A 56,995-nucleotide genomic window follows, 5' to 3' on the forward strand; every position below is an offset into this window, starting at 1 on the left:
GCTCTCCCAGAAAGTTATGATAGATAGTTAGTGCGTATTCCTTTGCCTGTTGAACAGTACTGTCCTGACTTCGGAAGCCCTGGCTTTGGACGGAGAAGGAAAACAAAAGACTGCAGAAAGTCAGGATAAGACAGGTTTTGGTCGGGAATGGCATGAAATCCTATTAAATGATCACTAAAATAAGGAATTAATGATCATCTAATACGATTAAAGAGAATTTTAATACCCTGCCATTCCTCAGCAGATATTATTATTATTTGGATTCTACCTACCGCGTGTCCGGTCGAGTTCGATGAGTGCCGATATATAATCATAGATCGCTTCCAGGTAATTGGACTGCGCGGTTGTCAAAGCCAGCTCCGCATCGGTCAATTCCAGGCGGGAAGCAACTCCATTAGCATAACGATATTGTGTTATATCATAACTAAGACTGGCAGCCTCCTTGACGGTGATCCGGGTTTGTATACGGGACGCGGCTTCCAGGGTATTGGCCACCGATTGTCTCACGTAGGCGCGTAGTTGTTCACCGGCATTGTCCAGCCGGGTACCCGATTGCTGACGGGTCAGCTTTGCCTGCCGGATCCGGGCCTGGTTACTGAATCCGGTAAAAATCGGAACGGCTACCTGCGCGCCCACATAGGGAGTGGAAGGATAAGCTGCATCGAAATAATTGAACCTCCCTGCCTGCGTCTGAACCTGGTATTGCCCCACCAGGGAAACGGAGGGTTTGCGGGCAGCGGCAGCCAGAAGGATCTGCTGATCGTCGATCCCGGTCTGGATAGCCAGTGCCTGAAGATCAGGTCTGTTCTTTACTGCTTCTGCATAGACCTCATCTTCGGAAGGAATGGGCACTTCGCGGGAAAGAACCAGGGAATCACTTAATAATATTTCCTGTGTAGAGTCAAACCCGATCAAGGTCTTCAATTGCAGGCGTCCAACTTCGATGCTGTAGGAAAGTTTCAGCAAATCCGGCTCCAGATTTTTTACAGAAGTAAACGCTCTTAAGGTATCTACCCGAAGCGCCCTACCCTGGGCCAGCAGGGATTTTGCATCATTAAGGGCTTTTTGGTTCCGGTTGAGGCTTTCCCGCTGCAGACGGATGCGCTCGCCCAGCACCAGTACCTGCAAATAAGTCTGCCTGACCTCAGCTTCCACTGCCGATCGTTTATCACGCAGCAGCGCGCGTTCCTGCTGTTCTGCTTTTTCAGAACGCCTCAGCGTAGGCCGGGCAACAGGATTGAACAGGGATTGGGTGACCCAAAAGGATGCAGTGAATTGATCCTTCCCTCCGAATCGTCCGTATGGCACTTTATCTCCGTTGCTTCCTGCGCCATTACTGCCTAAACCGAAAAAAGGAGGTAATAAAAAATAATGACTGACCTGCCCGGTGAGCCCTGCAGCCGGAAGGCTAAGGCTCTGGGCCACTGTCTTTTCCAGTTCCGAACGCGTCACGCTCAGACCGGCGATCTGAATGTCCCTGTTATGGGCCATTGCCAGCGACAGGGCTTCCTCCAGGGATAATCGTGCCGTTCCGGTGCCGGACGCAGAAAGTGCGGTCGCGGATTTTGATCCTTCCCTTGTGAAGGTTGCTCCTCCCTTTGTTGAATTTGCTCCGTCATTTTGAATGCCCGGTGTCTGAGCATTGGCAAAATAGGAAACCAAACACATAGCCAGGAAAAAAAGGATCGTATATATAAATGGTTTGGTGATGTTAATGTTCATGATCTTCAATTAAAATAGGTGATAAAGGGTAAGGTTTAAAGGCATGGTATCAGATGGAATCAGGCGTGGTACTATATCACGGCGTTGCTTAATTCAGGGTGACCGGATGAACCCCCTGATCCCTGGTGAACCGGCGTTCCCGGGCTCTTCGCCCGGTGCGGGCGGGAGAAATAGGAATATACGGCGGGGATCACATAAAGGGTCAGTATACCGGCAAAGATCAATCCACCCACTACTACGATACCCAGCGAAGTCCGGCTTCCGGAAGAAGTTCCCAGGGAAAGGGCAATAGGAAGGGTACCAAAGATCATGGCGAGGGTGGTCATAAGAATAGGTCGGAACCGGGAGGTGGCTGCAGAAATCGCAGCCTCGCGCACGCTCATTCCTTCTTCCTTTCGCTGGTTGGCAAACTCCACGATCAGGATCCCGTTCTTGGTGATCAGCCCGATCAGCATGATGATACCGATCTCACTGAATATATTGATCGATTGCCCCGTAAGCCAAAGACTGAGTAAAGCGCCCGTAACGGCCATGGGTACTGTCAGCAGGATAATAAAGGGATCGATAAGGCTTTCGAATTGTGCGGCCAGTACCAGGTAAATCAGGATGACGGCGAAGATGAAGGCAAACACCAGGCTGGAGCTGCTCTCCGAAAAATCCCTGCTCTGCCCGGCCATATCCGTCCGGAAGCTTTTGGGCAGGGTGCTTTTGGCAATCCCGTCGATCTCTTTGATCGCCTCTCCTAAACTTACGCCGGGAGCTGGTGTGGCTGAAATGGTCGCACTGTAGGACTGGTTGTAACGATAAATAGCAGGCGGACTGACGGATTCGCTCATTTTAACCAGGTTGTCCAGGGAGACCATTTCCCCGCCTCCGGAACGGAGGAAGAGGGACCGGAGATCTGTGGGAGCCGAACGTTCCTGTCTTTCCAATTGCCCGATCACTTCATATTGGCGGTCATTATAAATATAATACCCATAACGCCTTCCACTAAGTGCCAGTTGCAGTATACGTCCGATCTCCTGGGTGGATACACCCAATTGTGCGGCCCGTTGTCTGTCGATGCTGATACCGATCTCAGGACGGTTGACTTTAAAATCAGGATCGGGAAAACTGAGTTTTTTACTTTGATAGACCTGGCCCATCAATTTGGGCATGATCTCTTCCAGGGATTTCAGATCAGGCGCCTGCACGATATATTGTAAGGGCTGGCTGCTTGAAAAACCACCGATCGTAGGGATCTGGATAGGTATACAAATGACATTCCGGAACCTTCCCGAAGCCGCCACCAGTTTCTGATATACCTGAGTCTGGGTCATTCCGCTTTTCCTGTCTTTCGGGTCCTTGAGGAAAACCCACTGAAAGCCGCTATTGACGGGTTGCACGAGGGTGCCGATGGAAGCCGCGATTCCTGCATAGGTCCTGTTCTCATTCAAATCAGGAATGGAATCGACTACAAAATTGGCGACTTCCTTCATGGTTTCTTCCATACTTTCATAAGAAGTGCCTTCGGGTGCTATAACCGCTAATCCGACCATAGAGCGGTCTTCCAGCGGGGCCAGTTCGGAAGGCAGGACAGGCAGCAAACGCCAGGCAATGCCGAGGGAGATCAGCAGGACGGCAAAACCCAGCCAGCGTTTGGTAAAGAAGGCCTTTAAGGATCTTTCATAGGCCCTGTTCAAACCAACGAACCAGGGCTCCGTTTTCCGGTATAACCAGCCATGTGAGGCCCCCGCTTTCAGCAAATAAGCGCTCATCATCGGAGACAGGGTCAGCGCCACGAAGGCGGAAACCAATACGCTCCCCGAAACAACGATGGCAAATTCCTTAAACAACCGCCCGGTTATCCCGCCCAGAAAAAGGATCGGCAGGAATACCGCAGCAAGGGTGACAGTGGTCGAGATAACTGCGAAGTAGATCTCATCGGCCCCTTTACGCGCTGCCTCCAGCGGAGTATACCCCTGCTCTACCTTACTATAGATATTTTCCAGCACGACGATGGCATCGTCTACCACCAATCCGATCGCCAGGACCAATCCCAGCAAGGTCAGTACATTGATGGAGAAGTTACCGATATACATAATAAAAAACGCCGAGATGATGCTGACCGGGATCGCTACCAGGGGAATGATCGTACTGCGCCAATCTCTTAAAAATATAAAAATGATCAGCGCCACCAGACCGAAAGCCAGCAGCAGCGTATCCTCCACTTCTGCCAGCGAATTACGGACGGGTACGGTGAAATCCTTTCCGAGGGAAATGATAAATTCCTTGGGAGCTGATTTCCTGATATCGTCAAACCGCTTGCGGAATTCCTCCACGATAGCCAGTGAGTTCGATCCTCTTTGTGGCTGAACACCTGTACCCACACCATAACGGGCCGTAGTCCCTTCACTAACGATCATCGCTGTTCGCTCATTTTGGGAGGAAAGGATGGCCGTGCCCACATCCTTGAACCGGACAATGGCGCCGTCCTTCTGGCTGAGGATCATGTTATTGAAATCGTCTTCCGTCACCAGCCTGCCCTGGGTGCGCAGGGTCAGCTCTGTATTCTGTCCTTCGATACGACCGCTGGGCAGATCCACGTTCTCCCTTTGCAGGGCGGACTGGATATCCGACGGAGTCAGATGATAGGCGGCCAGTTTAACGGGATCCATGCGCAGACGCATAGCCCGTTTGCGTCCTGCGTAAGAATCGACCAGGCGGACACCGGGTATGGATTGAAGTCTTTCCTTGATATTGATGTTGACAAAATCGGTTATGTCTTCCAGGCTCTTTGTATCGCTCTGAACGGTAAGAAAGACAAGAAAATCCGGCGGACCCGATTTTTCCACGACAGTGGGCTCGATATCTATCGGCAATTGCTGCCTGGCTTTGGATACTTTATCACGTACATCATTAGCTGCCGCTTCCAGATCGGCGCTCAGGTTGAACTCTACGGTAATAATACTCACCTGCTCCCGGGATACGGAAGACATGGCCCTGATCCCATTGGCTTCCGCCACCGATTCTTCCAGGGGTTTGGTGACCTGGGAAGCAATGATATCGGCACTGGCGCCGGGATATACCGTGGTGATAGTTACGATGGGAGAATCAGTCACCGGATATTCGCGGGTACCCAGATAAGTATACCCCACGATACCAAAAAGAATGAGAAGAACAGACAGCACTCCGGCCAATACAGGCCTGGAAATACTCACTTGGGAAATAGCGCTCATATAATTTGTATTCTAAGATTATGTATTGATCAGGCAAGGCTCCGCAGACCGGGTCCTGTCAGACCCGTTATGACAGTATCCCCATACCTTATTTTAACGTGACGAACTGCACGGCAGATCCGGGTACTAACCGAAGCAGGTTGCTTGTAATAACCGTATCGCCGTTCTTAAGCCCTTTGGACACTTCAACCGCTGTCGGTCCTCGTTGCCCGATTTCGACCGGGGTCAGCTGCACCTGGTTATTTCGGCTCACATATACGCCATAACCACCGGAAGAAGGAATCAGAGCCTGGGAAGCGACCATCAGGGCAGCGTTGGATTCATTAAGTGACAGATGAAGCCTGGCACTCTGTCCGGGAAGTAATATACCTCCGGGATTGGGACTCGAAGCCCTGACCAGCAAGGTACGGGTACTCGCATCCAGCCTGGATTCACGGGCAACTACCGTTGCCTTATAATCCCCTGTTCCGGAAGCTACCGTGAACCGTTGCACGCTACCGGGCACAATGATCCTTGCATATTTTTCAGGGATGGAAAATTCCAGTTTGATCGTGCTGTTGTCTTCCAGGTTGGTCAGGACGGTATTGGTGGATACGATGGCTCCCGGATAAACGTGAATGATACCGATCCGGCCATTAAAGGGGGCCTGGATACGGGTTTTGGCGATCATAACCTTTAAGCCTGCTATTTCGGCCTGCAGCACTTTCAGATTGGTAAATGCCTGGTCGTAATCCTGCTGCACGACAGCTTCGTGTTTGATCAGGTCCTTTAACCGCTGTTCGTTGAGCAAGGCCAGTTTTTCCTGTTGATTGAATTTTTCCAATTGTGCCTGAAGGTCCTGGTCATCCAACTGGAATAAAAGGTCTCCTGTTCTCACAAAAGAACCTTCTTTTACATTCACCCTGACGATCTTCCGGGTCAATTCGCTGGCAATGTCGACCTGTTGGTTAGCCACCAGGGAACCGGTCACTTCCAGTTCCTCGGTCAGGGAGGCCGGGCGAATGATCATTCCGTCTACCGGGGTAGCCAGAGGGGCGGTTTGACCAGAGGGGATAACTTCGGCCGCCTCTTTCACTTTACCATAACAGCCGGACAGGAGGATCATAGAAAATAAACCAAAGATGGCAGTGATAGGGATTTTGTGATGGAAAAAAAGCATTTTCGGGCGATTGGCCCGGAGGATGGGTAATATTGATTGGATGTTCATAAGCTTTGTTATTATATACATGAATGATTTTTTTATTGATTTATTCAAATGTTTCGATAAATAAATGCGTAAATTTGCCCTTCAAAAGGGAATCAGACTACAAATGTATAGAAACATTTAAATACTTCGATAAATAAATGGAAAAAAAATCTCTTTTTTTTCCTCTACTTCTTCAAACCCTGCAGAAAATGAATATACTCGTCGATCACCTGGTTATTCAGCGTGTATTTGATATTTCTCCCCTCTTTTTCGGACAGAATGATCTCGGTCTCGGTCAATTGTTTCAAATGATGGCTGATGGAAGGCTGGGCAAGGTTGATATTATCATATAGATCAACACAATAAAGACAATCGCTCTTTTTTTTGATCTCGCTGAGGATCTTCAGCCTGGTCGGGTCGGACAGGGCTTTGGAAATCTTCTCCGCCCTTTTGGCATCCATTTGTATCATTTGACTGGTTTGCATGCAAGTTACAGTTTTTCTTTTTTTTATCATAAGAGTCTCCCCTTGTTATGGATTAATCTCCTTTACTTAATGGCCGCACAAGCGTAAAATGAGTAAATTGCAGTACCAGATAAACGACTTAAGGATGAACTTCAAGCTGAACCAAATACCGGAAAGAACGGTGAAGCCAAGGACCCATGGGCTCACCATGATCACGGATAAAGGTCTTAGTATCGCCGAAGCCCATAACTTACTTTCCATCGCAACGCCGCATATCGATATTGTGAAACTGGCATTTGGAACTTCATTTGTCACTCCGGGCCTTCAGGAAAAGATCAGGGTCTACCAGGACGCCGGTATGGCTGTTTATTTCGGAGGGCTTCTGCTGGAGGCCTTCCTGATCAGGAACCAATTTCCTGATTATATAGCCATGATCAAAGAATACGGGATCACTTATATGGAAATGTCTGACGGGTCGATAGATATCCCACATGGTGAAAAATGTGGTTACATTGAAAAACTTTCCAAATATGGAATCGTTCTCAGTGAAGTCGGCTCCAAGGATAAAGACCGGCAGCATATTACCCCACCCTATCAATGGATCAAACTGATGCAGACGGAGCTGGATGCAGGGGCCTCCTATATTGTTGCGGAAGCCCGTGAAACCGGGACCGTAGGCATCTACCGCAATTCCGGCGAAGTCCGTGAAGGCCTGATCCAAGAGATCCTTACCAAGGTCCCTCCGGAAAAGATCATCTGGGAAACGCCCTTAAAAGACCAGCAGCTCTACTTCCTGACACTTCTTGGTTCAAATGCCAACCTGGGAAACGTCGCTCCTGCCGATGTCATTTCGCTCGAAGCGATGCGTATCGGTCTGAGAGGCGACTCCTTCCATCTTTTCCTTAACAGGCCTGTTTGAACAGCCGAATAAGTTTTCGCTGCCCATATTTGGCTGCCTGGATTTGGCTGCCTATACTATCAGGATCCGGCCCAGGAGGAAGGATTTTCGTCGCTTGCTGTTACCACTGGATCCTGTAGAGAATATCGGGGAAAAAACCGATCTGGTATACAGGTGCGGCTATGGCTTTCACATGATTATATTGCATCAGAAAGATGTTCTTCCGGGAAGTCACGTTCTGCAGATCAAGATAAAAGGTCTGACTCATTTTCCGCTTCCTGCTGTTAAGCCGGATCCCGAATTTCGTATCCAACCGTAAATAACCGTCCAGACGAATGGAATTATAATGCAGGGTATCGGACACTTCGTAGCCCGAAAGGACAGAGGCAGGAACATCAACAGGAGTGGTATAACGTCCTCCTAAAGCCGACAAACGGGTGTCAAAGGTAAACGCATTACCCCTGGCCCCTCCCAGCTTCCATTCCTTTCCGGCCAGGATATTCACAATGTATTTGTAATTAAAGGCCGTATTACGTGTGATCCCGTCGCTGCCCTTGTATTTAGAATCAAAGACAGAAGTAGTGAACAAAACATAAAATCCCCGGCTAAGGAATTTTTCCACGGTAAGTTCTACTCCTTTATTAGTTCCAGTGCCCTTATTTATCAAACCTATCTTATTGGGAAACCCAAAATCAGCCCCTGTATTCAGCATGGAAAAACCGCTGGCAAACCCATCCACCGGTACATCGGATAAATACTGGTAATAACCTTCAGCCTTTATGCGCCAGTTTGCTGCCAATCTTTTCTCATACCCGGCCACCCAATGACTGGCGCGGGTAAAACCCAATTGCCGGTTGGCGGGATCCTTGTTCCCTGTCCTGAAATCAGTTGCCTGGAAATACACCGGAAGCGGTTGCAACTGGCTGTGCATCCCAAAACTCAGGTATATCGTCTGATCCGCCGGCAACTGGTAGGAGAAGGATAACCGTGGTTCGAGGACGGAACTGCCATTCAGATCGAAATATTGGCCATGCAAACCGCCGGTTACACTTAATCGTTCGCTGAACCGGTATTTGAATTGCCCAAAATACTGGAACAGGAAGGGGGTTCCATCAAAACGACTGATCGTATCGAAGGCAGCCCCTGCCGGTTTGCCCGTCTTGTCCGTTATCAGGGTATTCAGACCCAGCCCTTCCCCGGTAACACCTAACCGATAGGAAAACCGGCTGTTCCATTTTTCATTCAGGAAGGTAGAAAAACGAAAAGTACTGGTCTTGCTGTCTGACCTGTATTGAAGCCACCTGTTCTCATAAGGTGGAACAGGAAGCGGATACTGGTATTGTTCGTATTGATCCACCGTAGAAGCATAGGAAACTACCGTTCGCAGATAGGTCCGGCTATCGAGATCAAGTGTATGGCGAATGCCGAAAAAGGAAAAATTGCTTTTATCATAAGAATCCTGATCTGCCTGGGCATAAAAATCGGAGGAATCCACCTTGCTGCCAGTAAAATCGATATGGCTTCTTCCTCCCATTCCAAAAAAAGAAAATTTCCCTGCCCTGCCCTTGCCTGTGGTCAGATTAAAGACCCAGTCCTGGTATTTGGGAACGGCCTTGGTGCCGATATTGATGCCTATATTATTTGCGATCTGGGCGAAGGAATACCGGTAACTGGCCAGGTAGGCAGCTCCGTTATTTTTATTATTTAATGGCCCTTCCACCGTAGCTTCCAGACCGCTAAAAAGATTTATTTGAAAGGTCTGTTCATGGCGGCTGCTGTTTCCGCTCCTTAAATTGATATCGAAGACGGCGGCAGTTGCATTTCCATACTCAGCCGGAAAGGCCGCCGTAAGAAAATCGGAGGTTTTCAGGGCGTTGGTGTTCAACGCGCTTACGGGCCCGCCCGTGGTTCCCAGCGAAGCATAATGGTTCGGACTGGGCGAGGGACTGCCTTCTATACGCCATAATACTCCTGTCGGGGAATTACCCCTGACGACAATATCGTTTCGGGCATCGCTGTTGGCAGCGACACCGGCATAATTGCTGACGAGTTTGGAGGGATCGTTGCGGCCTCCCGCATACCGCGTCACCTCTTCCAGGCTGAAGGACCGGGCACTACCAGATGTAAATTCATTGGTGACCGCTCCTTTTTTGGTGACTGGTGCGATCACGGTGAATGCATGGAGGGTTACCAGCTTTTGTTCCAGTGACACGTCCAATATGACTTCTTTCCCGGAAGTGACAAGCACTTCCGGCAGAAAAGCTGCCTGGTAGCCGGCAGAACCGATGGAAAACTGATGTCTGCCGAGAGGCACAGCAGGCAATACATACCTGCCGGCTCCATCAGTCAGTACACTTAATTTCGGAAAGATATCGGTTACCTCCACCGTGACCCCGGGTAGGGGTTTCTCCGAGGTTTTGTCGATGACGATTCCCCGGACAATCTGTGTTTGTCCCTCCTTTTGAGCAAAGCCTGTCATTAAAATCAATCCTGTTACTGCGGATAATATCCATTTTTTCATAAAGGGAACCTGTTAATGGTAGTTGTTTTGGTTCTATTATTATAGAGTTCTACGGCGTTGCGGAAGCCAGCCATGTCCGAATGAACGGAATCGGCTTTATCGATAGCAGCTGTGCAATTACCAAAGGTATCCCTGGCCACCTTTCCCAGGGTCTTCCTGGTCACCCTTGATAATTGTCCCTGCCCGTTATTAAATACAAAATAGTCTCCGATGCTGCCTTCCGTACCATTGATCAGCAAGGGCTCGGTGCCATTATAAACCGGCTTGCCGGAAGCATCGCTGCATTTTTGAAGAAAGCCGATTTCACCATCCGTGATTACCCGGAAAAAATCGCCCTTCAGACAGAGATAGCGTATCGAGTCTATCTGTAAAGAACGAAGCTGTTCCCCATCCAATTCTTTTCTTTTTCCTCCAATCGCCGGAACGAAAAGAACAGAAGAATGCGTCCGGATATGCTCCCGGATATACCCGGAAAGAACAGTATTGTCCTTCAGGGTCGCCATACCTTTTTTGAAGCCCTTTGGTATTTGTCGGTTTACCTGACTGATCTGAAGGTTTTCCGGATTGTTCTGTTGAGCCATCTGGCCCGTAGCCCATAAAACTGTCATAACCATCATAAGAAGCGCCAAAGGACCCATAGATAATTGATAATGTTTCATATCGAAAGATTTAAATGCCTTTATTCATAGTAAACTTACACCTCGTGAAAGGCAGAGTCAACCAAAAAGGAATGAATTGCAGATTTTGAGGAGTGAATGGGAGCCTGATATTCGTGAATCCGCAATTGTATCTGTACTTTTAGACATTCCAGGTTTGACCTGATCTTCTTTTTATGAAATGGGACAACAGTAAAATAGGATTCGATCACCGTTGGGTAAGTCTGGGAGGGACGATCCTGCTTTCCTTCCTTATCCCTATTATTTTCTTTGGTGTGCGGTTCAGCCGCCCTCCTTATTTCACCTGGGATATTTTCCTGACCACCCTGGTCATCACCGCCACCATATGGGCCGGAAATTGTTTTATTATGATCTGGGCCCGGACCAGGTATCCAACCTTCGGGGAGGTAAAAAAAAGGCTGATCGTGCAATCCTTTATCATGCTGGCCTTTACCCTGATTGTCAATAACCTGTTGGGATATGTCTTGGACGGAGCCTGCAAGGCCATCGCCAGGGACGCACCCCCCGGGACCAAAATAGCGGGTATTGGCATCAATGCTAATTTCGCAGCCGTATTCTGCACACTGACCATGGTGGCCATCTATGAAAGCATTTATTTCCTGGGTGAACTCCGCAAATCCATCGAAGAAAAAGAAATGTGGAAAAGGGAAAGCCTGCAAGCCCAGCTGAACGCTTTAAAAACACAGGTAAACCCTCATTTTCTGTTCAATAATCTGAATACGCTAACCGCGGTCATCCCGGCAAATCCGGCGCAGGCAATCAATTTTGTCCAACAGTTATCCAAAGTATACCGTCATATCCTGGATGTAAAGAATGATCAAAGCATTCTCCTGAAAGAAGAATTGGATGTACTGAGGGCATATGCTTTTTTATTAAAAACACGTTTTGGTGAAAATCTTGACATATCCATTAAGGTGGCAGATGAAAAACTGCAACAGAAGATCGTTCCCTTGTCTTTACAGATCTTAATGGAGAATGCCATTAAACACAATATCGTCTCCTCCGCAAGACCCTTGCGGATCGACGTCTTTGCGGAGAACGGCAAACTGGTGGTCTGCAATAACCTGCAAAAGAAAAATCAGGTGATTGAATCCACAGGCATCGGATTGGAAAACATACGTAATCGTTACAAATTACTGGGCAACAGACAGGTTGAAGTAGAAGAAGGGCCAATAAATTTTACGGTGTCCATTCCGCTAATCGAGGAATGAAGAGTAAAAAAGCATTAATTACCGTTGAGCATTATTTTTTATGCGTGTAATAATAATAGAAGACGAAATACCGGCCGCCGATCGCCTGACCACGCTGCTGAATAATATCAATATCCAAAACGATATCGAAATTGTCGCCAGACTGGATAGTATCGAATCCTCGGTAAATTTCCTGCCAACCGCCAGCGAAATAGATCTTATTTTTATGGATATCCAATTAGCTGATGGCCTTAGCTTCTATATTTTCCAGAAACTAAATCTGTCCACTCCTGTTATTTTTACCACGGCTTTCGACCAATACACGTTAAAGGCTTTTAAGGTGAACAGTCTCGATTATCTCCTGAAACCCATCGATGAAAACGAATTGGCAAATGCTGTTGAAAAATACCACAGGTGGTACCCCCGGACAAACAAAGGCCTTTCTGAAAAGATCGAAAAGCTGGCCGCAGAAATGAATACGACAGCCCGGTATAAAGAACGTATTCTCATCAAACGGGGAAGGCAGCTCCATTACCTTAAGACAGATGAAACTGCCTATTTTTTCGCTGACGGCAAACTTTGTTATGCCATCGATTTTAACGGCAACCGCTTCCTGGTAGAATATACGCTGAACCAGTTAACCGATTGCCTGGCCCCTAACCGGTTCTACCGGATCAGCAGACATCTTTTTGTCAATATCGATTCGGTCAAAAAAATACATCCCTGGATGGGCGGCAGACTGCAGCTGGAACTTTTGCCTCCTGTGAAAGCCGATACGACAGTTAGCCGGGAAAGAGTAAATGGGTTCAAGGATTGGCTGGGGCAATAGCTGAACGGGCCGGGATATTTTCACTAAATTACGCAGGAAAAGCATCGGGAAATGACAGAAAACGATTCTATGCAGGTGAATATTAATGCAGGAGGGGTGGCGGCCAATACCTTCGACGCTATCGTTATCGGCTCCGGCATCAGCGGAGGCTGGGCCGCCAAGGAATTATGCGACGCAGGATTAAAAACACTGGTCCTGGAGCGAGGACGAAATGTGGAGCATCTGAAAGATTACCCAACGGCCAATATGTCTTCCTGGGATTTCCCACACCGGGGAAAGATGCCCCGATCCTTCACAGAAGATAATCCCCTCATCACTCAGGCTGCAGGTTTCGGAGAGGATACGGCCCATTTTTTTATTAAAGACAAAGAGCATCCCTATGAGCAGGAAAAGCCATTCGAATGGATTCGTGGTTACCAGGTTGGCGGAAAATCGCTGATCTGGGGACGGGCCTGCCCAAGGTGGAGTAAAAATGAATTCATCGCTCCGGCCAGGGACGGCTACGGTATAGAATGGCCGATCAGCTATGATGATATCGCCCCCTGGTATTCTCATGTAGAACTCTTTTCCGGTATCTGCGGAAACCGGGACGGACTGGAATCCATGCCCGACGGGGAATATCTCCCCGCTTTCGATTTCAATTGCCCGGAAAAAGATCTGCAGAAAAAGATCAGTTCCCATTATAAGGACCGCTTCATGATCCAGGGACGCTGGGCGCAACTAACCCAGCCCAAAGAGATTCACCTGCAACAAGGCCGGGGAAAATGCCAGGCCAGGGATCTTTGTATGCGGGGATGTCCTTTCGGCGGCTATTTCAGCTCCGTTTCCTCTACACTGCCCTGGGCAAAAAAAACAGGCCATCTTACTATTCGTCCCTTCTCAGTGGTCCACTCCCTGATCTATGACGAGAAAAAAGGGAAGGCCGTAGGGGTCCGGATCATCGATACGAACACAAAGCAGGAAACGGATTATTTTTCAAAAATTATCTTTGTAAATGCCTCCGCCCTGAACAGTAACCTGATCTTGCTTAATTCCACCTCAGGCCGCTTCCCCAATGGTTTCGGCAATGATAACGGCCTGCTGGGCAAATATGTTTGTTTTCAGAATTACCGGGGATCGGTCGGCGGAAATATCGAAGGGTTTGAGGACAAATATTATTATGGCCGGAGAACGACCGAATGTATGATGCCTAATTTCCGTAACCTGGGGAAGAACGATATGGATTTCGTCGGCACCTATATGGCCTTTATGGGCTGTTACCGGGACCGGGGAATCCATTCCCCCGCACCGCAGGAACAAATCGGCGCAGCCTTTAAAGAAGCTATGACCGAACCCGGATCCTGGCAAATGTATATGTATATCCAGGGAGAGACAGTTCCCAAGGAAAAAAATCATGTCCGTCTGAGCAAGGATCATAAAGATCAATGGGGAATCCCCTTATTAGTCACTTCCGTAGATTATGACGACAATGATGAAAGGCTGCTGCATGATTTTATGACACAAAGCAGTGAAATGCTGGATAAGTGCGGCGTAAAGGGGATCGAACAACACGATAATCACTGGGCTCCGGGAAGGGATATTCATGAGATGGGCGGCTGCCGTATGGGAAAAGATCCCGGGACATCGCTGCTGAATAAATGGAACCAGTTCCATACCTGTAAAAATGTTTTCGTTACGGATGGGGCCTGTATGACCAGTACCGGAAACCAGAGCCCTTCCATCCTTTATATGGCCCTGACCGCAAGGGCAGTGAATTATGCGGTCGGAGAATTAAAAAAAGGAAACCTGTAGATTTTGGCAAAAACACAGAAAGCGGCAATACCAAAAAAGACTGATTATACCATAGTAAAATCAGAAGGGGATATTTTGCTTACGCTGGCCGAACAAACGGCCGGTTTCACCGGAGTGGATTATTTCCGGGAATTGGCCAAATATATCACCTCCACCCTTAACGTACGTTATGCGATCGTTACCGAATGCACCAACGAAGAAAAGACCCGGGTACGCACCCTCGCTTATACAGACCGCCAGGAATTGCTGGAATCGATAGAATATGATCTGGCCGGCACGCCTTGTGAAATCATCATGCGGGGAAAGGGAAATGATTATTTCTGTGCATCCGCCCTGCAAAAACAATTTCCCGATGAGGATACAGGAGGGAACGAGTCCTATATTGGCGTTCCTATTCATCACCCGGGTACCGGTGAAGTGATCGGGCATATAGCCGCCTTCGATCCGGCCCCCATGACCCAGGAACAAAACCAAACGGCGATTCTCAAGATATTTGCAGCCCGGGCCGGAGCGGAGATAGACCGGCTCCATGCCTGGAAAAAACTGGAGATTGCCAATACGGAATTATTATCCCGGTTGAAGGAGATCGAATCCCTGAAGAATCAATTGCAGGCGGAAAATAAATACCTGCAGGAAGAGATCCGGATGAACCATAATTTTGATGAGATCGTCAGCAGAAGCAAAAGCTTTCATAAGGTCTTGCAACAAATCGAACAGGTGGCCTCTACCGACGCTACGGTGTTGATCCTGGGTGAATCGGGAACCGGCAAGGAATTAATGGCCAGGGCGATTCATAATATCAGCAAACGGAGCCGCAAACCCCTCGTCAAAGTCAATTGCGCCACGCTGCCGGCCAATCTGATCGAAAGCGAATTATTCGGCCATGAGAAGGGTGCTTTTACCGGAGCCCTGGACAGAAAGATCGGCCGTTTCGAACTGGCTGACGGGGGATCTATCTTTCTCGATGAGATCGGAGAACTGCCGGTAGAACTGCAATCAAAATTGTTGCGGGTCCTGCAGGAAGGAGAATTCGAAAGACTGGGTAATCCCCGGACCATGCGGGTAAATGTCCGGGTGATCGCCGCCACCAACCGCAACCTGGAACAGGCCATAGAAAAAAAAGAATTCCGGGAAGATCTTTTTTACCGGCTTAATGTTTTTCCGGTCCTTTGCCCTCCGCTCCGTGAGCGGAAAGAAGATATTCCCTTATTGGTAAAACATTTCTGCCAGAAACATGAAACCAAGATCGGCAAAAAGATCACCCATATCCCATCCAGGGTCATGGAAGCCCTAATGATCTATAATTGGCCCGGAAATATCCGGGAACTGGAAAACATCATCGAAAGAGCGTTGATCCTTAGCCGTAAGGAAACCCTGGAATATGGAGATTGGATCCCCATCCAAAAAAAAGGTAGTGGACCCGCTGCCGCACTCCTTCCCCTTGAAACAGTCGAAAAGGAGCATATTTTGCAGGCCCTTCAGAAGACCGGCTGGAAAATAAGCGGTGAGAAAGGAGCGGCGAAAATCCTGGGGCTCAATGCTACGACCCTGGAAGCCCGCATGAAAAAATGGGGGATTAAGCGGAATTAAGGAACATTCAACCACTTTATATCCATGCTTTATTCCCGGGCATTCCGGCTCTACTCCGCCCGCAGATCCCTTACCGGGTTGGCCCTTGCGGATTTTAAACATTGCATACTTATTATGATAAAAGCGGCGGCAAATATAAAAACCCCGACATACAGATATGGCCCTATGTCCTGTCTGATCCTGTATACATAACCTTCCAGCCATTTATCCGTCAACAGCCAGGCAAGCGGCCAGGCCACCAGGTTGGAGATAAGGATCAGCCAGGCATAATCTTTTATGAACAGGGACAGGATATCCGGAACCTTCGCACCCAGAACCTTACGCACCGCCATTTCCCTGCTGCGTCGGGTAAGCGTAAAGGCTACTACGCCGATTATCCCCAGGAAAACGATGACCAGGTTAAGCACTGTAGCAATACCCGCCGCCTTTTTCAGTTGCAGTTCGGATTGATATAAGGACTGAAATTTGTCATCCATGAAAAAATATTCGAAGGGAGCCGAAGGAGAAATAGTTCTCCATTTTTGCCGGATGGCCTCTACGGCATCTGCCATAGCCGGGGTATTTAATTTAACCGTCAGGTAGCGGTAATTCCGGCCATCCTTTACATGCGTAAAAGCCAATGGTTCTATCTGGTTATGCAGACTTGAATAATGATAGTCCTTTACTACCCCAGCTACCGTTAATGTCGCCTTTGCCGAAGGAAATTCTATCTGTTTGCCCGTCGCCTCTCCCGGAGTCAGGCCCAGGGCCTTTACTGCCGATTCATTCAGGACGATCTGACCCGATATAAAAGTTCCGGTCTGATAAAAGAAAGAACCTTCTTTTACCTCCAGACCAAAGGTCCTGGCATAATCCTCATCCGCATTAATGGAGGATAACATAAATGGCTGATTGCCACCTTTCCCATAGGGTAGCAGGCCGATCGTAACCGGAGGTTTCCGTTCAGGAATTTCAAAAGACAGGGAAGCACTCTTTATCGCCGGCAACTGTAATAAACTCTTTTTAATATTTTCCATTTTGCTTACGCCCACCGAATCCCATTGTTTAGGATAAGCGCCTAAAACCAACACCTGTTCCTTATGATAGCCAAGATCTTTATTGAACACAAAACTGATCTGCCGGGAAACATTCAGGGCAATGATAAAAACCAGGATGGCGAGCGTAAATTGCAGAATCAGCATGGACTTTCTCAGGTATACGCCGCCCTTTGCGGTATCTGCTTTTCCTTTTATGGCATTGACTACATTCGAGGAACTCATAATAAATGCCGGGTAAATACCGGCCATAAGCCCGATGATCCCCACCAAACCCGATAACGCCAAAAAACTGATCCCTGAAAATTCCAGGATGGCAGGCAGGCTCGTATTTAATACGGCATCAAAAAAGGGTCTTAGCATCTGGTAGCCGGCCAGGGATAAAAGCGCCGCCAGTAAAGTAAGTATCCATGCTTCGGTCATGAATTGCAGGATCAGTTGTTTTTTTCGACTCCCGAAAACTTTCCGTAAGCCGATTTCTTTTAACCGGTAAGAAGAGGTGCCGATATTGAGACAGATAAAATTGATAATGGCCATCACCAATATGAAAAAGGCGATCAGGGAAAGGGTCGCTATCATTTTCTGAACGGATGCATTGTTGTCCCTGATATAATAATTGTTTATGGAAGCTAATTCCACGGTAAGGTTTTCCGGAACGGGAGACTTCGTATATTTTGCCAGAGTTTGTTTGAAGGGAACTTCCAGGTCTTTGGGTCGAACCCCCGGTTGTAACTCGATCAGCCCGATCTCATAGGCCCCACCCCAGGATTGGGCGGGATCGCCTCCCTGATAGAAACGGTTCCCTATGGAAGGCACGAATATATTGTAATTCGTACCGATCAATCCGGTTACGGAATTATAGGAAATGTCCCTTAGCACTGCCGAGATCCTGTATATTTGTTCTTCTCCATTCAAGGTAGTCTCCATGCTGAAGGTAAGGCCGAGGGCGTTTTTTTTTCCAAACAATTTTTGCGCCTCCGATTCGGTAATGACTGCCGAGTTCAGATCGGAGAAGGCCCGGTCCTTATTGCCGTACAATACCGGAAACCCGTACATCGTCACCAGGGTTGTGTCGCCAATGGCAATATTTTCCTTATAATGTTCATTGCCCACGGACACGGCGGTAGCAACCGGGTTATACCGGTAATAATTTCTCACCAAACGGGGATATTCTTCTTTTATCGTTTGTGCAAGGGGCCCGAAGGTTGTAAATTCCAGACCCATATCCTTAACCTTCCAATTGCTTTTTATTAGGTAATGGTCGGCAACATTGCTGAGACTTCCGTTTACTTTTTCCTGCCCGATAACATATACCCCTATGATCAGGGAAAAGGTGATCCCGATCGCCAGGCAAAAAATATTGATCAGGGAAAAAAGTTTGTGCCGGATCAAATGACGGATGCCGATGATAAAGAAGTTCTTGAGCATATCGGGAATGGCTGCCAAAAAAATGCCGGTTTTGTAAGATACTAAAGATCAGTATTTTATTTTACAGGAGATGATTGGAGCGTTCGGATATGATACAATGGGTGTACTCTATTTAATTAACGTCTCCTCCACAGCCAGGATATGATGGCTTTCTTTTTCCTGGACGAAAATTATCACTTTACAATCTTTAGGCGTCAGCCCCTCCGGAATTCTTAGTTCCCCGTCCATTCCTCGCCCACCATTTAATGGAATGGATTGAAAATCACGCACCACATTAATATGCCGCATCAGACGGCCTTCATTTTCCCCTTTCAGTACCTGGCTTTGCGCATGGAGTTGCACGAGGGCTACCTGCAGAATAACATCGATACTGTCGCGAAGAAAATAGCCAACCTTTACTTTTTTTCCATCTTTGGATCTTGCGAACAAGGCCAGCCTCTTGTTGGTGGTATGGGACAGTTCCCCTTCGATGGCTTCCTTCAATCTTTTCTCATCCGACCCCACGAATTGATCTGTCCCGTTGACCACTGCTTGCGGGGTGTATATACTGTTCTGGTGAAAAATACTCCCATATTCGGATTGCCGCTGCGTATAACCGGCACTGCTAAAAACATCCTTCCAGCCTCCTCTATCCCAATAATCCACATGATAACTCAGCACAAAAACTTTTCCCTTATAAATGCTGTCCATTTTGGCCAGAGCCTCGTCCGCAGGAGGGCAGCTGGAACATCCTTCTGAAGTAAAGAGTTCCACAACCGCATAGCCGCCATACATTAAACTGCCTGAAGCTTGACGGTTAGTTCCGGGATGCTTAAAACCCCGATGGACAAAGCCGGTAACGAGAAGAAATAGAAAGGGTAATAACAGCAAAAATGAAAATAGTAGCTTTTTCATGATTCGGGTTAATTATTTCGGGTTGATTATTTTGAGTAAAGTTAAATCATGCTCCGACAGTTATTTTGTAAAAAAGCGACAAACTAAAAATTCCCATCCTATTGTGAAATTCCCAATATATTGGGAATGCCGGAGGGCCCGAAGGTAGATTAGCCGTGCCGGGAGGTTTTCGTAAAACCCTTTACTATCAAGGGATACAATCTTGTTCCTCACCGGTTATTTTTTTCTGGCATGTCGATTGGCTATAGATAGGGTATTAAAGACCGAAAACATGACAAAAAACAAGACAACGACAGGTACACCAAAGGCAATCAGACCTGCGGCAAGGATAATAAGAGAGAGGTGGTTCAAAAAAGAAGTTTTGGAAAACAGCCGGTTATCCCTGGTACAATTCAAAACTACCTGGAGCGGGGCCTGCCAGATCATTGCTCCTGTCTTTGAAGACCTGGCAAAATCCTATTCCGGCGAAGCCGGTTTCTTTTCGATTGACGCAGAGCGCGAAACCGGAATAACCAAAACCTTTGGTGTGCAGGAATTTCCTACTATTCTTTTCTTTAAACAAGGGGAAGTAATAGATCATGCAGTTGGTTTGACGGCCAAGAATATCCTGACCGGCAAGATCGAAAACGCCTTGAAGAATAGAAAATAATCCAATTTTTAAAACACGGCCATATGTTGCAGGAAATAAAGTCATCCCCATACCAGGATCATCCCTTATTCGCCCATCTGAATAAGGAAAAGACGGACGCCATCAGTCCGCTGCTAAAAATAAAGACCTACGCGCGTGGAGAGATATGTGCTTACGGGGAAGGGTCCTACCATAAGATCTGCCTGCTGCTGAAAGGCAAGGTCAAAATCTCCGTTAATGACGAAACGGGCAATGAACTGGCAAAAGATATTCTGACTGCACCCGATATTTTCGGCGATCTGAGCCTTGACGGAAGTGCTTCACCGGATGAGTATGCCATAGCCCTGACGGCAGGAACGCTCGTCGGCTCTTTCCCGATAGCCGATTTTAAACGGATACTGGAAGATCATCCACTGATGGCCATGGATTTTGCGCATTCGGTAAATAAAAAATTGAGAAGACTGGAAGACCGTCATTCCGATCTGGTTTTCCGGGATGCCAAATACCGGCTGATCCGCTTTATAAAAAACTGGGCTCATAGTGATGGCAACCGGATTGGAAACAAAATCATCCTTCCCAATTATCTGACCCATAGTGATATTGCAGGAGTTATCGCCACATCCCGGCAAAGTGTCAATGTTTTGTTCAATGAACTTAGAGATTCCGGTCTTCTTTTTTACAACCGCAAACGAATCGAACTGAATGATACAGGGATATGGCACTGATCTTTATTTATTTGACCGTGTGACCGCATATTGACGCAGGGAAAAGATATGGAGCGTATAGGCCAGCGTCACCAGCAAACCCGGCAGAAACACAAAAGGAAATTCTACGATCAGGGTGCTGGCCGGTTCGTTGTGAAAATAACGGAAGGGGGTCGGCATAGACAATACGGATATTCTTACAATATTTATTAAAAGCAGAAGGCCTGCTATATTATAAACAAGTATCCACCTGGGAGACCAGCTCTTTTTAACCAGGCAATAAAAACCAACCGGGATCGCCAGTAGGCCAGAAAGGACATCGAAATTCCTGCCTTCAAAACTCATTTGCACGGGAAGTAATCCTTTCATAAATAATATCCATATTACAATTTCCACCAATACCCGGAAAGTCTGCAGGTAGATCAACCATTGGGGCGGCGTATTTTTCAGCAACTCCTTTCCGGTCTTTGAAAAGGCTATGGTTAAAACAATCACCAGGGGAATGACCAAGGCCGGGGCAAGCCTTGGGGGAAAACGGGAAAAATCTGCAAAAAAACCACGCAGGGATAATACACTTAGCAGGATGGCCCATCCGGCGACCAACAGGATTGAGGCGGTAAAGATCTTATTTTGTCTATGTCTTTCCCAGGAGGTGCGTCCAAGAACCATCCGTAATCCCCTTAAAAAAATGCCATAAGAAACAACGGTCAGGGTTATAAAAAAGAGCGCCGGTATCAGTTTGGGTTGCATTTGCAGTGTTTCCACAAAGATGATGCGAAATCCCGGTAAGGCAGATAACCAAAATTGCTATTTTTTTATCTCCCGGAAATGGGATGGATACAGTCCCACACGTTGAAAAAAAAGACGACTGAATGATTGGGGGTTGGCAAACCCCAGAGAATCTGACAGATCCGAAACAGGGATGTTTGAGCAGGCCAATAAATCCCTGGCTTTTTCTATCCGCAATTCCTGGATATATTGATGCGGAGTCAACCCATAGGCAAGCCGGAAAAGACGCAGATAATGATATTTGGAAAGACAGGCGGTCGAAGAAAGCGTCTCTAAATCCAGATCGCGGAAAAGGAGGGTAGAATGAATAATATCAATGGAAGATGATAAACGTTTGTATAATTCGAGGCGCGTCGATTGTTTTAGCGGCGGTAACTTTTCTACTTTCCCCAAGATCTGCCGGTGTTGCTGTAGAAGGTACACCAACAGTGAAGATAGCTGCTCTTCAAACAGGAGCTTTTGAAAACCATGCTCCTGATAGGAAACAAGTAAGCCATTGATCAACTTATCAAAATCTTTGTTCCGCCTGTATAATTGTGGAATAAATGAAACAGGATTACACCCGCCCGATGATCCGTTGTCGGTCGTTGCTCCATTATCCAGGACCCTGTCAGCCGGTGTCAGCATGGCATTTAACACCCTATCTGCCAAATAATCCCCGAAATGAATATTGAAGGTTTCGCTCTTTTCAATTTGCAGGGTATATGATTGGGCCTGGTTGCTGATAAAATAATGGCCTTCGTTGACCACCCTTGTATTCCCATCCACCGTACACAAACTGTTGCCCTTGAGATTAAGAAAAAGAGAAAGCGGACCTTTTACATCAGGGCGGTAGCATTCGGTGGCAGAGGTATTAATGATCACGCTCGGAAAGCCTGCTGCACCAAGGTCATGATTTCCCCATCCCCGCCGGTTCGAAAAACCGGAATTTATCTGGTCCTTCAGCCAGCTCAGATTGGGAAATTCATGCAGGATCATACTACAAGTTACGGCGATTTTATGGCTCCTTTTTCCGGATCTTCATCCTTTAGTAATTCATGAACATATTGGTAACGAAGATGATCATAGAAGGAATGTTTGTCAATCAACATGGATACGAGGCTGGCCACCATTCCCGCCAGCATCAGATGAAAGATCACATTATGCCGGTCGGTCATTTCCAGAACCAGGATCGCCGAAGTAAACGGGGTCCGGGTAACGCCGGTAAGCAAAGCGACCATGCCTGAAAGAATAAGCAGATTCGTATTGGTATCCGAAAGATGCATCCAGCCCGATAACAAGGAGCCGATGCTGGCCCCGGCACTAAGGGCAGGTGCAAATATTCCGCCGGCAGCACCCGTTGTAAAAGAACATACCGGCCCTGCCAGACGTAGTAACGGCACATACCAGCTTGTATATTTTTCATGCGTGAAAAGCGCCGTCGTCATTAATGACTTTCCCGAACCCAAAACTTTTTCATCTATAAAAAAGGCCAGGGAAGCCAGGACTACTGCGCAACCCAAAATATAAAATACATGCTGACGGGTAGTGCTGAAACCGGCCTTCCAACGAAAGATATTCAGGATCAGTTTCGAGATCCCGCTTCCGGCAAGACCGGCGATGATAGCCACCAGGATCACCGCAAAAAAGACGGAGCCTGAAAGATGGCTGACATCTGGGTATCCGAGGTACAAATAGGGGCCGATCAAACCCTGAGCCGTCAGACCGGCTATGATAACTGCCGTGAAAAGAGCCGTCTTAAAATAGCTGATATGTGTACGGGTCAGCTCCTCTACGGCAAATACTATACCCCCTAAAGGGGTATTAAAGGCAGCCGCCAGACCGGCAGCAGCTCCTGTCATGATCATATTGCGTTTGGAGACTTTTGGCCACCAGGCCGGAAGCCATTCGTTTACTTTCCGGAAGATGGAGCCTGCGATCTGAATGGTCGGGCCTTCCCTGCCGATTACACCCCCACCAAGGGCCATAGTGAGACTGGAGACAACTTTTATAAAGCAGATCCGCAGACTCAGCAAACGGTTCACTTTTGTATCGTATTTAGGATTAGCCAGTTCCAGGGCTGCCATGACTTGCGGAATGCCGCTGCCTCTGGCGAAGGGTGCAAACCGTTTGACCAGGTACCAGGCGGTAATAAAACAAACCGGGGTCACCATAAAAAGCAGCCACAAATGGGCATGAATGATATAAGCGCTGCCCTCTTCGGCAAGGGCAAAAAGCCGGGCATAAACTACAGCAGCCAGCCCCGTAGCCAGGGATGCCACCCAGAAGGGAATGGCCTGGAGCATATTCTTTTTCAGTTTTTCACTACGGATCCTGTCAAATATTCTCTTACCCGATTCACGGACTTTCCTGATGAATTGCATAGTATTCGGTTGAAGAATAGTGCAAATATAACCATCCCTCCATGCTATAAGACGGATTCAGATTTTTAATAATGTTTTTATTCGTTTTTAACCTTAAAGATCGAGGGACTGAAGTACGGAAAACAGAAAAGGCCAGAAAAGAAGGTAATACAAAAATTAATAAAGAGGATTTACAGGAGGCTTTCTTAACAGGTTGTTTAGTATGAGGCATAAGGCACTATGATATTCAATCTGGCAGAATGCCATTTTCCTTGCGAAAGCAAATCGTTCAGCTTTATTAACCCAAAAAGAGCAATTTAATGGCTATTTTTGTTTGAAAGTTATATTCTTGCATGAAAAGATTACCGATTGGAGAACAAGATTTCAAGAAACTAATAAGCAGGGATTGTGTTTATGTAGATAAAACGGCCATTATACTTCAACTGCTGAAGGACTCTGGAAGCGCCTTTTTCCTGTCTCGTCCCCGGCGATTCGGGAAGTCTCTTCTCCTTTCTACTATTAAAGCATTTTTTGAAGGAAAAAAAGAGTTGTTTGAAGGCCTTTATATCTATGATAAAGTAAGCTGGGAAAACCAGCATCCTGTAATTCACCTGGATATGAGCGGTTTGGAAACCAGGTCTGCTGAAAAATTTGAGGAATCATTGTCTTACCGCATTCTTTTTGAAGCAGAATACGCAGAAATCAAAATTAACTCTTCTTTACCTGGTGATCGTTTATTTGAGCTAATTGATAAAATGTATTCAAAAACCGGCCGAAGAGTGGTAGTATTAGTTGATGAGTATGATAAACCAATTCAGGATGTTTTACCCAAACCTGAATTAGCTGCAGAGATACGTGAGATACTTCGAAATTTCTACACTGTTATCAAAACTAAGTCTGATAAATTGCATTTTGTATTTCTAACCGGGGTTTCCAAAATAGCCCAGGTTTCGATTTTCTCGGGGTTGAATAATTTAAAAGACCTGACCCTGGATAAACGTTATTCAGGTATCTGCGGATATACACAGGCTGAGTTGGAAGCTAACTTTAAAGATTACATCGAACAATTGGCCATTCAACAATCCCTTAATTGGAAACAGGTTTTGGAAAAAATAAAAGAATGGTATAATGGTTATTCCTGGGATGGAAAAACGTTTGTATACAATCCTTTTTCTACCCTGCTCTTATTGGATAGTGGAGAATTTGATCCCCATTGGTTCCGGACAGGAACTCCTACCTTCTTATTGGAATTAATGGAAAAACGACGGGATTTTTCTCCTGTATTGGAACAGTCCATTATAGTCAACCGGGAATTTTCCGATAGTCAAACCTTAGAACGGATGGATACGGTTCCTCTGTTCTTCCAAACAGGTTATTTGACGATCAAAAAAAGAGTTGGAGATAACTATTTGTTGGAAATTCCCAATAATGAGGTCAAGCTTTCCTTATCAAACTTTTTATTATCCCGGTTGACGGACAAACCCGAATACGAAGTAAAAAATCATGTGGAAGGAATTCGTCGGGGGCTTGAACAAGAAGATCTGGATGGGGCAATTAAATATCTTGGACTCCTGCTTGCACATCTAACCTACGATTCCCATCTTCCTTACGAAGCGCATTATCACGCGTTGTTACAACTTACCCTGCTCTTAATGGGTATACCCGGTCAGTCTGAAGTTCATACGGATAAAGGCAGAACTGATTTGATCATAAAACTTCCAGGATTGGTTTATATTACGGAACTCAAATATGCCAAAAACAGTGAATTGCTGGAATCAGCTCTTGATGAAGGGATGAACCAAATCAAAGACAAAAGATATTACGAAACCGAGCTCCACAAGGGCAGAAAAGTATGGCTGCTTGCCTTGGCCGTTTCGCAAGGGGAAATCAAGTACAAGGCTGAGCAATTTACCTAAAAATCAATCATTTACAGAGTCAATAGCCCAGGATCTCCTTAAAATGGATATTTTCCCCCTAAGGCTTGCCTTTTCAGATTTAAATACATATTTTGGAGTGTGCATATCAAGGCTGGTGCTTAACGCTACTTATTATTCCATATTTCCATGAAACTCGCTCCGCAGAAACCGCTTATTTTTCAGAGCCGGCTCAAACCCTTTTCGCTTGCGGAGAAAGGGTCCGTCTTTCAGCAAAAAGCGCAGCTACTGATCCAGAAAATCATTCCCAGCCGTCTTAACTCCCTTCTTTTTCTTGAAAATATCAAAGCCATCGGTTTCACTCCTGCCATGGACGATTATGAAAAAAGGAAACTGGGCATTTTCAATCAACTCAATTTTCTGCAGCTTGTTACCGGGATACTTGTTCCCATTGCAGGCCTGATCAATAATGAAAAACTGCCCGCCCTTGCCTGGGTGACCGCCTGCATTCCTGCCTGTATCAGTATCCTGGTTCTTTGGCTGAATGCGCATTTCTATCATTATATCGCATTGGTCTCCTATTTTGTTCTATACCCCTTTACCACCTGTATCGTTTACCTGAGCGGAATGAACTTAGGGGTGGAATTATCCTTTATCCTTTACGGCATCCTCTCTGTGTTCTTTTTACAGGAGATCAGTGAAATGTTGTTTGCCGTTGGCCTGTCCATGGTCAGCTATTTTGTGCTGGCGGTGGTTTGCAAAAATTATACGTACCAGCTGGCTAAGGTTAATATCTATTTTTATTTTTTTAATCAGCTGCTGGCCATTTCTTTTATTTTCTACGGTCTTTTCCTTATTAAGAAAGAAAACACCCGTTACCAGCATAGCATTCTCCGGCAAAAGGAGGAGATCGCCGGAAATGAAAAACTGCTGCAGATACAAACCAATGAATTAACAGAGCTGAATGCCCTCAAGAATAAATTGTTCTCCATAATCGCTCATGACCTTAAATCACCCATTTACGCCTTGCGTAATCTATTCCGGAATATGCAGCAATACGATCTTCCTGCCAAAGAGATCAAGAGTATGCTGCCGGATATCGTGAACGAACTTACCTTTACGACAAGTCTCATGGAAAACCTGCTGCAATGGGCCCGGAGCCAGATGGATTCCGACGCTGTTAAACCACAGGTGATCGATATCACACAGTGTGTTACCGAAGTAGCGCAGTTGCTAAGATTGCAGGCCGAAGCCAAAAAGATCGAGATCCTCCAGCCAACCGATACACCTGCCTTTGCCTATGCCGACCGGGACATGGTGAACCTGGTCCTGCGCAACCTGCTGTCCAACGCGATCAAGTTCACTCCGGAAAAAGGAAAGGTAACCATCGGGGTTTATAAAATGCTTTCAGGGGTGGAAGTATATGTAAAGGATACGGGTATGGGAATCGCTTCCGATGCGCTCGAAAAAATCAACGAAGATAATTATTACACGACCAAGGGAACCGTTGGAGAATCCGGTACCGGTCTTGGATTGATCTTATCTAAAGAATTCCTGATCCGCAACGGAGGAAAGCTGCACATTGAAAGCGAAGCCGGCAAAGGAAGTATTTTTTCTTTTACGTTACCGGTCAGGGAAGAGGTCATTCCTTTGGGAGAAGTCTTTGACGAATGAACGCATTATTATTTCCATTACATTCGCCTAAATGAAAATTCAATTCTGGTCCATCGGAAAAAATCATGAGCCTTATGTCAGGACGGGGGTGGATGACTTTACTAAAAGGATATCCAGGTATTATCCCGTGGAATGGACGATCATTCCCACCCTGAAGAATGCAGGAATGTTATCGGAAATGGATCTGAAGAAAAAAGAAGGGGCTATGCTCCTGGAATGGATAACAAAAGATCATTACCTGGTAGCGCTGGACGAAAAGGGTAAAGAAATTACGTCCGAAGGGCTGGCCCAATTTATCCAGGCCAGGGCCAATGAAAGCAGGAAAATCCTGGTTTTCCTGATCGGAGGCGTATATGGCCTGGGTGAAGCCATATTAAAAAGGGCCGATCACCGGTTATCCCTTTCCCAGCTTACCCTTCCGCATCAGATGGTACGACTGGTCCTGGCCGAACAGGTCTATCGCGCCTGTACCATTCTGAGGAATGAGAAATATCATCATGTGTAAAAACATGCGTAATAATTGTGCAAAAAAAATTAACAATCTGCACAATAAACCGGGTGTTGACCCTTGCAGATAAAACCTTTATCTTTAGCAAAAATTTCAATGTTCACGATTACCCTTTCTATTATTATTCTTACCTGCCTTGTTTCTGCTTCGGCTTTTAAAAATAACAAAATAATAGATGACCTGATCTTCTGGCCACCGGCAATCAGTATCCGGCATCAATATTACCGTTTTATTACCTGCGGTCTGATCCATGCCGATTTTATGCACCTGGCCTTTAATATGATCACCCTGTACTTCTTCGGCCGGATTATGGAAGCCCATTATATGGGGGAACTGGGATTGCCGCATTACTGGTACCTTATCCTTTATGTGGGAGCGGTGATCGTTGCCAATATCCCTACCTATCTGAAACGTCGTGATGATTATAATTACAGAAGCCTGGGCGCGTCGGGTGGGGTTTGTGCCGTACTTTTCGCCTTTGTACTGCTAAGACCCTGGGCAACTATTTATGTAATCGTGGTGCCTGTTCCCGCCATTATCTATTCCGTACTGTTCCTGGTCTACTCTGCCTATATGTCCAAACGAGGGGGAGATAATGTCAACCATGACGCCCATTTCTGGGGAGCCTTGTTCGGAGTGCTCCTTACGATCGCCCTTCGTCCAAGTGTAGTCCATATTTTCCTGAACGAATTAAGCCAGCCCAGATTTTAGTACCAGGATCTGCCGGGTTTGCGGAGTGATGCGGAAACGATCGTCTATCCGGTACCCTACGACCCAGATGATCTTTTTATTCATTTCCACTACCCAGACTTTTTCCTTTTCAGCCAAAGAAAGTTTGTTGTCGATAAAAAAACGCCCCAGTTTCTTTTTCTTTCTCAATCCCAACGGGTAAAAATAATCGCCTTGTTTCCATTTTCGTAATAATAAGGGAAACCGGATCGATGCTGCATCCAGCAGCGCAACAGGATTTGTCCCCCGGCTTTTGACGCCTGAAGCACCCTTTTTAGAAGAGAGAGTATCTTTGCCTTCTGATTTTTGAAGCAGCTGCTGTAGTTTCTGCAATTCTATTTCGACATCCTTCTCCGGAAGGTAGGCCAATTCCAGCACGCCATCGGCAAAAAACACCTTATCCTCAACGGACTCAACCAGGATATTTGTTGTCTCCTTGTCCTGGTTGGGAGAAATGATCAGCCAGTTGCGGTTTTTCAATACCCGATGGGTGGCAGACCGGATATACTTTCCCGATCCGCTATCGAGTAACCCGATCACCTCGTCTACCTGTGAAGGGAAAAACCCATATTCTTTAATGATCTCATAGATCAGTGTAGACAAAGGTTCCGACTTTTTCAATTTCAGTACCGGAATATGAACATCGTTGCCGCTGATCTCCAAAAGTTTGTTTTTATGTTGCTCAACGGACTGACGATAGAGGGTCTCCACCTCGCGGAAACGGGTAATATTATCCCCCAGATTCTGCAAGGCGCCGGGTACCAGTTCTTTTACCAGCGGGATCACCTGGTGACGAAAATAATTCCGGGTATACTTATCGGATGCATTGGAACTGTCTTCCACCCAGGTCAGTGAATGACCGAGGGCAAACCTGACCAGGTCCTCTTTTTCTGCAAACAGTAGCGGACGCACCAGAATGCCTTTTTTGGGAAGAATAGCCCGCAGACCGGCAACGCCCGTTCCCTTGAAAAAATTCATCAGCAGGGTCTCTATATTATCATCCAAATGATGGGCAGTCACGATATATCGAAGGGCTGATCCGGAGGCAGGACCAGACACTTTTGCTGTGAAAAGGATTTCCTTAAACCAGTTATACCTTAACTCCCTGGCAGCAACCTGGATCGATACTTTTTTTTCCGCAGCATATTTTTCCGTTTCAAAATTCCTGACCAGGACCTCTTTGCCGTATTTTATCCCCAATTGGCGGACAAATACCTCATCCCTGTCGCTCTCTGCCCCCCGAAGAAGGAAATTGGCATGAGCGATTGAAAAATCAAAGCCCTCCTGGTAACAGAGTTCGCATAAAACCACAGAATCCACTCCCCCGCTGACAGCCAGCAGGAGTTTATCTCCGGAAGAAAACAGCTTTTCTTTTGCTACAAATGTTCTGAACTTTGAAAGAAGGTCCATTGAAAAATTTAAAGCGAATGGGAATTATCCGGTTTCGGATTACTGGCCCGAATCAACCGGCTGCGAATTTACCATTTTTTTTAATCTGTCAGGTCTTCATAGACCGCCTGTAATTCGTTATACGCATGCCCATCCCCGGCCGTCTTTGCAGCTGCCATTCCTTTTTCATAACAGGCAGCAGCCTCTTCTTTTTCGCCGGTCCGTTCCAGTAATTTTCCCAGGTGATAATACGATCCGATATATCCGGGCTCATGTTCCAGCACCTGTTCCCATAAGCTGCGTGCCGCTGCGTCCTGCCCGATCTTCACATATTCCAGGGCCAATGCATGTTTAACGAATGAATCCTGCGGACTGTCGGCCAGGAATTGTTTTAATTTCTCAATACGGTCCATATATGGATGAAAATTTTTTTAAAATAATGCCTTGATTATCTTTACAAAACTTATCTTTGTTTTAGTTGCATAAACAACTTTATTTTTCATCTAAACTACCCGGATAATGAAGATATTAGTCTGTATCAGTAAAACGCCGGATACTACGGCGAAGGTAGCCTTCACCAATAACAATACGAAATTCGCCGCCGACGGCGTTCAGTGGATCATCAATCCATACGATGAATGGTATTCCCTGGTGAGAGCTATCGAACTGAAAGAAAAAGACCCTTCCACGGTATTGCATCTGATTACGGTCGGCCTTGCCGATACCGACCCCATTATTCGTAAGGCGCTGGCCCTGGGCGGTGATGAGGCCATCCGTGTTAACGCCGACAGCCACGATAGTTTCTATATCGCTTCCCAGATCACGGAGATCGCCAAACAAGGAGCCTACGACCTGGTATTCACCGGCAAGGAGACCATTGATTATAATGGAGCCTCGATCGGAGGTATGGTAGCGGAATTACTCGATCTGCCCTATATATCGCTGGCAACTAAATTTGAGCTTAATGGCACAACTGCTACCGTCACCCGCGAAATTGAAGGGGGAGAAGAAATCGACGAGGTCAGTTTACCGGTAGTGGTCAGTTGTCAGAAAGGCGTGGCGGAGCAACGTATTCCAAATATGAAAGGAATTATGGGAGCCCGCACCAAGCCGCTGAAAGTAGTCGAACCTACTGCCGTCGAACCCCTGACCAGCGTGGTCTCTTTTGAGTTACCACCGGCAAAGGCAGGGGTCAAACTGGTTTCCGCCGATAACCCGGCCGAATTGATCCGGTTATTACACGAAGAAGCGAAGGTGTTTTAAGCTCCCCCTATAGGGGGAGTTGAAAAAAGACAGATCAATTTTTCAAATCAAAAGAAATTTATGTCAGTATTAATCTTTATAGATCACTCCGATGGGCATGTAAAAAAATCTTCCCTTGAAGCATTGAGCTATGGGGCAAAAATTGCTGAGCAACTGGGAAGCGTTGCCGCGGAAGGGATCCTGCTGGGTACCGTAACTGAAGACCTCGCGGCTTTGGGTAAATATGGCATTTCCAGGATCCACCAGGTGGCCCAGGAAAATCTGAATCACCTGGATGCGCAAGTATACGCGAAAATCATAGCTGAAGCCGTTTCGGCAACAGGCGCCACCGTATTGGTTTTCTCCAATAACCTGAGCGGGAAGGCGGTTGCCCCCCGGGTTGCAGTCCGTTTAAAGGCTGGTCTCGTTGCAGGAGCTGTAGCCCTTCCGGATACTTCCAATGGATTTGTGGTTAAAAAGAATGTATTTTCCGGAAAGGCCTTTGCCCATATCGCCCTGAATACGGCGGTAAAGGTTATTTCGCTGAACCCCAACTCCTACCCTGTTGCGGTTAAGGATGGAGCAGCTGTCGTGGCCCCGTTCCAGACAACTGAAGACCCTTCGAAAGCAAAGGTAAAAGTCATATCCTCCACCCAGGCGTCCGGACAAGTTCCCCTCACGGAAGCTGAATTGGTGGTCAGCGGAGGCCGCGGTCTCAAAGGCCCTGAAAATTGGGGCATGGTGGAAGAACTGGCTAAATTACTGGGTGCCGCAACCGCCTGTAGCCGGCCGGTTGCTGATGCGCACTGGCGCCCTCATAACGAACATGTGGGCCAGACCGGGATCGCTATTGCTCCCAATCTGTATATTGCCATCGGTATTTCCGGCGCTATTCAGCACCTGGCCGGCGTAAACAGAAGTAAAGTGATCGTCGTTATCAATAAAGACCCCGAAGCTCCCTTTTTCAAAGCCGCCGATTACGGCATCGTCGGAGACGCCTTCGAAGTGGTCCCGAAGATGATCGAGGCCGTGAAAAGGCTGAAAGGCATCTCCTAAAAATGCTACGTATTTTTTCAAAGAAATCTGCGGAAAAAGGGCAGCCCTGAGCAGTTTTTTAGTTTTGTCCCAAGGAGGAAACTTTTTGGATAAAATCCCTTAGTTTCGTGAATTATTTATGAAGAAGATCGAACTGGAAATAGTGGCTTTGTCACATAGTATAACGCAAACCCACTCCTATGCCGTAGTGCTGGGGGAAGTTAATGGTTTACGTCGCTTACCTATCGTGATTGGGGGATTTGAAGCCCAGGCTATTGCCGTCGCATTGGAGAAAATGCACCCAAGCCGCCCCCTGACGCATGACCTCATGAAGAACTTTATGAGCGCCTTTACCATTGATCTGCAGGAAATCATCATTTGCGACCTGCAGGAAGGTATTTTTTACTCCAAGCTGGTTTGTGTCAGCGAGCATGATACTGTGGAGATCGATTCCCGAACTTCCGACGCTCTGGCCCTGGCCGTTCGTTTTGGTTGTCCCATTTATACTTACGAGCATATTCTGGACAGTGCCGGTATCCTGATGGAGGACAGTTCCACCAAAAAGAAAAAGGTCGGAGGCGTTACTGCCATGACGACCACCGAAGGCAGCGGTTCCCGGGATGATCTGAAAGGACTCACTATGGACGAGCTGAACACACTCCTGAATGAGGTTCTGGAACAGGAAGATTATATCCGCGCCATTGCTATCCGCGATGAGATCAATAGTCGCCGAAAAGCCAGATAGACCGAACCAGCATGATATTTTTCCCCAATTCCAAGATCAATCTTGGACTAAAGGTCCTTGGTAAACGAACGGATGGATATCACGATCTGGAAACAGTCTTTTATCCCCTGCCCTTAAGGGATGTATTGGAAATCGTACCCGCAGCGAAAATTCAATTCACTGCTGCCGGGCTGCCGGTTCCCGGCTCATCTGAACAAAATCTTTGTCTAAGGGCCTATTCCATGCTCAAAAAAGACTTTCCCGATCTTCCCGCAGTTCATATATATCTGTTCAAACATATTCCCATGGGCGCCGGTCTGGGGGGCGGGTCTTCGGATGGCGCGGCGATGCTGCAATTACTTAATGATTATTACCGTCTACAACTCAGCCAGGAAAAGCTGCTGGACTATGCCGCAGCATTGGGCAGTGACTGTCCATTTTTTATTCTGAACAAACCTTGTCTTGGAAAAGGCAGAGGCGAGCTATTAAAACCGGTCGGAGTGGATCTCTCTGCCTATTCCTTTGCCATCGTGCATCCAGGAATTCATATCAGCACCGTCTGGGCCTTTTCCCAATTGGTGCCTGGCCGGAACGACAAGCCGTTGGAAGAAATCCTTAGCCAGCCAATCGATACCTGGACAGCAGACCTTCTCAATGATTTTGAAGCGCCAATAGTAAATCAATACCCTGAACTGCAACGGATTAAAGATGAATTACGAAACCAGGGCGCTTTATACGCCTCTCTGACAGGCAGTGGGTCTGCCTTTTTTGGGATCTATGAAAAAGGTAAGCTTCCAAATCTTAGTTTTGGACCGGATTATTCAATTTTTCTCTTAACCTAAATGAATTTTTTCGATGCGTGTCGCCGGTTTCGTATTTATCCGCAATGCCATAAAATATGATTACCCGGTCCGGGAAACCATCCTTTCTCTCCTTCCCCTTTGTGATGAGGTGATTGTCAGTATCGGAAAATCGGAAGATGATACAGCTGATCTGATCAAGTCTATTTCCTCCTCCAAAATAAAACTCCATTATACGGTTTGGGACGATACGCTAAAGGAAGGAGGACGGGTATTGGCCGTAGAGACAGACAAAGCTTTTGACCAGGTCAGCGGGGATGCGGATTGGTGTATTTATCTGCAGGGTGATGAAGTAATCCACGAAAACGATTATCCGGTGATAAGGGAAAATCTGGAAAAATATAAAGATAATCCCCAGGTAGAAGGGTTATTATTCAAATACCGGCATTTCTATGGAAGTTATGATTACCTGGGTGATTCCCGTCGTTGGTACAGCCATGAGATCCGGGTGATCCGCAATGATAAAAAGATCCGCTCCTACCGCGATGCACAGGGTTTCCGGAAGGAAGACCACAAACTGCAGGTCAAACCGATCGACGCCTATATTTATCATTATGGCTGGGTCAGACATCCTTCCCAACAATTAAAAAAACATCTGGAATTCGAAAAATTATATAACAGCGATCGATTGGCCAACGAGGTTTCCAGGGGTCAAACAGAGAGTTTCGATTATTCGGAGATTGACTCGCTGCAAAAGTTTGCCGGTAGCCATCCTGCCGTGATGAAAGGGCTGATCGCCAGGAAAAACTGGAATTTTGCAATCGATATCAGCAAAAAAAAATTCAACCTGAAAGGCTGGGTCCTTCACTGGGTGGAAAAATATACGGGTAAACGATTATTCGATTACCGAAACTACAAAATCATCTAATCCCTGTTTGGTCAGGTTTGTAGGGCTAATCTGGGGAAAAATTTGTATTTTGCAACAAACGCATTCATATTATACAAAATCGTCAAATAAATTTCCTGGGTCAAAATCTTGACTTCCTCGATCACAAATGCTGACGATATGATCCTTTGGGAGATGTCCTGATCTCCTCTCAGCCGAAGCCGGCTTTTATTCCTGAACAGCTTATTTTTTTACATTTCTTAATTTATTCGCATGCAAACCCTTTCTGTGTCACCAGTTATGACCGATCTGTCCCGCCATTACCTGGAGCTGGAAGAAAAATACAGCGCCCATAATTATCATCCGCTCCCCGTTATATTGGACCGTGGTGCAGGGGTTCATGTATGGGATGTTGACGGGAAGCGGTATTTCGATTTCCTGAGCGGTTATTCGGCGGTTAACCAGGGACATTGCCATCCGCGGATCATTGCTGCCTTGATCGGCCAGGCGCAGAAACTTACCCTGACATCCCGGGCTTTTCACAGCGATCTGTTCGGGGAATATGCCAGGTATGTTACCGAATATTTCGGTTATGATAAGGTATTGCCAATGAATACGGGAGTGGAAGCCGTTGAAACCGCCATCAAACTTTGCCGCCGCTGGGGTTACCAGGTCAAAGGAATTCCGGAGAATCAGGCTAAGATAATTGTATGTGCCGATAATTTTCATGGCAGGACCAGTACGGTAATCTCCTTTAGCACCGATCCGGATTCCAACCGGCAATTCGGACCCTATATGCCCGGGTTTGTAATCATTCCATTTAATGATGCCGATGCGTTGGCAAAGGCATTGGAAGATAAGAACGTAGCCGGTTTTTTGGTCGAACCGATCCAGGGAGAAGCAGGTGTGGTCGTCCCGGATAAAGGATATTTACAAAAAGCCAAACAATATTGCGCGGCGGCGGGAGTCCTGTTCATTGGTGATGAGATCCAGACCGGTCTGGGCCGGACAGGAAAAATGCTGGCCTGCGATCACGAAGGGGTGAGACCCGATATCCTGATACTGGGCAAGGCACTTAGCGGCGGAGTCCTTCCGGTATCGGCTGTGCTCGCAGACGACGAGATCATGCTGACCATCCGGCCAGGGGAACATGGTTCTACTTACGGAGGAAACCCGCTGGCCTGTAAAGTAGCCATGGAAGCTCTCCGTGTGCTGAAAGATGAAAAAATGATTGAAAATGCAGACGTGCTTGGGGAATTATTTCGCCAGGAGCTCCGGCAACTCAGGTCACCCCATATCCGTTCGATCCGTGGGAAAGGGTTGCTGAATGCCATCGTGATAGGGAATACCAATCCCGGCGCTGCCTGGGAATTCTGTCTGGCGCTCAAAGAAAATGGATTGCTCGCCAAACCAACGCATGGCGACAAGATCCGTTTTGCCCCTCCCCTGGTAATGACCAAAGAGCAATTAATGGAATGTATCGGCATAATCGAAGAGAGCCTGAAAATACTGGACTAGTAATTTACTTTAATATCTGTAAAGGATTCTGGTAGCCAGACCTGCATAGGACTTGCCCCGCGGTTGGCCCAGGAATAATAAGGAATCGCTGTAGCCTTCCTGCTGGTGGTAATCACAGATTTTCCATCACTGCTGATCGTGGCAGCCAGTACATCGAAACGAATCGTGTTCACCCCTCCCAATAACTGAGGATTGAATTGTGTTTCAAATGACGAGCTTGCAGGAAGTATACTATTCCAGATATTTGATTGGAAAGAAGGCTTGTCTCCTGTCGCATTATTTTCCGTTCCATTATCGACTCCTTCCATGCAGTATAATAACGGGCCGTATTGAAGCGCAACCCGGTTGGTATTCTGTCTGATTTCCGGATTGCTGGCGATCCTTCTCACTTCCATCGGGAAACTGACAGTAACCTTGTCTCCTTTTTTCCAGGTCCTGCTCAGGACGGCATATCCCCGGTCCATTTTGAATGGCTCCGGTTTGCCATTAACGGTAATGGCCGGATGGACATCCCGCTGGTCCTTATAAGTATACAAACCTCCGGGAACGGGTTCGTGTAACCATCCCGGTATACGAAGTGAAAGACCGAAGGTTTGTTTGTGTGCAGGATCAACCTGGAACTGAACATTACCTTTCCACGGAAAACCGGTTTCCATTTGTAAGTCTATATCCGTCCCTTTAATTTTTACTTTTGTATGGTTACCGATATATAAATTAACCAGGAGGCCATTGGAAGAGGTACAATAAATATAATTTCCAAGGGAAGCTATCAGCCGGGCGATATTGGAAGGACAACATGCTGTACCAAACCATTCCTTACGAGTATACGACCCCGTTGAGGCCAGGGGATTGCCATAAAAGAACCGGTCACCCGACAACGCAAGGCCGTCCAGGGCTCCGTTATATAAGCTCCTCTCCAGCACATCGATATATTTTGCTTCGCCCGTAAGCAGATTCATCCGTGAATTCCAAAGGACCATCCCAACCGAAGCACAGGTTTCGCAATAGGCATTTTCATTCGGGAGGTCATAGGGAGCTCCAAAACCTTCGTTTCGCGCATCTGCGCCGATCCCTCCGGTTATGTAGAGGTTCCGGTATACGACATCTTCCCATACTTTGCGTATGGCATCCACATACCGCTGATTATCCGTAACAGCAGCCACGTCGGCCATTCCCGAATACAGGTACATGGCCCGAACGGCATGACCCGTAATATTGGTCTGATCTTCCACCGGAACTTTGTCCTGGCAATAAGCCGGGTCTTTCCAGTCATCCCATATCACGCCCTTTCCATAACCATGACCGCGCTGATCGAGATACCATTGTGCCAATTGCAGATATTTTTTATCCGAAGTATGCTGATAAAGTTTCATAAGGGCCAGTTCGATTTCCTCATGCCCTGAGACCCAATGCCGGTCCTGTCTGCGGAAAACAGAATCGATATGATCTGCAAAACGTATGGCTACATCCAACAATTTGCGTTTGCCGGTCGCATCATGATATGCGATAGCTGCCTCTATCAAATGCCCGGCGCAATAATCCTCGTGTTTTTCCATATCCGTCCACCTGTTCTCCAGACCGGTAAGGGTAAAAAAAGTGTTCAGGTATCCATCGGGAAGCTGCGCCGCCGCAATTTTATCGATCCACTCATCTGCTTTTTTTTCTATCGCCGGGTCCGGATGATTACGCAGGGAATAGGCCATCGCCTCAATGGCCTTGTATACATCGGAGTCGTCAAAATAGATACCTTCGTGTTTCTCTCCTTTTTTCCGGGCTACCTTCTCAAAATTACGGATGCGCCCCGTCTTGTTCTCCGTATATTCTATACAAGCCTGCAAAGTAGCCGTAGCAACACTGTTCATGCGCGGTGCCCAGAACCCGTCGGTAATGGTGACCTGGGAGAAATTCACCGGGTTAAGCTTTACCAGGGTATTTTGAGAAACATTCAGGCCCTTTTGCGCTGACGTAAAAAAGGGCGCGGCGTTAGCCAGGACAAGAAAAATACCACAGGAAAATGCATTCTTTTTTGTCAATACTTTCATTTTATTTTTTTGCTGCCGTTTAGGGAAGTAATCCAACGGACGGTTGAATTAACTATCAAATATGAACTAACTTAGGGAAATCTGGAATTAAATAAATTTGAATATGCAGGAATACCATCATCATACGGAAGAGCACATGAAAAGCTCGGAAATACTAACCGATATCGTGATTGGCATGTCCGACGGGCTGACTGTTCCTTTCGCACTGGCCGCAGGTCTTAGCGGAGCCGTTGGACAGGATCATATCAATTTGATCTGGATCGCCGGTCTGGCAGAGATTGCGGCCGGGTCCATCGCCATGGGTCTGGGCGGCTATCTTGCCGGAAAAACGGAGGTAGATCACTATCATTCCGAATTAAAGCGGGAATATGAGGAAGTGGAAAAGGTGCCGGAAGTAGAGAAAGAGGAGGTAAAAGAGTTCTTTTCCAGGTTGGGTCTTAGTGAGGAAGTGCAGCTGCAAGCCGTCAAAGAGATGACCCAGGATAAGGAAAAATGGGTAGACTTCATGATGAAGTATGAATTAGGACTCGATAAACCCGATCCGCAACGGGCCCGTAAAAGCGCCTTTAATATCGGACTGTCCTATATTGTCGGCGGGATGATCCCCCTATGCCCGTATTTTTTTGTCAGTGAGGCGCTTACCGGGTTAAAAATTTCGGCCATGATCACCCTGGTCTGTCTTTTCGTCTTTGGTTATTTTAAAAGCAAAATGACCGGAGTTTCGCCGCTGGCCGGAGGGATACGGGTTATGATCATCGGGGCTCTGGCAGCGGGATGCGCCTTTGCCGTCGCCAAACTGATCCAGTTGTAAGGCATGGAAGGATTTAAAAAACTCACGCTGCCTTCTGTTTTAATTTAGTATCCGGCAGAACGGCGGCAAGGATCATGATAAAGGGTATGAGGACTACGAGGAACAGACCTATTTTTTTATCGGGACAGATTCCCCGGTAACAGGCCGAGTAAAGAATATAACTTTTAATGCCAAAAGCAAAGATCACCGTTGCCAGCAATATATTCGCGCGTTTGGCCCAGATCCGCGGGATCATGTACAGCAAAATACAGGGAATGATCAGGATCACAAAAACTTTTCCCGGGCGGCCATAGGCATTTCCTTCGGAAAAAAAACCGGTAAACTCCTTGTTCAGATCAGGATAATAAGCCCAGGGAAGAAAACAGGTTCCAATAAGCAGCAGCGCCGCCAGGATACCGATCCATTGTGAATACTTCATATTACATTAATTAGTAGGCCGGGCCGCAAATTACATTAAAAGAAAGAGAGGTGTATGAAATTTTTAAATTTCAATTACCATAGGTTTACCTGCTTCCAGCCAAACCAGTTTGTTCTCTAAGCCTGCTTCCACGATCTGCGTATGAGCATCCGCGGCCTTTTCGGTAAAATGCTCCCACCCTTCCCGATGTGTGGGAATGAGTTTGTCGACCTTCATGAGACGGGCGGTCCTTATGGCTTCCTGGGCAGTGAAGGTGAGATACTTGTCACCTATCAAGGCAGGGAAGCCGGCCTTGCCGATATGCAGGATGGCTGTATCGATTGTATACCGGGAAGCGATCTCTTCGATCCCTTCGAAATAAACCGTATCACCGGATATATAAAGTGCTCCATGCTCCTGTCCATCCCATTCCAGGATAAAACCGAGGACATGACCAGACAGCTTATTTAATTCCTTATCAGATGCATGCTGGCAGGGGGTGCCGGTTATCCGCAAACCGGGAACCTTTTCTGTCGGAATAGCCACGGCTTCAAATTCATCGATCCCAATGACCGAAGCCAGCCCAAGTCTTTCTTTTGCCTCCCGGGTGGAAATGAGCTTAGGGACGGTCTTGATAAACTCTCTGCCGCTGTTGTCCAGATTGTCTTTGTGCTGATCATGACTCAACAGTACAAGGTCTACTTTGCCCAGGGCTTCCGGGAGGATGGCAGGTGATTGAAATTTCCGTAATATCTTCCCCCCGCCGGCATCATAAGATCCTCCGGCAGCATCGAAAGCGGGATCCGTGAGTATCCGAAAACCATTGAGATCGATAAGCATACAGGCTGTGTCGATTTGTGTGATCGTTAGTTTCATTTTATTGTTTTTTGGTGTTTGTTATTTTAATTTTGTACCTATCGGTACATTATTGAGTAATAAAATTCTATTTAAGAACAGCCAGCTGCATTTCGATTAATGGACGCAGCTCCGAGGGATCAGGATATATCCGCCTGGTGATATTCAGACCATTCCATACGGTAAGCAGATAGCGGGCAAGAGTAGCCGGGTTCTCGCGTGTTTTTAGTTCTCCGGTCCGCTGGGCGATCTTTATCTGCTGCAAAAACAATTGCTCCAGCCCTTCCAGTTTTTTTACCGCCCGCATACGCATGGGTTTGTCGATATTCATCAATTCGACCAGGGTATTGCCCATAAAACAACCTTTCTGATGCAAGGCGGCAGGGCTGGCCGCTATTGACCGGAAAAATTCCCGGATCCGTTCCATTGGCATGTCCGTATTATCCAGCTCCCTTTTTAAGCGGCCAATCGATTCATTAATAAACCTGTCCAGCACCTTTTCGAACAACACCCGTTTGCTGCCAAAGGCATGATAAAAACTCCCCTTTCCTAAACCCATGGCCATTAATAATTCTTCCATCGATGTCGCTTCATACCCCCTGGTCCAAAACAGGTCCGTCGCTTTATCAAGCGCTTCCTGTTCATCGAACTGTTGAGGTCTTCCTGCCATGGTCTGTTCTTTTGTTTTCTTTGGTTTTGTTTTTTTTGATTCGCTATTGGTACACAAATATAGCATTATGTACCGATTAGTACAAAATATAATTTTTCTGTTTTCTTAAATTTTGAAATACGTGCAACAAATTCAACTGAAATAATATATAATTTTTTTCTTATTGAAAAACTATTGTATTTTTAATTCATCCTTAAAGGCAACCCTGTCTTTCCCCGGACTACCCTAGTTTTTACTAAATCTACTTTATAGAAAATCTGCATTATAGTAACAACATAAATAAAACAGCATTTCAGAAACCAAAATTTCCATTATTATGAAAAAATACTTTGCCGAAGGAATCGGCACCTTTGCTCTCGTGTTCTTTGGCTGCGGCGCTGCCACCATTGCAGGAAAAACGATTCCCGCTTCTATTCTCGCCGATGCGCCAGCCGGCATTGGGGTATTAGGTATCGCGCTCGCTTTTGGGCTGGCCGTAGTCGTTATGGCATATGCCATCGGGCCCATCTCCGGATGTCATATCAACCCGGCCATTACGGTTTCCATGCTCGTTGCCGGTAAGATCAGCGGCAAAGACACTATCGGTTATATTATTGCCCAACTCATAGGGGCTACTCTGGGGGCAGCCGTTCTGTACATCATTCAAAAAGGAAGCCCCGGTTTCGAATTAGGAGAATATGCACTTGGGTCAAATGGATGGGGGCAGGGATATTTAGGCGGTTACTCCACCGCTTCCGCATTTATTGCAGAAACCGTCCTGACGTTCCTGTTCCTGTTCGTCATTTTCGCTACAACCTCCAAATTAGGAAATAGTAACATGGCCGGTCTGGCCATCGGCCTCAGCCTGGTACTCATACATCTTGTTGGAATTCATATAACCGGCACTTCGGTCAACCCTGCACGAAGTTTTGGTCCTGCTATCTTCGCCGGTGGAAAAGCTATGGAACAATTATGGCTGTTCATTGTCGCTCCGCTCCTGGGAGGAGTTATTGCGGCTCTTGTCTGGAAGGGCGTGTATGGAAAAATGGATTAGAATTGTTTGGCAAATTGCAGGCCGAATGTGCCATTCTGGTAGGTAGGCATAACCATCGTCGATACAGCAGCTTTGTCTTTAAAGAAGGCGTGCTGAATCACAGGATACAACCAGTAGGCAATGCGGGTGGATGCTATACCGACCCCGGCACCGGTCACCACATCACTCAGCCAATGTTTGTTGTTATACATTCTAAGCATACCGGTAGCGGTAGCCACGGCATACCCGGCTACGCCATACCAGGGTGATACATCCTTGTATTCCTGCCGCATGAATTCGGCCGATACAAATGCTTCAGCGGTATGACCGGAAGGAAAGGAATTATAAGCAGAACCATCAGGCCGTAATTGATGCGTGGTGCCTTTTAACGTAAATACGGTACCCTGAGCGATCAGGTTGGACATTAAGAGGATTATGCTACGATCCCTGAAATTATGTTTGCCTTGTATTCCTGCCAGATTCAAGGCATAAACCGCTACAGCGGGAACATACATGGTGTAATTGTCGATGGTCAGTTTTTTATGCGGATCCTCCGTCCATACCTCCTCTTTCACGGTCTTGTTCAGGCTTTTTAAATGGTTACTGTTTAAAGCAGCGAATCCATAGGAGATCATAGCTGCCGGAAGGATCAATGATTTTAAGGGGAATGGTTTGTTGACCTCCCGGGCATACTGCCAGTTAATTCTTTGGCTATGGGGTATACTATCGGAAAACCCGGGAATTTTATCGCCCATTTGATAATTCGTCAAACTGCTGAAGGCTACCGGAACGGATAGGGCTACCGGATAGGAGGCTTGCGCCGGCACCTGGGAGGGAACTTGTGCCTGACATACAACAGACATTCCTGTAAAAACGGACAGACTTGTAAAATAAACCAAGGTCAGACTCCAACTTTTTTTCAAATGCATATTTCCTTTTAAAATCTTTCGGATTTGGTAAAGTTGCAAATTAAATCTGAAGAAATTTGAGTTTATAAGAGTCCAACCGGGGATTGGCGGCTCATTTAACAGGAAATTAGGAGGTGACAGGGGGGTATTAGGCCAGGGGGGTATATATATGTTTTTTTATGGAGGTCAAAAAGGAGTATTGGCAAATTTGCAACCTATTAATTGTCAACTACTTGAAAAAAAACCAATACTTCTTTGATGAAATTTCAATTTTTAAAAGCTCTAATCAATTGATTTACAACTGATTAATGTTTAAAAAAAAGACCAATTGGTTTTTATTGGTCAAATTAATATTTTCGGTTGACTATAATCAGCTTGTTCTCAAACGCCTGAAATTTATCTGGCAAATAGTCGGGTGAAGGCGTAGGCGCAGACCAGGCAGAGTGCACCCACAATTATCCATAAGGGCTGGTATCCCCAGTTTTCAATGATCAACGCCCCTCCGGCGGGGCCAAATATGAGCGCAACCGACCATGATAAGGTATAGGCTGCCGCATATTTACCTTTATTCTGTTCATTGGCTCTTTTCATAACCATTGAATTGATAAAGGAGACCGATAACATCTCTCCGAGTGTCAATAACAATACCGCACCGGTAGCGATCAAAAAAGGAGATATTCCCGGCACCACCAATAAAAAGTAGGCTGATGCCGTGGCCAACACTCCAGCCACTATATAATAGATCCCCCTTTTTCTTCTTTCCCAATATCTTACGAGTACCATTTCAAATAAGGCAATGACGATCCCATTCATTCCCAATAATAACCCGATTACCGACTCCCCTATATGCAGGGTCTCTTTCCAATATACCGGGACTAAACGAAACATTAAAACAAAACAAGTGGTGAACATGGTCACCACCAGCAGGAACCGGAGCAGAAATCCATCTTTCCAGGGAGAGCTTGCTCCTGCATTCCCCAGCGTAGGGTGGGATTCTTTGGCAATTTGTTGGCGTGCCGGAAGTAGGAGCAGGATCAACAGGCCGACTAATATATATACACCACCCTCCACCCAAAATAATAGGTGATAATTAATGGCAGCCAATATCCCTCCCAATGAACTTCCCAAACCCCAGCCCAGGTTCACTGCCAACCTGTTCAACGAATAGGAACGGGTGAGATTCTCTGGTCGTGAATAGGTGGTAACGGCAGTGAGATTGGCAGGTCTGAACGCTTCGGCAACAAAACTGAGCGTTACGGTTAACACACAAAGGACCGGGTAATTATTTACCTGGCCGAATATCATGAATAATATGCCCCCGGTTATAGAGGCAAAGATCTGCACAGGCCGGAATCCAATCTTATCGATAAAGTATCCCCCTGCCATAGACCCCAAAACCGAGCCCACTCCAAATAAGGTGATGATCAAACCCGCATCGGCAATACTCCTGTGCATGCTTTGCGTGATATACATACTCATAAATGGAACGACCATCGTCCCGCACCTGTTGATCAGCAGTACCCCGCTGAGCAGCCAGGTCTCTTTACTTAGCCCGCTGAACGCTGAACGGTACGATTGTGCAATTCTGAAAATTAATCCGCTATTCATTACCTGTTCCGGTTGTAAATGCCCATTCCCTGGACAATAATTTAGTTAATTTCCAGACAAGGCAAAACTAAGGGAAAGTAATCCGCTCCCAATTACCGCCCACCCGCGTATACCAGCCAATCACCAACATTAACCCGAAACCGATCTCACCGATCGTTGCAGCAATGGCCAATGTCTCAGCCAAACCATAAGGAAGAAAAAAAAGGAGCTTATGCGCATACGAAGAAAAATGTGTCCAGTCGCCCCAACTGATATTATGACCGCCATTCGGTCCCCAAACGCCCAACCGGTCAAGACCCGGAACCAGAAAACCTATTCCTAATGCCAGCCGAAGAAAGAGCTGGGCATATGGCTTTTTACCAGAGTCATTCTTTTTTTCTCCATGGAGATTTGATTTTTTAGATTACAAATCTAACGGGTATAGGAGAAAAACGGATGACCGATGCTTTCTTAAAATGGAGAAAACGGGGTAAATGACGTGGTTGAAACCGATGGTGCGGTTATTAAATACAAAATATTCTGGTAGTTTAATTTTATTATATTTGTTGGGTGCTGCTTCCCTTGTAGGGATATTTGATAATTCTAACCTAATCTTTGCTTAGCTCCCTTCCAGGAGTTAAATTTTCTTCTGTTGTTCAACACCGCTCCAGGGAACTGGCCCGAACGCCAGCCCCGGAGTTTAGCGCATTCCGCGTTAAAAGGTGTGCTGCGTCCTGTTTTAAAGAGCAGCATTTTAAATCCATTGAAAATGAGGAAAGCCATTTTCCTTTTCCGTTGGAAAAGCATTCGCTTGCGCGTGCTGATCCAGTTCTAAGGAGTTTGTATGAAGCCCTGGTCCGCCAGGGCTTTTTTTATTTTTTCCATTGTTGCCGGTGAACCTGACTTTACGATCAAGATCCTGTCCAATGTCTGGCGGGTGATCCCCAAATCTATGGCGGCATCTATTTTTGTAGGTTTAGCCTTAACCCACTTAACAAGATCACGGTATTCCTCCGAATTTAGGGAAACACTTTTCCTGATCCGATCTGTTGTTATTGCTGTCATTTGTATTTACATTTGCTCTTACAATGTAAATATATGGATTTTTTTACCATATAACAAGTTTTTTGTGGAAATTATTTCCCCGATCATTCTAAACCTTACGCATCATTCTGGATATTAATGACATACCTAAAAGGTTAAAGGAGGCAAGGGAAGCCTTACCCGGGGAGATCAACCCCCGTCAATTTGCCCTACAATCACAAAAGGTGGATGAAAGTCAGTATGCAAAGTATGAAAAAGGGATTGGTAGCCTTGGACTTGACAAGCTACTTGACCTTTGCTCCTTCTGGAATATAAATACAGATTGGTTATTTACCGGAAAAGGAGAAATGTTTATTACAAAACATACCGGGGATCAGACTGACGAAGATGCCACGCTAATACACGAAGCAAAAACCCTCCCCGACCTTAATAATAATATTGAACAGACTGTCTTGCAGGTGGTTCAGGATTTGGCAAAAACCATCGAAAGACATGGTAGGATAATGATCAGGGTTGAAGAAAAAATAAATATTATAGATTCCAGATTAGGAGCAGATCCGGTCCCCCCTAAACGACCTGCAAAAAAGAAATGAGTCAACAGAGCAGGCTGGATTTTCCAGCAGCATAGCAACCTGTAACAAATAAGAGGTCAGGTTTTTCCATCATTATCTTATTTGCCTGATTACAGTTTCCTTAAACGTATATGATTGACCTTGCCCGGCACCTACCTCTAATGTTACAGGATATAGCTCTCCTGTGTTAAGTTCTTTCCGGTAATAATTACCATTTTCATTACCTGGTTCCTTTCTATCTTCGGCATCTTTAAAATAAAAGGGGTTCCCCAGTTCAAAACAACGCTGGTCTTCCAGGTTTTATAATAATTCATCAGAAGGTTACTTCACATCCAGAAGGTTACTTCACATCCAGAAGGTTACTTCACATTGAATTAAGGATTTTCCTATGGTATGGCCTATGGTAGCTGCCATTGGTGCTGCCGGCAAATGGCCTCCGGAAAGATGTAAAGAAAAAAGCCCTCAAACACAGTATTCACTGAATTTGAGGGCTTTTAGGAGGTTCCGGACGGATTCGAACCGCCGTAGAAGCTTTTGCAGAGCTCTGCCTAGCCACTCGGCCACGGAACCCTTTGTGCTCTTTTCTGCTGATCCATCCCTACGGCATGACCGAAGATAGAACCATTTTTTTGAGCAGGTGCAAAATTAAGATAAATTTGAAGAAGATAGAAATAAAATAGAGAGTTTTATGCAACCAATCGCTGAAAGTGAACTCATTATCAATAAACGGGGGGCTATTTACCACCTGGATCTCCGTCCGGAAGAGTTGGCGGACACCATTATTACGGTTGGAGACCCTGACCGGGTAAGCACTGTCAGCAAACACTTCGATACGATCGAACATCGCTCCCAACACCGTGAATTTGTCACCCATACCGGATTTATCGGCAAAAAAAGGCTTTCCGTCGTATCTACCGGTATCGGAACCGATAACATCGATATTGTCTTCAATGAACTGGACGCCCTGGTCAATATCGATTTGTCCACCAGGATACCAAAAACGGAGCTCTCCCACCTCACCGTCATCCGGGTAGGGACATCAGGCTCTTTGCAGGAAAACATCCCGGTGGATAGTTGGGTCGCGTCCACCCATGGACTGGGGATCGATAATTTGCTGAATTTTTACCGGCACGAAGAAAATGAAGAGGAAAAACAGATCCTGCAATCCTTTATAACCCAGACCCAATTACATCACCGGCTATCTAATCCTTATATCAGCGGAGCCAGCGCAGGTCTTATCCGGCATTTTGTCGAAGGCTTTCACCAAGGAATTACTGTTACCTGCCCCGGTTTCTATGGCCCCCAGGGAAGGGTTTTGCGTCTTGGTCTCAGCCAACCCGAATTGATCGACCGGCTGACCGCTTTTTCCTATGGCCCTCACCGGATCACCAATTTTGAAATGGAAACAGCCGGGATTTACGGTCTGGGAAAGATTCTTGGACACCAAAGTTTAAGCCTGAGCGTCATTGTTGCCAACCGGGTATCCAAAGAGTTTTCCAAAGACGGAAATGCTGCAGTGGAAAAGCTTATCGGAAAAACGCTGGAAATTATTCAGACCTTATAGACGATTCAGATGTTATAGGCTATTCAGCCAGTATAGACTACTCAGACATTTTAGACCGGATATTATCCAAATAGTATAGGTTAGCTGAAAGGATACAATGCTGAAAGGTTACAAACATGTATGCGGATTGGCTGAAAGGTTACAAACATGTATGCGGATTGCCGAAAAGGGTTAATTTTGAAAGATTATGTCGAAAATCGCATTTTTTAAATACCAGGGAACTGGAAATGATTTTGTTATCCTCGATAACCGCGACCAGGCCTCTCCGCCCCTGGACACAGAACGGATCAAGTTTTTATGCGACCGCCGGTTTGGGATAGGAGCCGATGGACTGATGTTGTTGAACAACCACCCGGGTTATGATTTTGAAATGAAGTATTATAATTCCGATGGCAGGGAAAGTACCATGTGCGGCAATGGAGGCAGGTGCCTGGTTAAGTTTGCCAATGACCGGGGAATTCGTAAAAGCCTGTATCATTTTATCGCCTCTGACGGCCCGCACGAAGCCGAGATCGAAGACGACGGCACCGTGAACCTGAAAATGAAAGATGTCAGGGATTTACAGGAGTTTCATGGAGATCTGATCCTCAATACCGGATCCCCTCATTATGTGAAGATCATCAGCGATGTAATGGAATACGATGTTTTTCAGAAGGGTATGGACATCCGCTATAGCAACGAATTTGCCAAAGAAGGGATCAATGTGAACTTCGTTGAGCAAAAAAGACCGGATGAGATCATCGTCCGCACCTATGAAAGAGGGGTGGAAGACGAAACACTGTCCTGCGGAACAGGCGTCACCGCCAGCGCCCTGGCCTGTTATCACAATGAAATGGGTTATAATCATGTCACCGTCTTTACCAAAGGCGGAAAACTTACCGTAAAATTTGACCGGGTGGGTGAAAACTCATTTGAAAACATCTGGCTCTGCGGCCCGGCCTTAAAGGTTTTCGAAGGAACTATCGAGGGATAATCCATAAAAATTTATGATACAGTTTTTTAAGAATATCAATCATCAGACTATTGAAGTCGATGAGCCGGAGGATGGTACATGGGTGAATATCCTTCCTCCGTTGAAACAACAGGAATTTTCTAATCTTTCGGAAGAACTGAATATTCCACTGGATTTTCTCACCGATTCTCTGGATATCGATGAGAGGGCGCGTTTTGAGGAAGAGGATAATGTCAAGCTCATCGTCATCAAAACTCCAACGGAAAACAATTCCTTTAATGAAAGCGATGCCTATTATATCACCATCCCCATCTGTATTATCCTTACCCATAACCAGATCGTTACCGTAAATTCTTTTGAGAACGGCGCTATAAAAAAATTCCTGAATACCTTTCAAAACCGGCACCCGGATCAGAAGAACAAGATGGTGCTGAAGATCTTCGAAAAGGTCACCCAGACCTATATGGAGTTCCTGAAAGAAATCAACCAGCGTCGTAACCTAATGGAACAAAAGCTGTATGCCTCCAACCGTAACGAGGAAATCCTGGAACTGATGAAGATCCAGAAAAGTATGGTGTATTTTGTAACTGCGCTGCGCTCGAATGAAATGCTGCTGCTGAAACTGGCCCGGACCAATTTCCTGGGTCTGACCGATGAGGAAAAGGAAACCCTGGATGACCTGGCCGTCGATATGTCCCAGGGGCTGGAAATGGCCAATATTTATACGAATATACTTAACAGTACGCTGGGCGCCTTTGCCAGTATTATCAATAACAATACGAACAAGGTATTGAAAAGGCTCACGTCCATTACGCTCATTCTTCTCCTGCCCGCCCTGGTGACCGGTATTTTCTGTATGAATTCTTCCATACCCAACCCGGTCTCCCATTATACGTTCTATATTCCTCTGGGCATTTCCCTGATCGCGTCTATCCTGATCAGTTGGTATTTTATGAAAAAGAAATGGTTTTAATTATATGCACAACTTAAGAGTTTACGGTATTCTATTAGGAGAAAACAAAAAGGTCCTGGTAAGCGATGAGTTTATCCGGGAAGATTATATTACCAAGTTTCCGGGAGGAGGTATGGAGTTCGGTGAAGGTACCCGCGATTGTCTCAAAAGAGAATTTAAGGAAGAGATGGATCTGGAGGTAAAAATCGCAGACCATATTTATACCACGGACTTTTTCCAGATGTCCGCCTTCAATCCCGAATTGCAGATCATCTCCATCTATTATTTTGTCGAAGCGCTGGAACCGATCCGTGTTCCCCTGCGTACTATTCCCTTTGATTTTGACGAACAACAGCTCAAGGTGTATGAAGAAAAAAAGGAAACGGAGACTTTCCGTTTTATCGATTGGGATCTTTTTTCCGAAAGCAGCGTGACCCTTCCGATCGATAAAGTGTTGGCGACGCTGTTGAAACGGAGCTATTAGAACCGCAAAGGGTTGCCATATCCTTTATCCTTGCCTTGAATGGCCTAAACTTATCCTTCCGATGGATGGACAGGAGTATCCAGTAACAATTCCAAAAATTTGAGATCCAGCCATCGCCCAAATTTATAGCCGACTTCCCGGAAATGTGCGACCTCTTCGAAGCCAAGTGACTGATGCAAATGCAGACTGACGGCATTGGTGGCATCGATCCCGGCAATGATGGCATGCATTTCTCTTTTTTTAGCCTCCTCTATCAGGGGCATCATCAAAAGCCGGCCGATCCCTTTTCCCCGCTGGCTGACATCCACATAGACCGAATTTTCGACCGTGTATTTATAAGCCTGCCAGGCACGAAAAGGCCCGAAAGTGCTGAATCCGGCGACCCTTCCTTCCGATTCTGCCACAAAAACAGGATAGCCGGCCTTTAGTTTGTCCTCATACCAGGCTCTGCGCATCTCCAGATTATGTGTCTGATACTGGTATACTGCCGTGGTATGTATAATGATCTCGTTATAGATCGCCAGCATTTCAGGCAGATCCGCATCTGATGCAGAACGAATGGTTATCATGATCTGGTATTAAGTAAGGTATTAAGGGTTATTATGATCTGATTTTAAGTTTGTCAACCATCTCCTCCCCTACTTCTTCCGCAGAGATCCCAAACCCATTTACCAATACTCCCTTTTGTCCATTCACGGATTCGATCGCATATACGATGGCTTCGTCAGCCGGGTCACTGTTCCCTTCAAACCGGTACACTTCCGTGATCTCGAACTCATCGGGACGCAAGCTGACCGGAGTAACCGGGCAACTGATCCGGTCGGCTTCCAGGTTAAAATCGATGGTATACCCCCTTTGTTTTAATCCCTGAATCGCTTCTACTACCGTATCGTATGTTATCATATTTAAATTTAATTTTTATACTCTAAAAAACAGTGAGTTTTTCAGCTGTAATTTACGAATTAATCCACCAGTTGATGGTTTAATCCAACAGTTGATGAGTTAATCTACCAGTTGATGAGTCTGTTTGATCACACCCATGACAAAGGTACTTTGCACCTGACCGACATTCTCCACCTGTCCCAGTTTGTTGACATGAAAATCATAATAGGCATCCATATTCTCGACCGCTACCCGCAACATAAAATCGAACTGCCCGGAAATGATATAACATTCAATTACTTCTGTCAATTCGTGTATGGTTTTGATGAACCGGGCGCCGGACTTCTTGTTATGTTCTTTCAGCGAAACATAACAAATGGCCATCAGTCCTTTTTTTACTTTGGAATAATTGACCAGGGTGGCATACTGGAGGATAACCCCGGTATCTTCCATCCGTTTGATACGTTCGTGGACCGGAGTAGTACTTAAATGTACCTGGGCTGCGATTTCCCGAACCGTGATCTTGGCATTGGCCTGTAACAAACGCAGGATGGCCCTGTCTTTTTCATCCAGATCGACGGGCTCGTTAGCGCTTTTTTCTTTTTCAAGGTCTTTTTCCATGATTTGCTGCGTGTTTGTTCTTTAAAAATGACAAAAACTGGGCACTTATTCCAAATTTAATAACATTATCTGTATTTTTGTTCTACAGCAATAACTTTACAGCAATTAAATTAAAAATTTACACCATGTCAACAAAGACACAGAGCATAGATCTTAAGCTCCCCTATAAAGTTAAAGATATAAGCCTCGCAGAATGGGGTCGTAAAGAAATCCGTTTGGCTGAAGCAGAAATGCCCGGTCTGATGGCTATCCGTGCAGAATATGGCAAACAAAAACCTCTCAAAGGTGCAAGGGTTGCAGGTTGTCTGCATATGACGATCCAAACCGCCGTTCTCATAGAGACCCTGATCGAATTAGGCGCCGAAGTACGCTGGAGCTCCTGTAATATCTTTTCTACCCAGGACCAGGCTGCAGCCGCTATCGCCGCTGCCGGTATCGGCGTTTTTGCCTGGAAAGGCCAAACCCTGGAAGAAGCGGATTGGTGTATCGAACAGACCCTGTTCTTCGGCAGTACCGATCGCCCCCTGAATATGATCCTCGATGATGGCGGAGATCTTACCAATATCGTTTTTGACAAGTACCCTGAGCTGGTACAACATATTAAAGGATTGAGCGAAGAAACGACCACCGGCGTTCACCGCCTGTACGAGCGTATGGAAAAAGGCACATTACCCATGCCCGCCTTTAATGTCAATGATTCTGTCACCAAGTCCAAATTCGACAATAAATACGGTTGTAAAGAATCCCTTGTGGATGCCATCCGCCGAGCCACTGATGTGATGATGGCCGGAAAGGTCGCTGTCGTTGGAAGCTACGGAGATGTAGGTAAAGGTTCCGCTGCCTCTCTGAAAGGTGCAGGCTGCCGGGTTATCGTTACCGAGATCGATCCGATCTGTGCCTTACAGGCTGCCATGGACGGATTTGAAGTAAAGAAAATGATCGACGCCGTTAAAGAAGCAGACATTATCGTCACTGCTTCCGGTTGCCGCGACCTGATCACGGAAAAACATTTCCGAAGCATGAAGGATAAAGCGATCGTTTGTAATATCGGGCACTTCGATATCGAGATCGATATGGCCTGGTTGAATACAAATTACGGTCATACCAAGGACACCATTAAACCCCAGGTGGATGTATATACCATCGAAGGCAAAGATGTGATCGTCCTGGCAGAAGGCCGCCTGGTGAACCTGGGATGCGCCACAGGCCACCCTTCTTTCGTGATGAGCAACTCCTTCTCCAACCAGGTTTTGGCCCAGCTTGAGCTTTGGACCAATCACGGAAAATACGAGAACAAAGTGTATGTATTACCGAAACATCTGGATGAAAAGGTTGCCCGTCTTCACCTGGCCAAGATCGGTGTGGAACTGGACGAACTGACGGAAGCACAATCCAGCTACCTGGGTATTCCCAAGGCCGGACCGTTCAAACCTGAACATTACCGTTACTAGAACGATGGAAGTAAGTATAAAAAAAGGACCCGCTTTGAAAGAAGCGGGTCTTTTTTTTATAATAGCGTTGTTTGCAGATCTGCTAACAGGCCAGAAATCTGCTAAGGCCAGAGACCTGCTAAAGGCCGGCGTTCTATTTGCGGGCAAGGCCGATTTCCATGGTTTTAAATTCCTTGCCTCCCATCTGCGTAAACATTTCCATCTTCTGATGGTTATCGTCGATCCATTGGAGGGTCTGGCGTACTTCAATCTCTTTACCGCTCATCGGATCCATCATTTTTCCGCTGAAATTGATGGTTTTGGTGCCCGCATCCCAGGTCCCTTTCTGGACAAGCATTCCGGAGCCCATATTATCGATCCAGGAGCTGACAAACTCCTTTTTTGCATTGTCATAGGCTAACCATCCCGTTCCTTCGAAAGGCATGCCCATGACCATGGCATTGGAATATTTCGATTCCTGGTAACGGCCACCCATGAGCATCCGGTTGGTACAGGTGCCGGTACTTTGTACAACCGGCGCTCCCGGAGCCATCCATAGTGAAATAGCGGCATTCCATTCTCCATCCGCTTTAGCAAGCATTTGATGAACAGGACCCGGAGTCATATACTCCATCCATTTTTTTTGTGCTTCCTGCTGATCTCCCTGTGCGTTCAATTGGCAGAATGGCGCCATGAGCAAAACAATGGCATAAACAGTGGTGCGTTTCATATGTTGTTTTTTTTGAAAGTTACGCCTTTGCCTTTGTTTTTTTTAATTTGATTTTAATTTGGTCGGGGGAGTATCTCAGGATTCAAAACAGACGGCGGCCGGCCGGCATCCGGCCCAAGGCCGAGGGCGGCAATCAGGTTATCGGCGGCCAGGCTGGCCAGTCCATGCTGGGCGTCTTCGGTTGCCCCGGCTATATGAGGGGTTAGTAATACATTCGGCAGGCCTTTCAGACCCGGATGAATGACCGGTTCCTCCTCAAAAACGTCCAACCCTGCACCGGCTATCTGTTTACGCTGCAAGGCTTCTGCCAGGGCGGCCTCGTCGATCAATCCCCCCCTGGCAATATTAAAAAGCATCGAGGTGGGCTTCATCAACTGCAATTCCTTTTTCCCGATGATATGATGGTTTCCAGCCGCATAGGGAAGTGCTAACACTACAAAATCCGATTGCTGCAACAATTCACCGAAGGAGAGATAGGTAGCCCTGTTTGCACCTTCCAGGAAACTATCCAGCCGGCGCCGGTTATGATACACTATTTGCATGCGAAAACCGATGGCGCGCCGGGCAATCGCCTGTCCAATCCTTCCCATTCCGATTATGCCTATTGTTTTGTCTGAAAAACCGGTCCCGAAAAACCGTTTTCCTGCCGACCCTTTCCACATCCCTTCCTGCACCCATCTCTCCGCTTCCATGATTCGCCGGGCTACCGATATCATAGCCCCCCAGGTAAAATCTGCGACCGTTTCGTCTGCCGGCCCCGGGGCATTGGCAACGATAACTCCCAATCGTGTAAGCGCCTGTACATCCACATTATTATATCCCGCAGACGAAACGCAGACAACTTTTAAACGGGTAAGGCCTTCCAATAATTCTCCATCGATCTTTTCTCCTCCGGCCACGAATACCCCATCCTTTTCTTTTAACGCTTCCCGTAATTGTTCCCGGGAATAGCGTTCCCCTTCATTGATGTCGACGTCAAACCATTTCTTTAATCTTTCAACAAGATCGGGGAACAAAGGGCGTGTAACCAGTATCTTTTTTTTCATGTTTGGTAACGTTTAAAAACAGCTCGTTAAAGATATGTCAAAGCCGTTACCGGGCAAAGACCGGTTGTACGCGAAGGCGTACCGACTTTATGGGATTCTGGAAAATGATTAAATTTTATAATCATTTTCTAGAATTATTCCGGGCAAAGACCGGTTGTACGCGAAGGCGGACCGACATTATGGGATTCTGGAAAATGATTAAATTTTATAATCATTTTTCAGAATTATTCCGGGCAAAGACCGGTTGTACGCGAAGGCCAACAATAGGTGTTTCCGTCATTAATTTTCGCTTTAGCATTTCTTTAATAAACTTTCCTTTTCCTTCAGAGTCTGATATATAAGGCAATTTTTAAAATGACCTTTAAATATAACAAGTATGAACAAGTCAATTAACAAACTCAATAAAGACAGCAACGGGATCATCCTTAATAAAGAGACCGGAGAAACTGGCGGGATTGTTTCAAAAACCATACTGTCCCTGCTGCTGGCGATTTCGATCGTGGTAACGGGCCTCGCAAGTTATCATCTTTTCAGAGAGTCCGATTACAATGCATCGGCCCTTCTTACCTTAGCCTCCTACTTTTCTATCGTGCTTTGTATTTATGCGCTGAGCATGATAAAAAACAAACCGGCTATAAAATAAAATAGCTCTAAAAAAATACAGATCAGATTTAGGATCAGGATTAGGATTAGGTTCAGGATTAGAATTAGGAGACCGGCGGGTGCCGGTCTCTTTTTTTTGTCCGGATTTTTTGCCCGGAAGCATTTTTTTATGGTTACCCATTGACAATTTGATCAAGTTCCTTAATTTGTAGGACCAGCCGCCTTCTGCGAAAACCTTAAATATGGAAAGATCTCTCACTAAATGGTTTAGGAATATAGCCATAGCGAAGAAATTATATTTCACGGTAGGTATTATGGCACTGCTAATTATCGTGGAATTGGGCGCACTCGTTTTTTCCATTAATACCCTTTCCTCCGTCAGGGCCTATGTAGGCGGGGAAGGCTTGTGGTCCAAAGGGCAGAAAGACGCCATTTACCAATTACAACGATATGGTATTACCCGGGAAGAAACTGACTATGTCAAGTTCTGGGAATTTATGCAGGTTTCGCAGGGTGATCATAAAACCAGGCTGGAGCTCGGCAAAAAAAACCCGGACATGGAAATCGCCAGGCAAGGTTTCAAAGAAGGACGCAATCACCCGGATGATATTGACGGGATGATCAAACTTTTCCAGAGATTCCATACCAATGAATATATAAACCGGGCAATTGTCGCCTGGGCAAATGCTGACCAGGTTATCGGGGGATTTGCCATCATCGCCGATAAATTACATGAAGAGATCAATTCTCCGGCCCCTTCCCAGAATAGGATCAATACCCTCCTTCGTGAAATCGGCCCACTCAATGCCCGCCTTACTCCCTGGGAGGATGAATTTTCCTATGCGCTGGGGGAAGGCTCCCGCTGGCTGGAGACGGTAGTGCTCAGGCTGCTCCTGGGTGTCTGCCTAACGGTTGAATGCTCCGGCCTGGTTCTGGCATTTTTCGTGAGCCGGGGTATCCAGAAAGGTCTGAATGAGATCATTCAATCTTCTCAGGCTGTTGGTAAAGGAGATTTTACCCGAAAAGCCAGGCCTTTTTCCAAAGACGAGATAGGAAGGCTTGCCGTCAGTTTCAATGAAATGGCCGAGGAGCTCGAAAGGTTGCAGATTGAGAATAAGGAAGTGAATAATTCCCTGGAGAAAAAAGTGTCCCAGCGAACAGTCGAAATAGAGCATAAGAATAAGGAACTGGAGCAATTTGCCTATGTCGCTTCGCATGACCTTCAGGAGCCATTACGAACGATGACCTCTTTTGTCCAAATGCTCCAAAAAGATTATGGCAGCCATTTCGACGCCATCGCGGACAGATATCTTCAATATATGCTGCAGTCTTCTGACCGGATGAAAATACTGATCAGCGATCTGCTGGAATATTCAAGGATCGGCAGGGAGAAAAAATTCTGGCTGGTTGATTGCAACAGCCTCCTGGACGATGTAATGGCCGATCTGAACAAGATCATCGAAGAAAATAATGCGCTTATCCATTTGGACCCGTTACCCGTTATTCCCGCCTATCCCACCGAATTAAAATTACTTTTCCAGAACCTGAT

The 56,995-nt window shown here is 46.4% G+C and carries 54 protein-coding genes, 1 tRNA gene and 1 pseudogene (2 of these 56 cut by a window edge); 27 read left to right on the forward strand and 29 right to left on the reverse strand.

The window, feature by feature from the left end:
• The 5 genes from ACX0G9_RS03475 to ACX0G9_RS03495 all read right to left on the reverse strand — a co-directional run.
• A protein-coding gene (locus ACX0G9_RS03475) for a hypothetical protein (RefSeq protein WP_459063457.1) crosses the window boundary here: on the reverse strand, positions 1-154 show its start. The gene continues 557 nt to the left of window position 1, outside the view; 154 of the gene's 711 nt are visible here — the first part of the coding sequence; it begins with the start codon at positions 152-154; its stop codon lies off the left edge, out of view.
• 110 nt (positions 155-264) lie between these two features.
• Positions 265-1,722 carry a TolC family protein gene (locus ACX0G9_RS03480; RefSeq protein WP_459063458.1) on the reverse strand — a complete coding sequence of 486 codons (1,458 nt, stop codon included), beginning with the start codon at positions 1,720-1,722 and terminating at the stop codon, positions 265-267.
• Between the two features lie 71 nt (positions 1,723-1,793).
• On the reverse strand, positions 1,794-4,940 hold the full coding sequence (locus ACX0G9_RS03485) for an efflux RND transporter permease subunit (RefSeq protein ID WP_459063459.1): 3,147 nt from the start codon (positions 4,938-4,940) through the stop codon (positions 1,794-1,796).
• A gap of 88 nt (positions 4,941-5,028) precedes the next feature.
• The gene (locus tag ACX0G9_RS03490; protein WP_459063460.1) at positions 5,029-6,147 is read right to left on the reverse strand and encodes an efflux RND transporter periplasmic adaptor subunit; all 1,119 of its coding nucleotides are present in this window, start codon (positions 6,145-6,147) and stop codon (positions 5,029-5,031) included.
• A 164-nt stretch (positions 6,148-6,311) separates the two neighbouring features.
• Complete coding sequence (locus ACX0G9_RS03495; RefSeq protein WP_459063461.1) at positions 6,312-6,611, reverse strand: ArsR/SmtB family transcription factor; 300 nt, start codon at positions 6,609-6,611, stop codon at positions 6,312-6,314.
• 124 nt (positions 6,612-6,735) lie between these two features.
• Here ACX0G9_RS03495 and ACX0G9_RS03500 point away from each other — a divergent pair, with 124 nt between their 5' ends.
• Positions 6,736-7,509, forward strand: a complete 774-nt coding sequence (locus tag ACX0G9_RS03500; RefSeq protein WP_459063462.1) for a phosphosulfolactate synthase — start codon at positions 6,736-6,738, stop codon at positions 7,507-7,509.
• Between the two features lie 100 nt (positions 7,510-7,609).
• On the opposite strand, the gene ACX0G9_RS03505 is transcribed toward ACX0G9_RS03500, so the two are convergent.
• Positions 7,610-10,009 (reverse strand): carboxypeptidase regulatory-like domain-containing protein, encoded by a 2,400-nt coding sequence (locus ACX0G9_RS03505; RefSeq protein WP_459063463.1) that lies wholly within the window; start codon positions 10,007-10,009, stop codon positions 7,610-7,612.
• The gene (locus tag ACX0G9_RS03510) at positions 10,006-10,668 is read right to left on the reverse strand and encodes a hypothetical protein (protein ID WP_459063464.1); all 663 of its coding nucleotides are present in this window, start codon (positions 10,666-10,668) and stop codon (positions 10,006-10,008) included. Before ACX0G9_RS03510 ends, ACX0G9_RS03505 begins: the two co-directional genes overlap by 4 nt.
• Positions 10,669-10,841: 173 nt before the next feature.
• Here ACX0G9_RS03510 and ACX0G9_RS03515 point away from each other — a divergent pair, with 173 nt between their 5' ends.
• Genes ACX0G9_RS03515 through ACX0G9_RS03530 form a run of 4 tightly spaced genes read left to right on the forward strand, consistent with a single transcriptional unit; the run spans position 10,842 to position 16,086 of the window.
• On the forward strand, positions 10,842-11,897 hold the full coding sequence (locus tag ACX0G9_RS03515) for a sensor histidine kinase (RefSeq protein WP_459063465.1): 1,056 nt from the start codon (positions 10,842-10,844) through the stop codon (positions 11,895-11,897).
• Positions 11,898-11,937: 40 nt separating this feature from the next.
• On the forward strand, positions 11,938-12,705 hold the full coding sequence (locus tag ACX0G9_RS03520; RefSeq protein ID WP_459063466.1) for a LytR/AlgR family response regulator transcription factor: 768 nt from the start codon (positions 11,938-11,940) through the stop codon (positions 12,703-12,705).
• A gap of 51 nt (positions 12,706-12,756) precedes the next feature.
• Entirely contained in the window at positions 12,757-14,496 is a 1,740-nt protein-coding gene (locus ACX0G9_RS03525) for a GMC oxidoreductase (RefSeq protein ID WP_459063467.1), read from the forward strand.
• 3 nt (positions 14,497-14,499) lie between these two features.
• Complete coding sequence (locus ACX0G9_RS03530) at positions 14,500-16,086, forward strand: sigma-54 interaction domain-containing protein (RefSeq protein ID WP_459063468.1); 1,587 nt, start codon at positions 14,500-14,502, stop codon at positions 16,084-16,086.
• Positions 16,087-16,136: 50 nt separating this feature from the next.
• On the opposite strand, the gene ACX0G9_RS03535 is transcribed toward ACX0G9_RS03530, so the two are convergent.
• Positions 16,137-18,566 carry an ABC transporter permease gene (locus ACX0G9_RS03535; RefSeq protein WP_459063469.1) on the reverse strand — a complete coding sequence of 810 codons (2,430 nt, stop codon included), beginning with the start codon at positions 18,564-18,566 and terminating at the stop codon, positions 16,137-16,139.
• A gap of 90 nt (positions 18,567-18,656) precedes the next feature.
• A complete protein-coding gene (locus tag ACX0G9_RS03540; protein WP_459063470.1) occupies positions 18,657-19,442 on the reverse strand; it encodes a DUF1223 domain-containing protein in 786 nt (261 codons plus the stop codon).
• A 271-nt stretch (positions 19,443-19,713) separates the two neighbouring features.
• On the opposite strand from ACX0G9_RS03540, the gene ACX0G9_RS03545 reads away from it, so the two are divergent.
• Complete coding sequence (locus ACX0G9_RS03545; protein WP_459063471.1) at positions 19,714-20,091, forward strand: thioredoxin family protein; 378 nt, start codon at positions 19,714-19,716, stop codon at positions 20,089-20,091.
• 23 nt (positions 20,092-20,114) lie between these two features.
• Positions 20,115-20,795, forward strand: coding sequence for a Crp/Fnr family transcriptional regulator (locus tag ACX0G9_RS03550; RefSeq protein WP_459063472.1), 681 nt, complete (start codon positions 20,115-20,117; stop codon positions 20,793-20,795).
• A 3-nt stretch (positions 20,796-20,798) separates the two neighbouring features.
• On the opposite strand, the gene ACX0G9_RS03555 is transcribed toward ACX0G9_RS03550, so the two are convergent.
• The 3 genes from ACX0G9_RS03555 to ACX0G9_RS03565 are packed head-to-tail and all read right to left on the reverse strand — an operon-like array spanning position 20,799 to position 23,926.
• A complete protein-coding gene (locus tag ACX0G9_RS03555) occupies positions 20,799-21,524 on the reverse strand; it encodes a hypothetical protein (RefSeq protein ID WP_459063473.1) in 726 nt (241 codons plus the stop codon).
• 57 nt (positions 21,525-21,581) lie between these two features.
• A complete protein-coding gene (locus ACX0G9_RS03560) occupies positions 21,582-22,541 on the reverse strand; it encodes a helix-turn-helix domain-containing protein (RefSeq protein ID WP_459063474.1) in 960 nt (319 codons plus the stop codon).
• Positions 22,542-22,549: 8 nt separating this feature from the next.
• Positions 22,550-23,926: a chloride channel protein gene (locus ACX0G9_RS03565; protein WP_459063475.1), complete on the reverse strand. Its 1,377-nt coding sequence runs from the start codon at positions 23,924-23,926 to the stop codon at positions 22,550-22,552.
• Between the two features lie 332 nt (positions 23,927-24,258).
• Between ACX0G9_RS03565 and ACX0G9_RS03570 the strand changes: the two genes are divergently transcribed.
• The 4 genes from ACX0G9_RS03570 (at position 24,259) to ACX0G9_RS03585 (ending at position 28,672) form a co-directional block, all read left to right on the forward strand.
• The gene (locus ACX0G9_RS03570; protein WP_459063476.1) at positions 24,259-25,821 is read left to right on the forward strand and encodes an ATP-binding protein; all 1,563 of its coding nucleotides are present in this window, start codon (positions 24,259-24,261) and stop codon (positions 25,819-25,821) included.
• A 147-nt stretch (positions 25,822-25,968) separates the two neighbouring features.
• A complete protein-coding gene (locus tag ACX0G9_RS03575) occupies positions 25,969-27,453 on the forward strand; it encodes a sensor histidine kinase (RefSeq protein ID WP_459063477.1) in 1,485 nt (494 codons plus the stop codon).
• A 31-nt stretch (positions 27,454-27,484) separates the two neighbouring features.
• A complete protein-coding gene (locus ACX0G9_RS03580) occupies positions 27,485-27,958 on the forward strand; it encodes a 23S rRNA (pseudouridine(1915)-N(3))-methyltransferase RlmH (RefSeq protein ID WP_459063478.1) in 474 nt (157 codons plus the stop codon).
• A gap of 99 nt (positions 27,959-28,057) precedes the next feature.
• Positions 28,058-28,672: a rhomboid family intramembrane serine protease gene (locus ACX0G9_RS03585; protein ID WP_459063479.1), complete on the forward strand. Its 615-nt coding sequence runs from the start codon at positions 28,058-28,060 to the stop codon at positions 28,670-28,672.
• Here ACX0G9_RS03585 and tilS read toward each other — a convergent pair.
• Both tilS and ACX0G9_RS03595 read right to left on the reverse strand, forming a co-directional pair.
• Positions 28,652-30,100: a tRNA lysidine(34) synthetase TilS gene (gene tilS / locus ACX0G9_RS03590; protein ID WP_459063480.1), complete on the reverse strand. Its 1,449-nt coding sequence runs from the start codon at positions 30,098-30,100 to the stop codon at positions 28,652-28,654. The genes ACX0G9_RS03585 and tilS overlap by 21 nt on opposite strands.
• A gap of 80 nt (positions 30,101-30,180) precedes the next feature.
• On the reverse strand, positions 30,181-30,492 hold the full coding sequence (locus ACX0G9_RS03595) for a hypothetical protein (protein ID WP_459063481.1): 312 nt from the start codon (positions 30,490-30,492) through the stop codon (positions 30,181-30,183).
• Between the two features lie 106 nt (positions 30,493-30,598).
• Here ACX0G9_RS03595 and ACX0G9_RS03600 point away from each other — a divergent pair, with 106 nt between their 5' ends.
• The 6 genes from ACX0G9_RS03600 (at position 30,599) to rocD (ending at position 36,284) form a co-directional block, all read left to right on the forward strand.
• Positions 30,599-31,342 carry an electron transfer flavoprotein subunit beta/FixA family protein gene (locus ACX0G9_RS03600; protein ID WP_459063482.1) on the forward strand — a complete coding sequence of 248 codons (744 nt, stop codon included), beginning with the start codon at positions 30,599-30,601 and terminating at the stop codon, positions 31,340-31,342.
• Positions 31,343-31,402: 60 nt separating this feature from the next.
• Positions 31,403-32,377: an electron transfer flavoprotein subunit alpha/FixB family protein gene (locus tag ACX0G9_RS03605; RefSeq protein ID WP_459063483.1), complete on the forward strand. Its 975-nt coding sequence runs from the start codon at positions 31,403-31,405 to the stop codon at positions 32,375-32,377.
• Positions 32,378-32,495: 118 nt separating this feature from the next.
• Entirely contained in the window at positions 32,496-33,101 is a 606-nt protein-coding gene (locus tag ACX0G9_RS03610; RefSeq protein WP_459063484.1) for a bifunctional nuclease family protein, read from the forward strand.
• 11 nt (positions 33,102-33,112) lie between these two features.
• On the forward strand, positions 33,113-33,922 hold the full coding sequence (gene ispE, locus ACX0G9_RS03615) for a 4-(cytidine 5'-diphospho)-2-C-methyl-D-erythritol kinase (protein WP_459063485.1): 810 nt from the start codon (positions 33,113-33,115) through the stop codon (positions 33,920-33,922).
• 13 nt (positions 33,923-33,935) lie between these two features.
• Entirely contained in the window at positions 33,936-34,808 is an 873-nt protein-coding gene (locus ACX0G9_RS03620; protein WP_459063486.1) for a glycosyltransferase family protein, read from the forward strand.
• Positions 34,809-35,039: 231 nt separating this feature from the next.
• The gene (rocD, locus tag ACX0G9_RS03625; RefSeq protein ID WP_459063487.1) at positions 35,040-36,284 is read left to right on the forward strand and encodes an ornithine--oxo-acid transaminase; all 1,245 of its coding nucleotides are present in this window, start codon (positions 35,040-35,042) and stop codon (positions 36,282-36,284) included.
• On the opposite strand, the gene ACX0G9_RS03630 is transcribed toward rocD, so the two are convergent.
• Complete coding sequence (locus ACX0G9_RS03630) at positions 36,281-38,326, reverse strand: glycoside hydrolase family 127 protein (RefSeq protein WP_459063488.1); 2,046 nt, start codon at positions 38,324-38,326, stop codon at positions 36,281-36,283. The genes rocD and ACX0G9_RS03630 overlap by 4 nt on opposite strands.
• A gap of 103 nt (positions 38,327-38,429) precedes the next feature.
• On the opposite strand from ACX0G9_RS03630, the gene ACX0G9_RS03635 reads away from it, so the two are divergent.
• Positions 38,430-39,137 carry a VIT1/CCC1 transporter family protein gene (locus ACX0G9_RS03635; RefSeq protein ID WP_459063489.1) on the forward strand — a complete coding sequence of 236 codons (708 nt, stop codon included), beginning with the start codon at positions 38,430-38,432 and terminating at the stop codon, positions 39,135-39,137.
• 22 nt (positions 39,138-39,159) lie between these two features.
• Here the strand turns inward: ACX0G9_RS03635 and ACX0G9_RS03640 are convergent, their stop codons facing one another.
• The 3 genes from ACX0G9_RS03640 to ACX0G9_RS03650 form a co-directional block, all read right to left on the reverse strand.
• On the reverse strand, positions 39,160-39,555 hold the full coding sequence (locus ACX0G9_RS03640) for a hypothetical protein (protein WP_459063490.1): 396 nt from the start codon (positions 39,553-39,555) through the stop codon (positions 39,160-39,162).
• Positions 39,556-39,618: 63 nt separating this feature from the next.
• Positions 39,619-40,410: an MBL fold metallo-hydrolase gene (locus ACX0G9_RS03645; RefSeq protein ID WP_459063491.1), complete on the reverse strand. Its 792-nt coding sequence runs from the start codon at positions 40,408-40,410 to the stop codon at positions 39,619-39,621.
• A gap of 67 nt (positions 40,411-40,477) precedes the next feature.
• Positions 40,478-41,059 carry a TetR/AcrR family transcriptional regulator gene (locus tag ACX0G9_RS03650; protein ID WP_459063492.1) on the reverse strand — a complete coding sequence of 194 codons (582 nt, stop codon included), beginning with the start codon at positions 41,057-41,059 and terminating at the stop codon, positions 40,478-40,480.
• 316 nt (positions 41,060-41,375) lie between these two features.
• Between ACX0G9_RS03650 and aqpZ the strand changes: the two genes are divergently transcribed.
• The gene (gene aqpZ / locus ACX0G9_RS03655; RefSeq protein ID WP_459063493.1) at positions 41,376-42,092 is read left to right on the forward strand and encodes an aquaporin Z; all 717 of its coding nucleotides are present in this window, start codon (positions 41,376-41,378) and stop codon (positions 42,090-42,092) included.
• Here aqpZ and ACX0G9_RS03660 read toward each other — a convergent pair.
• From ACX0G9_RS03660 to ACX0G9_RS03675, 4 genes and pseudogenes are all read right to left on the reverse strand, one after another.
• Positions 42,089-43,000, reverse strand: coding sequence for a phosphatase PAP2 family protein (locus tag ACX0G9_RS03660; RefSeq protein ID WP_459063494.1), 912 nt, complete (start codon positions 42,998-43,000; stop codon positions 42,089-42,091). The genes aqpZ and ACX0G9_RS03660 overlap by 4 nt on opposite strands.
• Positions 43,001-43,375: 375 nt before the next feature.
• A complete protein-coding gene (locus tag ACX0G9_RS03665; RefSeq protein WP_459063495.1) occupies positions 43,376-44,587 on the reverse strand; it encodes an MFS transporter in 1,212 nt (403 codons plus the stop codon).
• Positions 44,588-44,654: 67 nt separating this feature from the next.
• Positions 44,655-44,918, reverse strand: a pseudogene (locus tag ACX0G9_RS03670) (DoxX family membrane protein); the annotation flags it as partial.
• 479 nt (positions 44,919-45,397) lie between these two features.
• Complete coding sequence (locus ACX0G9_RS03675) at positions 45,398-45,631, reverse strand: hypothetical protein (RefSeq protein WP_459063496.1); 234 nt, start codon at positions 45,629-45,631, stop codon at positions 45,398-45,400.
• Positions 45,632-45,834: 203 nt separating this feature from the next.
• Here ACX0G9_RS03675 and ACX0G9_RS03680 point away from each other — a divergent pair, with 203 nt between their 5' ends.
• Complete coding sequence (locus tag ACX0G9_RS03680; RefSeq protein WP_459063497.1) at positions 45,835-46,203, forward strand: hypothetical protein; 369 nt, start codon at positions 45,835-45,837, stop codon at positions 46,201-46,203.
• Between the two features lie 143 nt (positions 46,204-46,346).
• Here the strand turns inward: ACX0G9_RS03680 and ACX0G9_RS03685 are convergent, their stop codons facing one another.
• Positions 46,347-46,496: a hypothetical protein gene (locus tag ACX0G9_RS03685; protein WP_459063498.1), complete on the reverse strand. Its 150-nt coding sequence runs from the start codon at positions 46,494-46,496 to the stop codon at positions 46,347-46,349.
• A gap of 185 nt (positions 46,497-46,681) precedes the next feature.
• Positions 46,682-46,752 (reverse strand) — tRNA-Cys (locus tag ACX0G9_RS03690).
• Between the two features lie 118 nt (positions 46,753-46,870).
• Between ACX0G9_RS03690 and ACX0G9_RS03695 the strand changes: the two genes are divergently transcribed.
• The 4 genes from ACX0G9_RS03695 (at position 46,871) to ACX0G9_RS03710 (ending at position 50,134) form a co-directional block, all read left to right on the forward strand.
• On the forward strand, positions 46,871-47,746 hold the full coding sequence (locus tag ACX0G9_RS03695) for a nucleoside phosphorylase (protein ID WP_459063499.1): 876 nt from the start codon (positions 46,871-46,873) through the stop codon (positions 47,744-47,746).
• 187 nt (positions 47,747-47,933) lie between these two features.
• Positions 47,934-48,719, forward strand: coding sequence for a diaminopimelate epimerase (gene dapF / locus ACX0G9_RS03700; RefSeq protein ID WP_459063500.1), 786 nt, complete (start codon positions 47,934-47,936; stop codon positions 48,717-48,719).
• A gap of 13 nt (positions 48,720-48,732) precedes the next feature.
• Complete coding sequence (locus ACX0G9_RS03705) at positions 48,733-49,671, forward strand: magnesium transporter CorA family protein (RefSeq protein WP_459063501.1); 939 nt, start codon at positions 48,733-48,735, stop codon at positions 49,669-49,671.
• Positions 49,672-49,675: 4 nt separating this feature from the next.
• The gene (locus tag ACX0G9_RS03710) at positions 49,676-50,134 is read left to right on the forward strand and encodes an NUDIX hydrolase (protein ID WP_459063502.1); all 459 of its coding nucleotides are present in this window, start codon (positions 49,676-49,678) and stop codon (positions 50,132-50,134) included.
• Positions 50,135-50,184: 50 nt separating this feature from the next.
• Here the strand turns inward: ACX0G9_RS03710 and ACX0G9_RS03715 are convergent, their stop codons facing one another.
• The 3 genes from ACX0G9_RS03715 to ACX0G9_RS03725 form a co-directional block, all read right to left on the reverse strand.
• Positions 50,185-50,703: a GNAT family N-acetyltransferase gene (locus tag ACX0G9_RS03715; RefSeq protein WP_459063503.1), complete on the reverse strand. Its 519-nt coding sequence runs from the start codon at positions 50,701-50,703 to the stop codon at positions 50,185-50,187.
• 31 nt (positions 50,704-50,734) lie between these two features.
• Positions 50,735-51,037, reverse strand: a complete 303-nt coding sequence (locus ACX0G9_RS03720) for a hypothetical protein (protein ID WP_459063504.1) — start codon at positions 51,035-51,037, stop codon at positions 50,735-50,737.
• Between the two features lie 99 nt (positions 51,038-51,136).
• The gene (locus tag ACX0G9_RS03725; RefSeq protein WP_459063505.1) at positions 51,137-51,637 is read right to left on the reverse strand and encodes an Lrp/AsnC family transcriptional regulator; all 501 of its coding nucleotides are present in this window, start codon (positions 51,635-51,637) and stop codon (positions 51,137-51,139) included.
• Between the two features lie 125 nt (positions 51,638-51,762).
• Between ACX0G9_RS03725 and ahcY the strand changes: the two genes are divergently transcribed.
• Positions 51,763-53,088 carry an adenosylhomocysteinase gene (ahcY, locus tag ACX0G9_RS03730; RefSeq protein ID WP_459063506.1) on the forward strand — a complete coding sequence of 442 codons (1,326 nt, stop codon included), beginning with the start codon at positions 51,763-51,765 and terminating at the stop codon, positions 53,086-53,088.
• Positions 53,089-53,221: 133 nt separating this feature from the next.
• Here ahcY and ACX0G9_RS03735 read toward each other — a convergent pair whose 3' ends face one another.
• A complete protein-coding gene (locus tag ACX0G9_RS03735; RefSeq protein WP_459063507.1) occupies positions 53,222-53,797 on the reverse strand; it encodes a DUF1579 domain-containing protein in 576 nt (191 codons plus the stop codon).
• Between the two features lie 53 nt (positions 53,798-53,850).
• Positions 53,851-54,843, reverse strand: coding sequence for a 2-hydroxyacid dehydrogenase (locus ACX0G9_RS03740; RefSeq protein WP_459063508.1), 993 nt, complete (start codon positions 54,841-54,843; stop codon positions 53,851-53,853).
• Between the two features lie 376 nt (positions 54,844-55,219).
• Here ACX0G9_RS03740 and ACX0G9_RS03745 point away from each other — a divergent pair, with 376 nt between their 5' ends.
• Positions 55,220-55,486 (forward strand): hypothetical protein, encoded by a 267-nt coding sequence (locus ACX0G9_RS03745; RefSeq protein WP_459063509.1) that lies wholly within the window; start codon positions 55,220-55,222, stop codon positions 55,484-55,486.
• A 202-nt stretch (positions 55,487-55,688) separates the two neighbouring features.
• A protein-coding gene (locus tag ACX0G9_RS03750; RefSeq protein ID WP_459063510.1) for an ATP-binding protein crosses the window boundary here: on the forward strand, positions 55,689-56,995 show its 5' portion. Its footprint extends 319 nt past the window's final position; the window shows 1,307 of its 1,626 coding nt (coding positions 1-1,307); it begins with the start codon at positions 55,689-55,691; its stop codon lies off the right edge, out of view.

The sequence above is a fragment of the Flavitalea flava genome (assembly GCF_054461575.1).

Excerpts from the sequence above, each read along its gene's own strand:
- ACX0G9_RS03650 (WP_459063492.1), bottom strand. The coding sequence starts at position 41,059 with ATGGCAGGAAGACCTCAACAGTTCGATGAACAGGAAGCGCTTGATAAA.
- ACX0G9_RS03635 (WP_459063489.1), top strand. The coding sequence starts at position 38,430 with ATGCAGGAATACCATCATCATACGGAAGAGCACATGAAAAGCTCGGAA.
- ACX0G9_RS03600 (WP_459063482.1), top strand. The coding sequence starts at position 30,599 with ATGAAGATATTAGTCTGTATCAGTAAAACGCCGGATACTACGGCGAAG.
- ACX0G9_RS03485 (WP_459063459.1), bottom strand. The coding sequence starts at position 4,940 with ATGAGCGCTATTTCCCAAGTGAGTATTTCCAGGCCTGTATTGGCCGGA.
- ACX0G9_RS03715 (WP_459063503.1), bottom strand. The coding sequence starts at position 50,703 with ATGATAACCATTCGTTCTGCATCAGATGCGGATCTGCCTGAAATGCTG.
- tilS (WP_459063480.1), bottom strand. The coding sequence starts at position 30,100 with ATGGACCTTCTTTCAAAGTTCAGAACATTTGTAGCAAAAGAAAAGCTG.
- ACX0G9_RS03555 (WP_459063473.1), bottom strand. The coding sequence starts at position 21,524 with ATGCAACCCAAACTGATACCGGCGCTCTTTTTTATAACCCTGACCGTT.
- ACX0G9_RS03500 (WP_459063462.1), top strand. The coding sequence starts at position 6,736 with ATGAACTTCAAGCTGAACCAAATACCGGAAAGAACGGTGAAGCCAAGG.
- ACX0G9_RS03520 (WP_459063466.1), top strand. The coding sequence starts at position 11,938 with ATGCGTGTAATAATAATAGAAGACGAAATACCGGCCGCCGATCGCCTG.
- ACX0G9_RS03490 (WP_459063460.1), bottom strand. The coding sequence starts at position 6,147 with ATGAACATCCAATCAATATTACCCATCCTCCGGGCCAATCGCCCGAAA.
- ACX0G9_RS03580 (WP_459063478.1), top strand. The coding sequence starts at position 27,485 with ATGAAAATTCAATTCTGGTCCATCGGAAAAAATCATGAGCCTTATGTC.
- ACX0G9_RS03575 (WP_459063477.1), top strand. The coding sequence starts at position 25,969 with ATGAAACTCGCTCCGCAGAAACCGCTTATTTTTCAGAGCCGGCTCAAA.
- ACX0G9_RS03630 (WP_459063488.1), bottom strand. The coding sequence starts at position 38,326 with ATGAAAGTATTGACAAAAAAGAATGCATTTTCCTGTGGTATTTTTCTT.
- ACX0G9_RS03610 (WP_459063484.1), top strand. The coding sequence starts at position 32,496 with ATGAAGAAGATCGAACTGGAAATAGTGGCTTTGTCACATAGTATAACG.
- ACX0G9_RS03540 (WP_459063470.1), bottom strand. The coding sequence starts at position 19,442 with ATGAAAAAGCTACTATTTTCATTTTTGCTGTTATTACCCTTTCTATTT.
- ACX0G9_RS03695 (WP_459063499.1), top strand. The coding sequence starts at position 46,871 with ATGCAACCAATCGCTGAAAGTGAACTCATTATCAATAAACGGGGGGCT.
- ACX0G9_RS03725 (WP_459063505.1), bottom strand. The coding sequence starts at position 51,637 with ATGGAAAAAGACCTTGAAAAAGAAAAAAGCGCTAACGAGCCCGTCGAT.
- ACX0G9_RS03550 (WP_459063472.1), top strand. The coding sequence starts at position 20,115 with ATGTTGCAGGAAATAAAGTCATCCCCATACCAGGATCATCCCTTATTC.
- ACX0G9_RS03545 (WP_459063471.1), top strand. The coding sequence starts at position 19,714 with ATGACAAAAAACAAGACAACGACAGGTACACCAAAGGCAATCAGACCT.
- ACX0G9_RS03560 (WP_459063474.1), bottom strand. The coding sequence starts at position 22,541 with ATGATCCTGCATGAATTTCCCAATCTGAGCTGGCTGAAGGACCAGATA.
- ACX0G9_RS03645 (WP_459063491.1), bottom strand. The coding sequence starts at position 40,410 with ATGAAACTAACGATCACACAAATCGACACAGCCTGTATGCTTATCGAT.
- ACX0G9_RS03515 (WP_459063465.1), top strand. The coding sequence starts at position 10,842 with ATGAAATGGGACAACAGTAAAATAGGATTCGATCACCGTTGGGTAAGT.
- ispE (WP_459063485.1), top strand. The coding sequence starts at position 33,113 with ATGATATTTTTCCCCAATTCCAAGATCAATCTTGGACTAAAGGTCCTT.
- ACX0G9_RS03735 (WP_459063507.1), bottom strand. The coding sequence starts at position 53,797 with ATGAAACGCACCACTGTTTATGCCATTGTTTTGCTCATGGCGCCATTC.
- ACX0G9_RS03660 (WP_459063494.1), bottom strand. The coding sequence starts at position 43,000 with ATGCATTTGAAAAAAAGTTGGAGTCTGACCTTGGTTTATTTTACAAGT.
- ACX0G9_RS03740 (WP_459063508.1), bottom strand. The coding sequence starts at position 54,843 with ATGAAAAAAAAGATACTGGTTACACGCCCTTTGTTCCCCGATCTTGTT.
- ACX0G9_RS03675 (WP_459063496.1), bottom strand. The coding sequence starts at position 45,631 with ATGACAGCAATAACAACAGATCGGATCAGGAAAAGTGTTTCCCTAAAT.
- ACX0G9_RS03525 (WP_459063467.1), top strand. The coding sequence starts at position 12,757 with ATGACAGAAAACGATTCTATGCAGGTGAATATTAATGCAGGAGGGGTG.
- ACX0G9_RS03480 (WP_459063458.1), bottom strand. The coding sequence starts at position 1,722 with ATGAACATTAACATCACCAAACCATTTATATATACGATCCTTTTTTTC.
- ACX0G9_RS03720 (WP_459063504.1), bottom strand. The coding sequence starts at position 51,037 with ATGATAACATACGATACGGTAGTAGAAGCGATTCAGGGATTAAAACAA.
- ACX0G9_RS03685 (WP_459063498.1), bottom strand. The coding sequence starts at position 46,496 with ATGAATTATTATAAAACCTGGAAGACCAGCGTTGTTTTGAACTGGGGA.
- ACX0G9_RS03570 (WP_459063476.1), top strand. The coding sequence starts at position 24,259 with ATGAAAAGATTACCGATTGGAGAACAAGATTTCAAGAAACTAATAAGC.
- ACX0G9_RS03705 (WP_459063501.1), top strand. The coding sequence starts at position 48,733 with ATGATACAGTTTTTTAAGAATATCAATCATCAGACTATTGAAGTCGAT.
- aqpZ (WP_459063493.1), top strand. The coding sequence starts at position 41,376 with ATGAAAAAATACTTTGCCGAAGGAATCGGCACCTTTGCTCTCGTGTTC.
- ACX0G9_RS03665 (WP_459063495.1), bottom strand. The coding sequence starts at position 44,587 with ATGAATAGCGGATTAATTTTCAGAATTGCACAATCGTACCGTTCAGCG.
- ACX0G9_RS03745 (WP_459063509.1), top strand. The coding sequence starts at position 55,220 with ATGAACAAGTCAATTAACAAACTCAATAAAGACAGCAACGGGATCATC.
- ACX0G9_RS03710 (WP_459063502.1), top strand. The coding sequence starts at position 49,676 with ATGCACAACTTAAGAGTTTACGGTATTCTATTAGGAGAAAACAAAAAG.
- ACX0G9_RS03495 (WP_459063461.1), bottom strand. The coding sequence starts at position 6,611 with ATGCAAACCAGTCAAATGATACAAATGGATGCCAAAAGGGCGGAGAAG.
- ACX0G9_RS03510 (WP_459063464.1), bottom strand. The coding sequence starts at position 10,668 with ATGAAACATTATCAATTATCTATGGGTCCTTTGGCGCTTCTTATGATG.
- ahcY (WP_459063506.1), top strand. The coding sequence starts at position 51,763 with ATGTCAACAAAGACACAGAGCATAGATCTTAAGCTCCCCTATAAAGTT.
- ACX0G9_RS03620 (WP_459063486.1), top strand. The coding sequence starts at position 33,936 with ATGCGTGTCGCCGGTTTCGTATTTATCCGCAATGCCATAAAATATGAT.
- ACX0G9_RS03595 (WP_459063481.1), bottom strand. The coding sequence starts at position 30,492 with ATGGACCGTATTGAGAAATTAAAACAATTCCTGGCCGACAGTCCGCAG.
- ACX0G9_RS03585 (WP_459063479.1), top strand. The coding sequence starts at position 28,058 with ATGTTCACGATTACCCTTTCTATTATTATTCTTACCTGCCTTGTTTCT.
- ACX0G9_RS03640 (WP_459063490.1), bottom strand. The coding sequence starts at position 39,555 with ATGAAGTATTCACAATGGATCGGTATCCTGGCGGCGCTGCTGCTTATT.
- ACX0G9_RS03605 (WP_459063483.1), top strand. The coding sequence starts at position 31,403 with ATGTCAGTATTAATCTTTATAGATCACTCCGATGGGCATGTAAAAAAA.
- ACX0G9_RS03505 (WP_459063463.1), bottom strand. The coding sequence starts at position 10,009 with ATGAAAAAATGGATATTATCCGCAGTAACAGGATTGATTTTAATGACA.
- dapF (WP_459063500.1), top strand. The coding sequence starts at position 47,934 with ATGTCGAAAATCGCATTTTTTAAATACCAGGGAACTGGAAATGATTTT.
- ACX0G9_RS03565 (WP_459063475.1), bottom strand. The coding sequence starts at position 23,926 with ATGCAATTCATCAGGAAAGTCCGTGAATCGGGTAAGAGAATATTTGAC.
- rocD (WP_459063487.1), top strand. The coding sequence starts at position 35,040 with ATGCAAACCCTTTCTGTGTCACCAGTTATGACCGATCTGTCCCGCCAT.